General features: G+C 63.7%; 38 protein-coding genes (1 of these 38 running past the window's edge). 11 read left to right on the top strand and 27 right to left on the bottom strand.

The window, feature by feature from the left end:
• Window positions 1-384 precede the first annotated feature (384 nt).
• From F8N66_RS05420 to F8N66_RS05385, 8 genes are all read right to left on the bottom strand, one after another.
• Window positions 385-1,527, bottom strand: coding sequence for an acyl-CoA dehydrogenase family protein (locus F8N66_RS05420; protein WP_150769196.1), 1,143 nt, complete (start codon window positions 1,525-1,527; stop codon window positions 385-387).
• The gene (locus F8N66_RS05415) at window positions 1,524-2,744 is read right to left on the bottom strand and encodes an acyl-CoA dehydrogenase family protein (protein ID WP_150769195.1); all 1,221 of its coding nucleotides are present in this window, start codon (window positions 2,742-2,744) and stop codon (window positions 1,524-1,526) included. The genes F8N66_RS05420 and F8N66_RS05415 overlap by 4 nt, the downstream gene beginning before the upstream one ends.
• A 64-nt stretch (window positions 2,745-2,808) precedes the next feature.
• Window positions 2,809-3,978 carry an acyl-CoA dehydrogenase family protein gene (locus tag F8N66_RS05410; protein ID WP_150769194.1) on the bottom strand — a complete coding sequence of 390 codons (1,170 nt, stop codon included), beginning with the start codon at window positions 3,976-3,978 and terminating at the stop codon, window positions 2,809-2,811.
• 10 nt (window positions 3,979-3,988) lie between these two features.
• Window positions 3,989-5,167, bottom strand: a complete 1,179-nt coding sequence (locus F8N66_RS05405) for a lipid-transfer protein (RefSeq protein ID WP_150769193.1) — start codon at window positions 5,165-5,167, stop codon at window positions 3,989-3,991.
• A 17-nt stretch (window positions 5,168-5,184) separates the two neighbouring features.
• Window positions 5,185-5,604 (bottom strand): MaoC family dehydratase, encoded by a 420-nt coding sequence (locus F8N66_RS05400; RefSeq protein WP_150769192.1) that lies wholly within the window; start codon window positions 5,602-5,604, stop codon window positions 5,185-5,187.
• Window positions 5,576-6,709 carry an acyl-CoA dehydrogenase family protein gene (locus F8N66_RS05395; protein WP_150769191.1) on the bottom strand — a complete coding sequence of 378 codons (1,134 nt, stop codon included), beginning with the start codon at window positions 6,707-6,709 and terminating at the stop codon, window positions 5,576-5,578. The genes F8N66_RS05400 and F8N66_RS05395 overlap by 29 nt, the downstream gene beginning before the upstream one ends.
• An 8-nt stretch (window positions 6,710-6,717) precedes the next feature.
• Window positions 6,718-7,686 carry a bifunctional MaoC family dehydratase N-terminal/OB-fold nucleic acid binding domain-containing protein gene (locus tag F8N66_RS05390; protein ID WP_150769190.1) on the bottom strand — a complete coding sequence of 323 codons (969 nt, stop codon included), beginning with the start codon at window positions 7,684-7,686 and terminating at the stop codon, window positions 6,718-6,720.
• 56 nt (window positions 7,687-7,742) lie between these two features.
• Window positions 7,743-8,528 carry an SDR family oxidoreductase gene (locus F8N66_RS05385; RefSeq protein WP_150769189.1) on the bottom strand — a complete coding sequence of 262 codons (786 nt, stop codon included), beginning with the start codon at window positions 8,526-8,528 and terminating at the stop codon, window positions 7,743-7,745.
• A gap of 141 nt (window positions 8,529-8,669) precedes the next feature.
• On the opposite strand from F8N66_RS05385, the gene F8N66_RS05380 reads away from it, so the two are divergent.
• A complete protein-coding gene (locus F8N66_RS05380) occupies window positions 8,670-9,455 on the top strand; it encodes an enoyl-CoA hydratase (protein WP_150769188.1) in 786 nt (261 codons plus the stop codon).
• Window positions 9,456-9,703: 248 nt separating this feature from the next.
• Here F8N66_RS05380 and F8N66_RS05370 read toward each other — a convergent pair whose 3' ends face one another.
• The 5 genes from F8N66_RS05370 to glnT form a co-directional block, all read right to left on the bottom strand.
• Entirely contained in the window at window positions 9,704-11,029 is a 1,326-nt protein-coding gene (locus tag F8N66_RS05370) for an ammonium transporter (RefSeq protein ID WP_150769186.1), read from the bottom strand.
• A 141-nt stretch (window positions 11,030-11,170) separates the two neighbouring features.
• Window positions 11,171-12,493, bottom strand: coding sequence for an FMN-binding glutamate synthase family protein (locus F8N66_RS05365; RefSeq protein ID WP_150769185.1), 1,323 nt, complete (start codon window positions 12,491-12,493; stop codon window positions 11,171-11,173).
• A 20-nt stretch (window positions 12,494-12,513) separates the two neighbouring features.
• Window positions 12,514-13,197: a protein glxC gene (locus F8N66_RS05360; RefSeq protein WP_150769184.1), complete on the bottom strand. Its 684-nt coding sequence runs from the start codon at window positions 13,195-13,197 to the stop codon at window positions 12,514-12,516.
• A gap of 11 nt (window positions 13,198-13,208) precedes the next feature.
• Entirely contained in the window at window positions 13,209-14,114 is a 906-nt protein-coding gene (locus tag F8N66_RS05355; RefSeq protein ID WP_150769183.1) for a class II glutamine amidotransferase, read from the bottom strand.
• Between the two features lie 76 nt (window positions 14,115-14,190).
• Complete coding sequence (gene glnT / locus F8N66_RS05350; RefSeq protein ID WP_150769182.1) at window positions 14,191-15,525, bottom strand: type III glutamate--ammonia ligase; 1,335 nt, start codon at window positions 15,523-15,525, stop codon at window positions 14,191-14,193.
• A gap of 287 nt (window positions 15,526-15,812) precedes the next feature.
• On the opposite strand from glnT, the gene F8N66_RS05345 reads away from it, so the two are divergent.
• The 7 genes from F8N66_RS05345 to F8N66_RS05315 all read left to right on the top strand — a co-directional run bounded on the left by F8N66_RS05345 (window position 15,813) and on the right by F8N66_RS05315 (window position 23,436).
• The gene (locus F8N66_RS05345; RefSeq protein ID WP_150769181.1) at window positions 15,813-16,412 is read left to right on the top strand and encodes a helix-turn-helix domain-containing protein; all 600 of its coding nucleotides are present in this window, start codon (window positions 15,813-15,815) and stop codon (window positions 16,410-16,412) included.
• A gap of 240 nt (window positions 16,413-16,652) precedes the next feature.
• Window positions 16,653-17,519 (top strand): formyltetrahydrofolate deformylase, encoded by an 867-nt coding sequence (gene purU / locus F8N66_RS05340; protein ID WP_150769180.1) that lies wholly within the window; start codon window positions 16,653-16,655, stop codon window positions 17,517-17,519.
• A complete protein-coding gene (gene folD / locus F8N66_RS05335; RefSeq protein WP_150769179.1) occupies window positions 17,516-18,421 on the top strand; it encodes a bifunctional methylenetetrahydrofolate dehydrogenase/methenyltetrahydrofolate cyclohydrolase FolD in 906 nt (301 codons plus the stop codon). The genes purU and folD overlap by 4 nt, the downstream gene beginning before the upstream one ends.
• Window positions 18,403-19,644 carry an FAD-dependent oxidoreductase gene (locus F8N66_RS05330; RefSeq protein WP_150769178.1) on the top strand — a complete coding sequence of 414 codons (1,242 nt, stop codon included), beginning with the start codon at window positions 18,403-18,405 and terminating at the stop codon, window positions 19,642-19,644. Before folD ends, F8N66_RS05330 begins: the two co-directional genes overlap by 19 nt.
• Window positions 19,645-19,657: 13 nt before the next feature.
• Window positions 19,658-19,957: a sarcosine oxidase subunit delta gene (locus F8N66_RS05325; RefSeq protein WP_150769177.1), complete on the top strand. Its 300-nt coding sequence runs from the start codon at window positions 19,658-19,660 to the stop codon at window positions 19,955-19,957.
• Window positions 19,954-22,851 carry an FAD-dependent oxidoreductase gene (locus tag F8N66_RS05320; RefSeq protein WP_150769176.1) on the top strand — a complete coding sequence of 966 codons (2,898 nt, stop codon included), beginning with the start codon at window positions 19,954-19,956 and terminating at the stop codon, window positions 22,849-22,851. The genes F8N66_RS05325 and F8N66_RS05320 overlap by 4 nt, the downstream gene beginning before the upstream one ends.
• A 3-nt stretch (window positions 22,852-22,854) precedes the next feature.
• Window positions 22,855-23,436 (top strand): sarcosine oxidase subunit gamma, encoded by a 582-nt coding sequence (locus tag F8N66_RS05315; protein ID WP_150769175.1) that lies wholly within the window; start codon window positions 22,855-22,857, stop codon window positions 23,434-23,436.
• A gap of 74 nt (window positions 23,437-23,510) precedes the next feature.
• On the opposite strand, the gene F8N66_RS05310 is transcribed toward F8N66_RS05315, so the two are convergent.
• The 7 genes from F8N66_RS05310 to F8N66_RS05280 form a co-directional block, all read right to left on the bottom strand.
• A complete protein-coding gene (locus F8N66_RS05310) occupies window positions 23,511-25,154 on the bottom strand; it encodes a fatty acid--CoA ligase (RefSeq protein ID WP_150769174.1) in 1,644 nt (547 codons plus the stop codon).
• A 21-nt stretch (window positions 25,155-25,175) separates the two neighbouring features.
• Window positions 25,176-26,954, bottom strand: a complete 1,779-nt coding sequence (locus F8N66_RS05305; RefSeq protein ID WP_150769173.1) for an acyl-CoA dehydrogenase C-terminal domain-containing protein — start codon at window positions 26,952-26,954, stop codon at window positions 25,176-25,178.
• Window positions 26,955-26,961: 7 nt separating this feature from the next.
• Window positions 26,962-29,481, bottom strand: a complete 2,520-nt coding sequence (locus tag F8N66_RS05300; RefSeq protein WP_150769172.1) for an efflux RND transporter permease subunit — start codon at window positions 29,479-29,481, stop codon at window positions 26,962-26,964.
• Window positions 29,482-29,497: 16 nt separating this feature from the next.
• Entirely contained in the window at window positions 29,498-30,601 is a 1,104-nt protein-coding gene (locus F8N66_RS05295) for a WD40/YVTN/BNR-like repeat-containing protein (RefSeq protein WP_150769171.1), read from the bottom strand.
• 151 nt (window positions 30,602-30,752) lie between these two features.
• Window positions 30,753-32,111: a DUF1329 domain-containing protein gene (locus tag F8N66_RS05290; RefSeq protein ID WP_150769170.1), complete on the bottom strand. Its 1,359-nt coding sequence runs from the start codon at window positions 32,109-32,111 to the stop codon at window positions 30,753-30,755.
• Window positions 32,112-32,152: 41 nt separating this feature from the next.
• Window positions 32,153-34,156: a DUF1302 domain-containing protein gene (locus F8N66_RS05285; RefSeq protein WP_150769169.1), complete on the bottom strand. Its 2,004-nt coding sequence runs from the start codon at window positions 34,154-34,156 to the stop codon at window positions 32,153-32,155.
• Window positions 34,157-34,279: 123 nt separating this feature from the next.
• On the bottom strand, window positions 34,280-34,846 hold the full coding sequence (locus F8N66_RS05280) for an RBBP9/YdeN family alpha/beta hydrolase (RefSeq protein WP_150769168.1): 567 nt from the start codon (window positions 34,844-34,846) through the stop codon (window positions 34,280-34,282).
• Between the two features lie 354 nt (window positions 34,847-35,200).
• Between F8N66_RS05280 and F8N66_RS05275 the strand changes: the two genes are divergently transcribed.
• On the top strand, window positions 35,201-36,250 hold the full coding sequence (locus F8N66_RS05275) for an AraC family transcriptional regulator (RefSeq protein WP_150769167.1): 1,050 nt from the start codon (window positions 35,201-35,203) through the stop codon (window positions 36,248-36,250).
• An 857-nt stretch (window positions 36,251-37,107) separates the two neighbouring features.
• Here the strand turns inward: F8N66_RS05275 and F8N66_RS05265 are convergent.
• The 7 genes from F8N66_RS05265 to F8N66_RS05235 all read right to left on the bottom strand — a co-directional run bounded on the left by F8N66_RS05265 (window position 37,108) and on the right by F8N66_RS05235 (window position 43,507).
• Window positions 37,108-38,118: a YeiH family protein gene (locus tag F8N66_RS05265; RefSeq protein ID WP_150769166.1), complete on the bottom strand. Its 1,011-nt coding sequence runs from the start codon at window positions 38,116-38,118 to the stop codon at window positions 37,108-37,110.
• Window positions 38,115-38,441 carry a Rieske (2Fe-2S) protein gene (locus F8N66_RS05260; RefSeq protein WP_150769165.1) on the bottom strand — a complete coding sequence of 109 codons (327 nt, stop codon included), beginning with the start codon at window positions 38,439-38,441 and terminating at the stop codon, window positions 38,115-38,117. Before F8N66_RS05260 ends, F8N66_RS05265 begins: the two co-directional genes overlap by 4 nt.
• The gene (locus F8N66_RS05255; protein ID WP_150769164.1) at window positions 38,438-39,100 is read right to left on the bottom strand and encodes a DsbA family oxidoreductase; all 663 of its coding nucleotides are present in this window, start codon (window positions 39,098-39,100) and stop codon (window positions 38,438-38,440) included. The genes F8N66_RS05260 and F8N66_RS05255 overlap by 4 nt, the downstream gene beginning before the upstream one ends.
• Window positions 39,097-40,425, bottom strand: a complete 1,329-nt coding sequence (locus F8N66_RS05250; RefSeq protein ID WP_150769163.1) for an MFS transporter — start codon at window positions 40,423-40,425, stop codon at window positions 39,097-39,099. The genes F8N66_RS05255 and F8N66_RS05250 overlap by 4 nt, the downstream gene beginning before the upstream one ends.
• A gap of 98 nt (window positions 40,426-40,523) precedes the next feature.
• Window positions 40,524-41,576, bottom strand: a complete 1,053-nt coding sequence (locus tag F8N66_RS05245; protein ID WP_150769162.1) for a 3-keto-5-aminohexanoate cleavage protein — start codon at window positions 41,574-41,576, stop codon at window positions 40,524-40,526.
• Window positions 41,577-41,663: 87 nt separating this feature from the next.
• On the bottom strand, window positions 41,664-42,512 hold the full coding sequence (locus F8N66_RS05240) for a TauD/TfdA dioxygenase family protein (RefSeq protein WP_150769161.1): 849 nt from the start codon (window positions 42,510-42,512) through the stop codon (window positions 41,664-41,666).
• 14 nt (window positions 42,513-42,526) lie between these two features.
• On the bottom strand, window positions 42,527-43,507 hold the full coding sequence (locus F8N66_RS05235) for a quinone oxidoreductase family protein (RefSeq protein WP_150769160.1): 981 nt from the start codon (window positions 43,505-43,507) through the stop codon (window positions 42,527-42,529).
• A gap of 446 nt (window positions 43,508-43,953) precedes the next feature.
• On the opposite strand from F8N66_RS05235, the gene F8N66_RS05230 reads away from it, so the two are divergent.
• Window positions 43,954-45,033, top strand: coding sequence for an efflux RND transporter periplasmic adaptor subunit (locus F8N66_RS05230; protein ID WP_150769228.1), 1,080 nt, complete (start codon window positions 43,954-43,956; stop codon window positions 45,031-45,033).
• A protein-coding gene (locus F8N66_RS05225; RefSeq protein WP_150769159.1) for an efflux RND transporter permease subunit crosses the window boundary here: on the top strand, window positions 45,030-45,059 show its beginning. 3,180 nt of this gene lie beyond the right edge of the window; the window shows 30 of its 3,210 coding nt (coding positions 1-30); its start codon is at window positions 45,030-45,032; its stop codon lies off the right edge, out of view. Before F8N66_RS05230 ends, F8N66_RS05225 begins: the two co-directional genes overlap by 4 nt.

The following is a 45,059-nucleotide window of genomic DNA, read 5'->3' as shown; positions in this document are numbered from 1 at the left end:
GGATACCGGGTACGACCGAGATCCTTGTGGGAGCGGGCTTGCTCGCGAAGGGGCCGGCACTTTCAACATCTTCATCGCCTGACACTCCGCCTTCGCGAGCAAGCCCGCTCCCACAGGGGGTTGGGTGGATGCGGATACCGGGTACGACCGAGATCCTTGTGGGAGCGGGCTTGCTCGCGAAGGGGCCGGCACTTTCAACATCTTCATCGCCTGACACTCCGCCTTCGCGAGCAAGCCCGCTCCCACAGGGGGTTGGGTGAATGCGGATACCGGGTACGACCGAGATCCTTGTGGGAGCGGGCTTGCTCGCGAAGGGGCCGGCACTTTCAATATCTTCATCGCCTGACACTCCGTCTTCGCGAGCAAGCCCGCTCCCACAGGGGTTTACACGTGGGCCGCGTAACGTTCGCAATGGAAATCCCGATCGCCCAGGCAGCTCTGGGCAACCCGCACGTGCTTGAGGTACAGGCCGACGTCGAGCTCGTCGGTGACGCCAATGCCGCCGTGCATCTGCACCGCTTCGTTGGCCACCTTGATCGCCGTGTCGCCGGCCTTCCATTTCGCCAGGCTGACCAGCCGTGCGCGTGCCTTGGCATCGACGCTGGCGTCATCCAGGGTCGCCAGTGCGGCCATCAGTGCGCTGCGGCTCAGGGCGAGGTCGATGTACATCTGCGCCGCACGGTGTTGCAGGACCTGGAAGGTGCCGATCGGCGTGTCGAACTGCACGCGGGTCTTGAGGTAGTCGAGCGTGGTGTCGAACAGTTGTTCGGCCATCCCCAGCAACTCGGCCGCCAGGCAGGTGCGACCACGGTCCAGCGCGACCTCCAGCGCCGCCCAGCCCTCGCCCGGGGCCCCCAGCAACGCTTCGTTGCCCAATTGCACCTGGTCCAGTTGCAGGCGGGCGCTGTTGCGCGCATCGATCAGCGGCAAGGCGCTGACGGTCAGGCCCGGTGTATCGGCCGGAACCAGGAACAGGCTGATGCCCCGGGTGTCGCCCGGTTGACCGGATGTGCGTGCCGCCACCACATAGGCATCGGCGCCGAGGCCGTCGACCACCCAGTACTTGTCGCCGTGCAGGCGATAGCCCTGCCCCTCGGCCCTGGCCTCAAGGGCAATCCGGCTCGGGTCGTGGCGCGAACCTTCATCCACCGCCAGGGCCAGGCGTTGTTCGCCGCCGATCACGGCTTGCAACCAGTGCGTCTGCTGCGCCGAACTGCCCGCCAGGTGCAGCAGTGAACCGCCGAGCACCACGCTGGACAGCAGCGGTGTCGCCGACAGGTTGCGGCCCATGGATTCAAAGATCGGCCCCAGGCCCTTGCAGCCAAAGTCCAGGCCGCCGAACGCCTCGGGAAACGGAATCGCGCTCCAGCCCAACGCTACCGCTTCGTGCCACAGGGTCGGCTCAAAGCCCAGGACCACCGCATCATCGCGCAGTCGGCGCTGGGCGCTGACCGGGCTGCGGGCGGCGAGAAAATCCCGGGCGCTGTCGGCCAGCAAACGCTGTTCATCGCTATAACGCAGGCTCATGACGGTGCTCCTGTTTTCTCGACCGCTTTCTTCACTTCAGGTAAACCCAGCACGCGCTTGGCAATCACATTGAGCTGGATTTCCGAGGCCCCGCCCGAGATGGTCAGCGCGTAGCTGTTAAGCCAGGCGCGGGTGATCGCCAGTTGCTGTTCGCTGAACGCGGTGCTCTCCCAGCCGAACGCGTGCCCGGCCATGGCATCGAGCAACACCTCGAACTTGTCCCGCTCCTGTTCGGTGTGCACCAGTTTCATGATCGACATCAGGCCGCCGATGTCATCGCCGGCCCGCGCCTCTTCCCCCATTCGCTGCACGGTGAGGTTGTAGGCGTGCTCGTTCATCGCGCACGCGGTGGCCCGTGCCTGCAAGGCGTGATCGCCCTGGGACCGGGGCGCCGGCAGGTACTCGCGCATCAGGGCCAGCAGGTCGAAGTGCGAAGGCAGGCTGAACTCGCCGAATTTCGACATTGCCTTGCGTTCGTGCTGCAACAGGTATTTGGCCAGGTTCCAGCCGCCGTTCAACGGCCCGATCAACTGGCTCTTGGGCACCTTGACGCCATCGAAGAACACCTGGCAGAACGCCGATTTGCCGCTGATCAAATCGATCGGCTGCGGCTTGACGCCGGGGCTGCGCATGTCCAGCACGATCAGGCTGATGCCTTCGTGTTTCGGCGCGCTGAAGTCGGTGCGCACAAGGGCGTACATCCAGTCGGATTTGTCGCCGTAGGACGTCCAGATCTTGCTGCCATCGACCACGAAATGATCGCCGGCATCGCGGGCGGCCATTTTCAGGCTGGCCAGGTCCGAACCGGCGTTCGGCTCGGAGAAGCCCTGGCACCAGCGCACTTCGCCACGGGCAATGGGAGGCAGCAAGTCACGTTTCTGCTCATCGCTGCCGAAGGCCAGCAACACCGGGCCGAGCATCCAGATGCCGAGGTTGATCTGCGGCGGCCGGCACTTGAGGCGGCGCATCTCGCTTTCCAGCACGGCCACTTGTTCGTCACTCAAGCCCGCCCCGCCGTATTCCTCGGGCCACTCCGGGCAGAACCAGCGCTTGTCGCGCATGCGCTCGAACCAAAGGCGCGCGTCTTCACAGGGAAATTGCGGGTTCTGGCTGCCCCACACCACGTCGCCTTCAGCCATGCCGGTGCGCATCGACGGCGGGCAGTTGGCCTCCAGCCAGGCACGGGTGTCGTGCCGGAATTGCTCGATAGTGCTCATGAAGTCCCCTTGGACCCGCCCCGATGGTGGGGCGAGTACGGTTTTTGTTGTTGATGGACCCGCGTCAGCGTTGGGTGCGCGGCATGCCCAGGCCAAACTGGGCGATCAGCTCGCGCTGGATTTCATTGGTGCCGCCGCCGAAGGTCAGGGTCGTCGCCGAACGCAATTCGTACTCCAGATCCCCCTCCAGCAGCGTCGCCGCCGAACCGCTGCGCATCGAGCCATTGGCACCGACGATCGCCGCCAGCTTGCGCAGGATCTCGATGGCCGACTCCGAACCGAACACCTTGGTGGTCGAACTCAGCGCGACGCTCATGCGTTCAAGTTCGAGATCGGCGGCAATGCGCATATTGATCAGGCGCATCGCTTCCAGGCGCGCATAACACTCGGCCAGCGAGCTGCGCACCCAGGCTTTATCCATCGCCCGGCGACCCTGTTCATCCCGCGCCCGGGCCCACAGGTAGACCCGGCGAAACAGTGCCACCACCTTGTCCGACCAGGTGCCCAGGCCGAGACGCTCGTGGTTCAACTGCGAGGTGATGAGTTTCCAGCCACCGTGCAACTCACCCACCAGCATCTCGTTGGGCACGCGCACGTTGTCGTAGTAAGTGGCTGCGGTCGGCGTGCCGACGGTGTGGATCAGGGTGTGGGAGAAGCCCGGGGTCTTGGTATCGACGATCAGCAGGGAAATGCCCTTGTGCCGTGCCTGGGCCGGATCGGTACGGGCCGCCAGCCAGACAAAGTCGGCGGATTCGGCGCCCGAGGTCCACAGCTTGTTGCCATTGACCACAAAGCCCTGGTCGTCCTGGCGGGCGCTGGTTTTCAGCACTGCCAGGTCGCTGCCCGCCGCGGGCTCCGAGTAACCGATGGCGAACATGATTTCGCCGGCGGCGATACCGGGCAGGAAGCGTTCTTTCTGCAACGCGCTGCCATGGGCCATCAAGGCCGGGCCCACGGTGCTGATGGTGACGAACGGCAGCGGCGCCCCGGCGATGTTGGCTTCTTCGAAGAAGATCAACTGTTCGGTGGCGGCGTAACCCTGTCCGCCATGGGCCTTGGGCCAGCCGACGGCGAGCCAGCCGTCGCGGCCCATCTGGCGGATGGTCTGGCGATACAGCTCGCCCCCCTCCTTGCCGCGCAACTGGTCGCGCATCTCGGGGGTCATCAGCGCCTGGAAATAATCCCGCACCTTGTGGCGCAGGGCGTGTTGTTCGGGAGTGAGGTCGACGAACATCTGCTGCTCCTTAGGCTGCGCCGAGAATCAGGCCGCTGGTGGGGACGCCGGTACCGGCGGTGACCAGCACGTTCTGTACATCCGCCACCTGGTTGACCGCCGTGCCACGGACCTGGCGCACCGCTTCGGCGATGCCGTTCATGCCGTGGATATAGGCTTCGCCCAGTTGCCCGCCGTGGGTGTTGATCGGTAGCTTGCCGCCACGGGCGTGGTGCCCGGCGCGGATGAATTCCTTGGCTTCGCCACGCTTGGCGAAGCCGAACTCTTCCAGCTGGGGCAATACGAAGGGCGTGAAGTGGTCGTAGATCACCGCGGTCTGGAACGCTTCCGGGCCCAGGCCCGACTGGCGATACAGCTCGCGGGCGACCACGCCCATTTCCGGCAGCCCGGTGATGTCGTCGCGGTAGAACGAGGTCATGCTCTGCTGGCCGTGGCTGATGCCCTGGGAACCGGCCTTGATGGTCACCGGCTTCTGCCGCAGGTCACGGGCACGCTCGGCCGAGGTGATGATCATTGCCACCGCGCCATCGGATTCCTGGCAGCAGTCGAGCAGGTGCAGCGGTTCGCAGATCCAGCGCGAGGCCTGGTGCTCTTCGAGGGTGATCGGCTTGCCGTGGAAAAACGCCTTGGGGTTGCTGGCGGCGAAATCCCGCGCGGCGACCGCGACCCGCCCGAAATCCTCGGAAGTGGCGCCATAGGTGTGCATGTAGCGCTGGGCGAACATGCCGACCCAGGCGGCCGGCGTATGGAAACCGTGGGGCATGTACCAGCCGTAGTTGACGTTGTCGAAGGTCGGCGTCGACGCGAAACCGTAGGCGCCGGTGCCGAAGCGGTACCACGAACGCTCGTTCATGGCCCGATAGACCACCACCACTTTCGCCACCCCGGTCGCCACCGCCATCGCCGCGTGCATCACCGGCCCGCAAGCCGCGCCGCCGCCATGGGGCACCTGGGAGAAGAACTTGACGTCCTTGCACCCCAGCAGGCGGGCGATTTCATACTCGGGGACCTTGTCCACCGAGTAGGAACTGAAGCCCTCGACCTCGCTCGGGTCGATGCCGGCGTCCTTGAGCGCACTCAAGGTGGCTTCCAGGGCCAGGCGCAATTCGGTGCGTCCGGAGTTCTTGGAAAATTCGGTCGCGCCCAGGCCGACGATCGCGGCGCGCCCGGAAATCGATGAATCAGTCATCTGTGTCTCTCCGGCTGTCAGGGCAGGACCAGCGCGACCGTGCCGGTCACGTGGTTGCCCATGGAATTTTTGCCGCTCAGGGTGATTTCCACCGCGCGGGTGTCGGCGTCGAGGCCGCTGACGGTGCCGCTGAAGGTCATGCAGTCGCCGGGGTAATTCGGCGCCCCGAGCTTGATTTTCAGCGCGGTGAATTGCGCCAGCGGGCCGCTCCACTGTTCGATGAAGCGCTGCACCAGCCCGTTGGTGGTGAGGATGTTCATGAACACATGGGGCGAACCCAGGGCACGGGCCGCGTCCGCGTCGTGGTGGCCGGGAAAGTAGTCACGGGTGGCAATCGCGCCGCCGTTGATCAGGGTCACCGTGATCGGCACCGCCAGTTCCGGCAGTGCTTCGCCGGGGCGCACGTCTTCAAAGCGCTTGGTGTTCTTCGAGGTCATATTTCCATCCCAGCTTGTCGTTATCGTTGAGCCAGTCGCCCAGGCGTTCCAGGCTTGCCGCCGAGCCGCCCAGGGCAAGGGACAGGCCACGGCTCCAATAGAGAAAACGGTGGATCGGGTACGTCAGGTCGACCCCGATGCCGCCATGCACGTGCTGCGCGATATGGCCGATGCGGTGCCCCGCTTCACAGGCCAGCCACGCGGTGGCCAGGGCTTCGGACGGTGCCGGCAGGCCGGCATCGACGCGGTAGGCCAGTTGCCACAATGCGGTGCGCAAGGCTTCGACGGCGATGTGGGTGTCGGCCATGCTCATCTGCACCGCCTGGAAACTGCCAATGACCCGCTCGAACTGCCGGCGCTCGCTGACATAGGCCACGGTGCGGCGGATCTGCTCTTCACTGACCCCCAGTTGCAGGGCCGCCAGTGCCGCCACGCTGCGCAGTTCCAGCCAGGCGACGGCCTCGGCCGGCAGCAACGCCCCGGCGCTTACGGTCAAGCCCTGGACGTGCAGGTCGGCCACCGCTTCGCCGTGGGTCAATACCGCCGAGACCCGTTGCACTTGCGGCGCGCACAGGTCCAGCAACAGCAGGCGCGGCTGGCCCTCGGCCTGCACCAGCACCAGTGCCGCCTGGGCCTGATCGCCCAGTGACAGGGCCGTGACCCGGCCGTCGATCGCCCAGCCCCCGGCACAGGGACGTGCGTGCAACTCGATGCCCAGCGCACTGCTCAAGCCATCGACGGACAGGCTCAACAGCACCTCGCCGGACGCCGCCTGGGTGACCCACTGCGCGCTGTTGCCGGCGTCAAAACGGGCCAGGGTCGCGGCCGCCAGTTGATGGCGCCACAGCGGCACCTGGGCCAGGGCCTTGCCCTGCGCTTGCAGCACCAGCATCAGTTCGGTCATGCCCAGGCCGCTGCCGCCGTGTTCTTCGGGAATGGCCAGGGCGTGCAAACCGGTCTCGATACACAGTGCCCACAGCGGCGCCATCATCGGCTCGCCGCTGGTGTCCCACTGGCGCATGTAGTCGTCATGGCAATGGTCGACAAACAGGCCGTCGGCCATCTGCGCGATGGCGCGCTGGTCTTCGCTCAATTCGAAATCCATGGGGGCTCCTATGCCTCTACCGGCCGGAACATCGGCAGGGTCAGCTGGTCATCGAAGGTCTGGAACTCGACCTGCAAACGCTGGCCGATCTGCAATTGCCCGCGCTCGATGCCGACCAGGCCGGCGATCAGGCGCACGCCCTCCGCCAGCTCGATCAGGCCGATGGGGTTGGGGTAATCGAATGGCGGCACTTCGGGGTAATGCATCACCACGAACGAATACAAGGTGGCGCGGCCGCTGGCCTCGACCGTGTCCCACTCGAAACTGTGGCACTGGATACAGACCGGCGCCGGTGGATGACGCAGGGTCTGGCAGGCGGTGCAACGCTGGATCAGCAACTGGCCCTTGTCGCAGCCTTCCCAGAAAAACCGCGTGTCATCGCTGATGCCCGGCAGCGGGCGCTTGGGCTTGAGCGGTGCGGCCTCAACCTTGGCCGGTGCCTGGGCATTGGCCGCGCGGAACTTGAACACGCGGAACAGCAACTCGCCCACCGGTTCGTCGCCGCCCTTCTTTTCAACGAAATGGCTCATCACCAGGGTGACGAAGAAGCCGGTGCCCAGGGCGGTGGTTTTCTCGTCGCCGACTGAATCCAGGCGTGTGGTGTAGTAGAGCTTTTCGCCCAGGCGCACCGGGCGGGTGAAGCTCAGTTCCGAGTTCACCGCCACGGTGGAGGCATAGCCGTAGGCTTCCATTTCCTTGAGCACCTCGTACGGGTTCTCGTCGGTGGAGCCCGGCGGGTAGTTGTTGGCGTGCAGGCCTTCCATGGTCCACACCTGCAACATCGCCGGCGGGGCGATGAGGCCTTCATGTACGTTGGCCAGGGCAAAGGCCGGGTCGGTGTACAACGGGTTGTCCACGCCCATGACCTCGCACCACTGGCGGATCATCGGGGCGTTGACCTCGTCCCAGGCATACACGCGGCCGTACTGGCGTCCCACCAGGGCGCGCACATTGGATAGCAATTGTGGATCAGCCAAAGTCGTCTCCTTCACATTGAAGGCGGCCACCGAACCCGGTCGCCGCAATAGGTCGATCAGGTGGGCAGCACCTGCGCGGCATCGAGAAATGCCGGGCGTTCACCACCGCCATGCAGCAACAGGTTGCAACCGCTGGCGTAACCGGCCAGCGGCGATGCGATATAGAGGCAGGCATTGGCGATGTCTTCGGCGACCGCCATGCGGCCGGCCGGAATCCCCGCAGCGACCGCAGCGATACCGGCTTCGGAGCCATAGTGCAGATGAGCCTGCTCGGTGCGCACCAGCCCCGGGCTGACCGCGACCACCCGCACCTTGGGGCCCCACTCCACCGCCAGCGTTTGCACCAGCGCCAGCACCCCGGCCTTGGCCGCGCCGTAGGCGGCGGTGCCGGGCGAGGATCGCAGTGCGCTGATGCTGCCGATAAAGACAATGCAACCGCCCTGCGCCTGGGCGTGCATCAGCCGGTTGGCGTGCTGGGCGACGTTGAGCGGGGCGATCAGATTCAGGCCGATGATGCTTTCATGGAACCTTGGCGAGGCCGTGGCCGCGTCGGCGGCCGGGCTGCCGCCGGCGTTGTTGATCACCACGTCGAGGCGGCCGAAATCGCGCTCGATGGCGGTAAACAGGCGTTGCAGGGAATCGTGGTCACGCACGTCGGCGGCCATGAAAATGGCGCGCTTGCCATCGAGCGTCGGTACCTGTTCAGGCTCGCGCCGGGCACAGACGATCACCCGTGCGTTCGCGGCCAGGAACCCCAGCGCGATGCCGGCGCCGATGCCCTTGGTGCCACCGGTGACCAGCACCACCTTGCCGCTGTAATCAAGACCCGAATGCAGCTCCATCATGTGCTCCTCTTGTTCTGACAAGGATCACTCTAGGGACGAATCCGGGGCCAAACTACGTCTGAACGGACGATGAAAATTTAACCGCGCGAGCAGGACACTGGCGGCCATTCACACCTTGTCTGGTCTTTAGGGATGCCCATGTCCGACTCATCCGCTGCACCGGTTCTGCTCGAACACCCCTTGCCGGGCGTGGCCCTGCTGCGGCTCAACCGCCCGCAGGCGACCAATGCCCTGAGCCTGGAATTGCAGGCGCTGCTGTCGCGTCATTTCACTGAGCTGGCGGTGGATCCCCAGGTGCGCTGCATCGTGCTCACGGGCGGTGACAAGGTGTTCGCGGCCGGTGGCGACATCAACAGCATGGCCGGGGTCGGCGCCATCGATATCTACAAGCGCCACACCGAGCGGGTCTGGGCGCCGATCCAGCACTGTCCGAAACCGGTGATCGCGGCGGTCTGCGGTTATGCCTACGGCGGTGGTTGCGAACTGGCGATGCACGCCGACCTGATCGTCGCCGGGCGCAGCGCGCGCTTCTGCCAACCGGAAATCCGCATCGGCATCATGCCCGGCATCGGCGGCACGCAACGGCTGGTGCGGGCGGTGGGCAAGGTCAAGGCCATGCGCATGGCGCTCACCGGCCAGCCCATCAGCGCCGAAGAAGCCTGGGTGGCCGGGCTGGTCAGCGACCTGGTGGACGACGACAAGGTACAGGCCCATGCCCTGGAACTGGCGCGCGTCATCGCGGCGATGCCGGCGCTGGCCGCCGAACAGATAAAGGAAGTGATCCTGGCCGGCATGGACGCCCCACTGGAAGCCGGCCTGGCCCTGGAGCGCAAGGCCAACGCCCTGCTCTTCGCCTCCCGCGACCAGAAAGAAGGCATGCAGGCGTTCATCGACAAGCGGGCGGCGCGGTTTGAAGGGAATTGATAGTTGCGGATAACCCTGACCCCCTTGTGGGAGCGGGCTTGCTCGCGAAGGCGGTGTGTCTGCCAATACATGTATCAACTGACACAGCGCCTTCGCGAGCAAGCCCGCTCCCACAAGGGAATTGGGTACATCAACAAGAGCCATCGCGGCGACCCACGGAGCAATGGCTTCGTTATGGCATGCCGAGCAAGGGCGCAACCAATAGCCGCCCGTCACAGCAACAACGGATCTGCCCCCACAACCACCCATCAGTGGTTATAAGCCCGCTCATTATGCTCAGCCAGATCCAGCCCCATCTCCTCCACCGACTCATCGGCACGCAGGCCAACCAGCGCATTCACCACCTTGAGAATGAGCCAGCTGATGACAAAGCAGTACACCGTCGTCAACAGCACGCCCTTGACTTGCGCCAACACCTGGCCACCGATGGTCACCCCTTCCACCAGCCCACCCAGGGACGGTACGCAAAAGACACCGGTCAAGACCGCGCCGATCATCCCGCCGATCCCGTGCAAGCCAAACACATCAAGGCTGTCGTCATAGCCGAAACGGCGTTTGAGCACGGTCACGCTCAGGTAGCAGAACACCCCGCACAGCAAACCGATCGCCAGGGCGCCGCCGACACCGACGTAGGCGCACGCCGGGGTGATGCCCACCAGGCCGGCCAGGGCACCGCTGGCCAGACCCAGTGCACTTGGCTTGCCGACCTTGAACCACTCGGTGAACATCCAGCCCAGGATCCCGGCGCAGGCGCCCAGCTGGGTATTGAGCATGACGACACCGGAGGTGCCGCTGAGGCCGCCGCCGGAACCGATGTTGAAGCCGAACCAGCCAACCCACAGCATGGCCGCGCCGGCCATGGTCAGGCTCAGGTTGTGCGCCGGCATCGGCGTGTTTTCGTAGCCCTTGCGCTTGCCGAGGATCAGGCACGCGGCGAGCGCGGCGACACCGGCGTTGATGTGTACGGCGGTTCCACCGGCAAAATCGAGGACGCCCCAGTTATGCATCAAGGCACCCGCGCCGCCCCAGACCATGTGCGCCACCGGGGCGTACACCAGGGTGAACCACAGCGCCATGAACAGCAGTGCCGCCGAGAATTTCATGCGTTCGGCGAAGGCACCGGCGATCAGCGCCGGGGTGATGATGGCGAAGGTCATCTGGAAGGTCACGAACACGCCCTCCGGAATATCGCCGACCAGACTGTCCGGGGTCATGCCGGCCAGAAACGCCCGGCTCAGCCCGCCGACGAAACTGTTGAAACTCACCTCCCCCTCGACCATGCCCGTGCTGTCGACCACCATGCTGTAGCCGTAAATCACCCACAAGACACCCACCAGACCGGCGATGCCAAAGCACTGGGTGAACAACGACAACATGTTTTTCGCCCGCACCAGGCCGCCGTAGAACAACGCGAGGCCCGGCAGGCACATGAACAACACCAGCACTGTCGCGGTGATCATCCAGGCCGTGCTGCCGGTGTTCAGCACCGGTGCTTCAGCCGCCTGCGCCAGCGGCACCAGGGCGCAGGCGGCCAGCAGCCCGAGAAGTGATTTGCCGAGAAGTCGATTGACCATGTTCAAAGCTCCTGCAAAAGAAATGGGAAGTGTCGGACAGTGGGCAAGTGGCAAAGCGACGGACCTTTTCGGTCTCTTGGAATAGCTGACACGCTTACAGGCGGGCAGGAGCCGGATAACCCGCTCCTGCCGCCTTACACCTCAGTAACCGGAACCCGGAATCCAGTTGGTCCCTGCCAACGGCACCCGGGCCATCGCCGCCGACTCCACCGTCAGCGCCACCAGATCCTCCGGATCCAGGTTGTGCAGATGCGACTTGCCGCAGGCCCGCGCCATGGTCTGGGCTTCCAGCACCAGCACCCGCAGGTAGTTGGCCAGGCGACGACCGCCTTCCACCGGATCCAGGCGCCGGGACAGCTCCGGGTCCTGGGTGGTGATGCCGGCCGGGTCACGGCCGTTCTGCCAGTCGTCATAAAACCCCGCGGCTGAACCAATCTTGTGCAGTTCCTCATCCAGACGCGGGTGGTTATCGCCCAGCGCAATCAGCGCCGCCGTGCCGATGGCCACCGCGTCCGCGCCCAGCGCCATGGCCTTGGCCACGTCGGCACCGTTGCGAATCCCGCCCGAGACAATCAACTGAACCTTGCGGTGCATGCCCATCTCTTGCAAAGCCTGTACCGCTTGCGGGATGGCCGGCAAAATCGGAATGCCGACGTGTTCGATGAACACTTCCTGGGTCGCCGCGGTGCCGCCTTGCATGCCGTCGAGCACGATCACGTCGGCACCGGCCTTCACCGCCAGCTTGACGTCGTAGTACGGGCGGCTGGCGCCGATTTTCACGTAGATCGGTTTTTCCCAGTCGGTGATTTCGCGCAGCTCGGCGATCTTGATCGCCAGGTCGTCCGGGCCGGTCCAGTCCGGGTGACGGCAAGCACTGCGCTGGTCGACACCGATCGGCAAGGTGCGCATGCCGGCCACCCGCTCGGTGACTTTCATGCCCAGCAACATGCCGCCGCCACCGGGCTTGGCGCCCTGCCCCAGCACGATCTCGATGGCATCGGCCTTGCGCAGGTCATCCGGGTTCATGCCATAACGGGACGGCAGGTATTGATAGACCAGGTGCTGCGACTGGCCACGTTCTTCCGGGGTCATGCCGCCGTCACCGGTGGTGGTGCTGGTACCGGCGATGGTCGCGCCTCGGCCCAGGGCTTCCTTGGCATTGGCCGACAGCGCGCCGAAACTCATGCCGGCGATGGTCACCGGGATCTTCAGGTGAATCGGCTTCTTGGCGAAGCGGTTGCCGAGAATCACATCGGTGCCGCACTTCTCCCGATAGCCTTCGAGGGGGTAACGCGAGACGCTGGCACCGAGCAGCAGCAAATCGTCGAAGTGCGGCACCTTGCGCTTGGTGCCACCGCCGCGAATGTCATAGATGCCGGTTTCGGCGGCGCGCTGGATTTCCTGGATGGTCAGGCGGTCGAAGGTCGCGGACTCGCGCAGCACCGGAGGGTTCTTCTCACTCATATCTATTCTCCTCGCGTGGATCAGTACGCGGACGCGTTATCGACTTTGAAGTTGTACAGCTGACGGGCCGAGCCGTAGCGCTTGAAGTCAGCCGCCTTGTGCTCGAAACCGGCGCGGTTGAGCAGCACTTGCAGTTCTTCCAGGTGTTCGGCGCGCATCTCTTTTTCAATGCAATCGGAGCCCAGGGAGGCGACGCTGCCCTTCACGTAAATGTGGGTCTCGTACAACGAATCGCCCAGGGCGTCGCCGGCATCGCCGCACACCACCAGGCGCCCGGCCTGGCCCATGAAGCAGCTCATGTGACCGATGCTGCCGCCGACCACGATGTCGATGCCTTTCATGGATATGCCGCAGCGCGCACCGGCATCGCCTTCGATCACCAGCAACCCGCCATGGGCGGTGGCACCAGCGGCCTGGGACGCACTGCCCTTGATCCGCACCATGCCCGACATCATGTTTTCCGCCACGCCGACCCCGGCGTTGCCATGGACGGTGATGCAGGCTTTCTGGTTCATGCCGGCGCAGTAGTAGCCGGCGTGCCCCTGGATATCGATGGACACCGCCTGGTTCACCCCGACCGCCAGGTTGTGCTTGCCGTTGGAGTGGGTCACCACCCACTCGCGGTCTTCCAGGTGGCTGACCTGGTCATGCAGCGCCTGGTTGAGGTCACGCACGGTGGCGGTGGAAAGATCGATGGTTTTCATGTGTGCGCTCCTTAAGCTGACTCGCGTTCCCAGATGTACAGGGTGGCCGGTGCCGGCTCCCAGATCCTGGCGTGTTCGATACCTGGCAGGCTCGACAGCGCCTGATATTCCGAAGCCATGGCGACGTAGTCGTCGGTCTCGGCGAGGATCGCCGGCTTGCAGGCAATCGGGTCGCGAATCACCGCGAAACCGTTGCGGGTGCCGATGGCGAAGGTGTAGAAGCCGTCGAGGTCTTCCAGCGCATGATCCAGCGCCTCTTTCAGCGAGTCGCCCTGCTGCAGGCGCCAGGTCAGGTAACCGGCCGCCACTTCGGTGTCGTTGTCGGTTTCAAAGTGAATGCCTTCGCGCTTGAGTTCCTGGCGCAGGCGAAAGTGATTGGACAGCGAGCCGTTGTGCACCAGGCACAGGTCGGCACCGGTGGAAAACGGGTGGCTGCCTTCCATGGTCACCGCGCTTTCGGTGGCCATGCGGGTATGGCCGATGATGTGGCTGCCCTTCATGCCGGGCAGGCCGAAGCGCTGGGAAATTTCCTTTGGCAAACCCATGCCCTTGAGGATCTCGATGCTCTGCCCGGCGCTCATGATGCGAACACCCGGTGCCAGTTCGGCGAGGGCCAGGCGCACCGGTGCCTCTGCGGCGTGGATCTTCAGCACCGCCGCGCTGGCGTTCTGGAACCAGTCCAGCGAACAGCCCAGACGGCCTTCGAGTTCGCCCATCAGGGTGTTCCAGTCGAAGCCTTCGGTGGTCGCCTGCAAGGTCAGCTTGACCCAGCCATCGGCCACTTCATCGCCATAAATGGCGAAGCCGGCACTGTCCGGACCCCGATCGGTCATGGCCTGCAGCATTGGTTCGAAGAGCTGGCCGAGCCGGGATTCCAGCTGCGGGTTTTTCAGGTAAAGGCCTACGATTCCGCACATAAAGACAGTCCTCACTGTGTTCGGCAGCCGTCAGTTTCCAGCTGCGAGATGGTTCGTTTGAGTACGCCGCTGGCGCCTAGAAGAATTCGGTGTAGCGCTGCACTTCCCAGTCGGAAACGTGGCGGCTGTATTCCACCCACTCCATGCGCTTGAGCTTGATGAACTCGCCGACGATCTGCGGGCCCATGACCTCGGCGAACAGCGGGTCGGCTTCCAGCGCGTCGCAGGCTTCCTTGAGCGATTGCGGCAGGGTCTTGATGCCGCGCGCGGCGATCTGCTCCAGGCTCAGGCTGTAGAGGTTTTCGTTGCAGACGTGGTCGATTTCCAGCTGGCGGTCGATGCCATCCAGGCCCGCGGCGATGATCGCCGCGCTGACCAGATAAGGGTTGCAACCGGCGTCCGGCAGGCGGAATTCCAGGCGACCGTAGGGCACCCGGACCATGGCCGAACGGTTGTTGGCACCGAAGGCGATGAAGGCTGGCGCCCAGGTCGCGCCGGACAACGAGTTGCCCACCACCAGGCGCTTGTAGGAGTTGACCGTCGGTGCGGCGAAGGCGCACAACGCCGGGCCATGGGCCAGCAGGCCGGCGGCAAAGTGGTAGGCCATTTTCGACAGCCCCATGCCGCTCGGGTCGCTGGCGTCATGGAACAGGTTCTTGTTCTCGGCGCTGCTGATCGACAGGTGAAAGTGCATGCCGTTGCCGGCGCGTTTCGGGTCCGGCTTGGGCATGAACGAGCAGATCATGCCCAGGTCATTGGCAATCTCGCCGGCGGCCATGCGAAAGAAGGTGAAACGATCCGCCGAAGTCATGGCGTCGCTGTAGGTGTAATTGATCTCGAACTGGCCGTTGGCGTCTTCGTGGTCGATTTGATAGACCTCGAAATCCACCGCTTGCAAGGCTTCGGTCAAGCGTTCGAGGAACACCCGGGAGCGCGACAGGCCTTTATAGTCGTAGCAAGGCTTGTCCAGGTTGTCGCTGGCATCGACCAGCTGCAACTTGCCCTGCTCGTCGCGGCGCATCAGGTTGAACTCGGGCTCCAGACCGGTGTTGAGCGTCCAGCCTTTGTCCTCCAGGCGACGGACCTGCTGCTCAAGCACGTAGCGGCTGTCATAAGGATGGGGCTTGCCGTCGACGTGGCCGATGCACACGATCCGGCCATACCCCGGTTGCCACGGTACGGGCATCAAGGTCGACAAATCGCCCCGGGCCATGAAGTCCGGACCGTGGGGCTCCATGCCCATGCCGCTGATGGCGAACCCGGCAAAACCCGCACCTTCCTCGGCCACGGCCTTGAGCCCGCAGATCGGCACCGATTTGGTCTTGGCCGATCCATGGATATCGACAAACTGCGCAAGCACGTATTTGATCCCGTGCTTGTCGATGATGCGCTGGGTTTCTGCTGGCAACATTGCTCGTCACTCCTCGCGAAAAAGGGCAAATCGTTGTGGATAGGCCGTCACTTTCTTTCTGATATTCCTGAAAAGAAAGTTAGTTTCCCAATAGGAATGCAAGGCCCTTGCCAGAATCGCGAGTGAAACGTTGAAGTGCCATAACCAGCGCTTTTGTGCTGTATATATGGGAATATTCTTTTCCCAGTGGGAATACCGCCCAAGGGACTGGACTGAAACGCCGTGATTTGCACTTTCTCAGTGCGAAACTAATATTACTGAACAGAAAGTGTGCAGGATCCGAGACTATGCCGACCGATACCGCCCCGCGCCTCAAGCTTGAGCAATACCTGGGTTTGCAGATCAAACGCCAGCGCCAGGCGCAGGACCTGAAACTGTCCGACGTGGCGAAGATTGCCGACATCAGCCAAGGCATGCTCAGCAAGATTGAAAACGCCCAGGTCTCCACCAGCCTCGATACCCTGAGCCGCCTGTGCGACGTGCTCGGCCTGCCCTTGTCGAAACTGTTCAGCGAATACGATCAGCAAGACGGCAGCGCGCAACTGGTCAAGGCTGGCCAGGGCATGGAAGTGGTTCGTCGCGGAACCGAGAAAGGCCATACCTACCATCTGCTTAACCACACGCGCGGGCCGAAGAAGAGTTTCGAGGCCTACATGGTGAGCATGGACGACGCCAGCGAGGAGTTTCCGACCTTCGCCCACCCGGGCACCGAGTTTCTGCATTTGCTCGAAGGTGAATTGATTTATCGCCACGGCAACCAGCTGTACCGCATGGAAGCCGGTGACAGCCTGACCTTCGAAGGGGAAATCCCCCATGGGCCGGAAGCACTGGTGCAGGTGCCGATTCGCATGCTGTCGATCATGAACTACGGCAACGACAAGGAATAATCCCCGCCCCGCCCGCCCTTCGATCCACGCCCTGAGGCCGACCCCTGTCGGCCTCAGTCGTTTTCCTGCCAGTTAAAAAACTTTCATAAAAATTCTGGACGCGGCGCGGGCATTCCCCTATAAAGCCAACTTCAGGAATATTTTATTCCCCATAAGAAAACGCCCTCATGGACGAGAGGCTGTCTACCGATGTTTTTTTCGCCATGCGACGAGCTGCCACCATCTTCCCGAGGACGTGTCATGCAACACGAAAAAAACCATTTCATCATCAAGATCAGCTGTCCTGCGGTGTCCGGCATTGTCGCCGCCGTCACCACTTACCTGGCGGACAACGGTTGCTACATCGGGGAGATGGCGCAATTCGACGACGACTTCAGCGGCCGCTTTTTCATGCGCGCAGTGTTCCGCTTCAACGACGATCACAGCGGTGATATCCAGCAGATCAAGGACGGGTTCAGCGACATCGCCCAGGCATTCGACATGAACTGGGAACTGCATGACACCCGCGAGCCGATGCGCGTGCTGCTGATGGTCAGCAAGTTCGACCACTGCCTGACCGACCTGCTCTACCGCTACCACAAGGGCGAGATGGACATGACCATCACCGCCATCGTCTCCAATCACCTGGACCTGCGGCCCATGGCCGAGCGCGAGGGCATCCGCTTCATCTATTTGCCCGTGACCAAAGACACCAAGGCCCGGCAGGAAGCCGAGCTGATGAAGATTGTCGACGAGACCGGCACCGAACTGGTGGTGTTGGCCCGCTACATGCAAATCCTCTCCGACGACCTGTGCAAGCAACTCTCGGGCCGGGCGATCAACATTCACCATTCGTTCCTGCCGGGTTTCAAGGGCGCCAAGCCCTATCACCAGGCTTATCAGCGCGGGGTGAAACTGATCGGGGCCACGGCGCACTACGTCACCAGCGACCTGGACGAGGGGCCGATCATCGAGCAGGAAGTGCAGCGCGTCGATCACGTGTACCTGCCGGACGACCTGGTCGCCACCGGCCGTGACACCGAAACCGTGGCCCTGTCCAAGGCGGTCAAGTACCACCTGGAGCACCGGGTTTTCCTCAACCAGGACAGAACGGTGATCTTCCGGTGAACACGCCCAAACTGATTGACGGCAAAGCCGCCGCCGCCCGCGTGCTGGTGCAGGTCCGCCAGGACGTGGACGCGCTTCGCGGGCAAGACATCCAGCCGGCCCTGGCGGTGATTCTGGTGGGCAGCGACCCGGCCAGCCAGGTCTATGTGCGCAACAAAATCCTGCGGGCCGAAGAAGTCGGCATTCGCTCCGTGGAGTATCGGCAGTCCACCGACACCAGCACCGAACAACTGCTGAACCTGATCGGCACGCTCAACGCCGACCCTTCGATCAACGGCATCCTGCTGCAACTGCCCTTGCCGGCGCACATCGACGAACTGCGCGCCCTGGAGGCGATTGCCCCGGACAAGGACGTCGACGGCTTCCACAGTGAAAACGTCGGCGGGCTCAGCCAGGGGCGTACGGTGCTCGCGCCCTGCACGCCCAGCGGCTGCCTGTATTTGCTGGAACACACCTGCGGCGATCTGCGCGGTAAACACGCCGTGGTGATCGGCCGCTCGAACATCGTCGGCAAACCCATGGCGGCCCTGCTGCTCAAGGCTGATTGCTCGGTGACCGTGCTGCACTCGCGCAGCCCGGACCCGCAGGCCTTGTGTCGCCAGGCGGACATCGTGATTGCCGCCGTCGGCCGCCCGTTATTGATCGACGCCAGCTGGCTCAAGCCCGGCGCGGTGGTCATCGATGTCGGCATCAACCGCATCGACGACGCGGGCCGCAGCCGCCTGGTAGGCGACGTCGACTTCGCCAGCGCCCTGCCCCACGTCGCCGCGATCACCCCGGTTCCCGGCGGAGTCGGGCCGATGACCATTGCCTTTTTGATGAAAAACACCGTCACCGCAGCCCGGATGCAACATCAGGCTCGATGCAGCCAATCGGAGGCCGTATGCCATTCAATCTATTGAAGTACGGGCTGAGTTCCGAATACCCGGTGGAGGTGGACCTGCCGCCTCCCAAGGAACTCAAATCGAGTTATGACGTGGTGATCATCGGCGCCGGCGGCCATGGCCTGGCCACCGCTTACTACCTGTCCCGGTATCACGGCATCACCAACATCGCCGTGCTGGAGAAATCCTACCTGGGGGGCGGCAATACCGCGCGCAACACCGCCGTGATCCGCTCCAACTACCTGACCAGCGAAGGCGTGCGTTTTTACGCCGAGTCGGTGCGGATGTTCCAGGGGCTGTCCAACGAATTCGATTTCAACATCATGTACTCCGAGCGCGGCCAACTGACCCTGGCCCACACCGATGCCACGGTGCGTTCGTTCCGCCAGCGCGCCGAGGTCAACAAACACTTCGGCGGCCGCACCGAAATGATCGACCGCCAGCAGATTCGCGAGCTGGTGCCCAGCCTCAATCTCGATCCCGGGCACCTGCCGGTGATCGCCGGCCTGTGGCACATCGACGGCGCCACCGCGCGCCACGACGCCGTGGCCTGGGGCTACGCCAAGCAGGCGGCCAAGCGCGGCGTGGAGATCCACCAGCTCACTGAAGTGCAGGACCTGATCATCGAGAACGGCGCGATCACCGCGGTCAAGACCAATCGCGGCACCATTAAATGCGGCTGCGCCGTGCAGGCGATTGCCGGGCACAGTTCGCTGCTGATGGCCAAGGCCGGCATCCGTTCGCCGATCCAGACCTTCCCGCTGCAAGCGATGGTCACCCAGCCGTTCAAGCCCTTTCTCGATCCGTTGGTGAGTTCCTCGGCCCTGCACTGCTACGTGCAGCAGACCAGCCGTGGCGAAGTGGTGTTCGGCGGCGGTTCCGACCCTTATCCGTTGTTCAACACGCGCTCCACGCTGGATCTGAAGGAAAGCCTGCTGGCCCATGCCATCGAGATGTTCCCGTTCCTGGCCAACGCCAAGCTGATGCGCCAATGGGCCGGCATCACCGACATGACCCCGGACTACAGCCCGATCATGGGCCTGTCGCCGGTGAAGAATTACTACCTCGACGCCGGTTGGGGCACCTGGGGCTTCAAGGCCACGCCCATCTGCGGCAAGACCATGGCCGAGCTGGTCGCCAGCGGCGGCAAGGTGCCGGACCTGATCAAGCCTTTTGGCCTGGAACGTTTTTCGACCTTCCAGCAAGTCAACGAAATGGGCGCCACGGCGGCCAGTCACTGACGGAGAGCGGACCATGAAAATCATCAATTGCCCGCTCAACGGGCCACGCAACATCAGCGAATTCACCTATGGCGGCGAGTTCAAGCCGATGCCCGACCCCGTTCGTTGCAGCGACGCCGAATGGGCCGACTACGTGTTCAACACCGACAACCTTGCCGGTGTGGTGTGCGAGTGGTGGATGCACACGCCGTCGAGCTACTGGTTCCTGGCCGAGCGTCACACCGTCAGCGATGAAATCCTTCGCACATTCGACCCCAAAGAACGCTTCACCGCCCGCGTCGACTTCAGCGCCGCCAAGGAGATCGCAGGATGAACCGCCTACCCGCCCCGATGGGCCTGCTGATCGACCGTGATCAGCCGCTGGACTTCAGCTTCGACGGCGAACGTTACCAGGGCCTGCAAGGCGACAGCATCGCCAGCGCCCTGCTCGCCAACGGTCGCTTCCTGATCTCCCGCTCGTTCAAATACCACCGCCCGCGCGGCCCGTTGACCATGGCCGGCCAGGATGCCAACAGCCTGGTGCAACTGCCCCGGGAACCCAACGTACTGGCCGATGCCCACGCGCTGTCCGAAGGCTTGCAGGTCACGGCGCAGAACGTCAACGGCTCGCTGGACAACGACCGTGACGCCTACCTGGGCAAGCTCTCGAAATTCATGCCGGTGGGGTTTTACTACCGTTCCTTTTATAAGCCCAAGGGCATGTGGAAAGTCTGGGAACCGCTGATTCGCAAGAAAGCCGGCCTCGGCGTGCTCGACCTGAAGTTCCAGCCTGAGTACTACGACAAGGCCTATCTGTTCACCGATGTGGCCGTCATTGGCGCCGGACCTGCCGGCTTGCATGCGGCGCTGACCGCGGCCAATGCCGGGGCCAAGGTGTTGCTGATCGAGCAACAACCGATCCTCGGCGGCTCGCTGACCTATGCCCGCTTCGATATCGCCGGCCTTCGCGCCGAGGCCCTGCGCCGCGAGCTGCTCACGGCGGTCGAGCAACACGCCAACATCCGGATCCTCACCGAGGCGACCTGCAACGCCTGGTTCACCGACAACTACCTGCCGGTGATCCAGGGCAAGCGGATGTACAAGGTGCGCGCCCGCCAATGCCTGGTGTGCAGCGGCGCCTTCGACCAACCGGTGGTGTTTCGCAACAACGACTTGCCCGGCGTCATGCTCACCAGCGCCGCGCAACGGCTGATGAAGCTCTATGCGGTCAAGCCCGGCAAGCGCGCCGTGGTGTTGACGGGCAACGACGACGGTTACCTCGCCGCACTCGACCTGCATGACCAGGGGGTAAAAGTCGCGGCCGTGGTGGACCTGCGTCATGGACCGGGTGATGAGTCCCTGCTGCAAGCCCTGGCGCAGCGCAAGATCCCTTGCCAGCGCGACAGCACGGTGTATGAAGCGCTGCACGAAAAAGGCATGCGCCATGTCAACGGCGTCGACGTGCGCAAGATCACCGCCCAGGGTCAGGTGGCCGACAGCGGCCAACGCCTGGACTGCGACTTGCTGTGCATGTCGGCCGGCTACATGCCGGTCTACCAACTGCTCTGTCAGGCTGGCGGCAAACTGGCCTACGACGATCAGCGCGCCGAGTTCACCCTCAGCGGCCTGCCGCAGAACCTCGCGGTGGCCGGCTCGATCAACGGCCGCCACCGCCTCGACAACGTGATCGCCGACGGCGTCAATGCCGGGGCGGATGCCGCGCAGGCCCTGGGCCTGGCGGTCGGCGAACAGCGCGCGCCGCTGGGCAGCGAAGTCCGGGTCAACTTCAACTGGCCGATCTTCCCCCACCCCAAGGGCAAGGACTTCGTCGACTTCGACGAGGACCTGCAAGTGGCCGACATCGTCAATGCCACCCGCATCGGCTATCGCGACGTGCAACTGGTCAAGCGCTACTCCACCGTGGGCATGGGGCCATCCCAGGGTCGGCATTCGGCCTTGCCCACCGCGCGCCTCGTGGCCTGGGCCACCCAGCGCAACATCAGCGAAACCGGGGTCACCACGGCGCGCCCGCCCTTTGTCGCCGAGAAACTGGCCCATGTCGCTGGCCGCGCATTCGACCCGTACCGGCAAACGCCGATGCACGCCCGGCATGTGCAAGCCGGCGCGAAGATGATGCCCGCCGGCATCTGGCAACGCCCCGCCTACTACGGCAGCGCCACGGACCGCGATGCCTGCATGCAGGCCGAAGCGCTGCACGTGCGCAACAAGGTCGGGATCATCGACGTCTCGACCCTCGGCGGCCTGGACGTGCGCGGCCCGGACGCCGCCGAACTGCTGAACCGGATGTACACCTTCGCCTTCCTCAAGCAACCGGTCGGGCGCTCCCGCTATGCGTTGATGACCAACGAGCAAGGCGTAGTGATCGATGACGGGGTGTGCGCACGCCTGGCCGAGAACCATTTCTACGTCACCGCCACCACCAGCGGCGTCGACCGGATTTACCAGCAGATGCTCAAGTGGAACGCGCAATGGCGCCTGGACGTGGACGTCGCCAACGTCACCGCGGCGATCTGCGCGGTCAACGTCGCCGGGCCCGACTCGCGCAAGGTGCTGGAACAACTCTGCACCGACCTCGATCTCGGCCCCGAGGCGTTCCCCTACCTCGGCGTGCGCCAGGGCACGGTTGCCGGGATCAAGGCCCGGCTGTTGCGGGTGGGGTTTGTCGGCGAACTGGGTTACGAGATCCATGTGCCGGCACGCCATGGCCTCCAGCTGTGGGATGCGCTGATGGACGCCGGCAAAGCCTGGGATATCCGCCCCTTCGGCGTCGAGACGCAACGCCTGCTGCGCCTGGAAAAAGGCCACGTGATCATCAGCCAGGACACCGACGGCATGACCCACCCGGCGGAAATCGACATGGGCTGGGCGGTCAGCCGCAACAAGCCGTTCTTCGTCGGCCGCCGCTCGGTGGACATCCTCGAAGCCCAGCCGCAGAAACGCAAACTGGTGGGTTTCACCCTGCCCAAAGGCAGCCTGCAACCGCTGGAAGGCCATCTGGTGCTCGACGGCCCGGACATCAGCGGCAACGTCACCTCCTGCGAGTACTCCGCCAGCCTGGGCAAGATTGTCGGCCTGGCTTATGCCGGTATCGACCAGAGCACGCCGGGGCAGCGCATCCCGATCCGCGTCGAAGGCGGCCTTGTGGTCCAGGCCGACGTGGTGACCCTGCCTTTCTTCGACCCCGACAATCAACGCCAGGAGCTTTGACCCATGACCAGCCTGAGAGAACAACCTGTCGCCGGCCAGCCCGCCCTGGCCCTGATGTCCAGCTGCACGCTGACCGACCTCACGGACCTGCCACGGGTCGGCTTTCGCGGTGCCCACAGTGCCGAGTACCTGCGCGGCCGCCACTTCCTGTTGCCGGACGCGCCCAACCGCGCGGTCATCCAGGATGACGGCGGCTGGGTGGTGCGCTTGTCCCAGACCGAGTACCTGTTGCTCGGCAGCCTGGAGGATCAGGGCGAACGGATCGCCGATGAAGAGGCGCGCTGGGAGCTGGACCACCAGGCCAACTACCTGCTGCCGCGCCAGGACAGCCATGCCTGGTTACAGCTCAGTGGCGAGCACCTCGCCGAGGTCATGGCCAAACTCTGCGGCGTGGACCTGAACCCGGCGGTGTTTGCCCCGGGTGGGGTCGCGCAGACGTCGGCGGCGCGCATCAACGTGATCGTGATCAACGCCTCCACCCCACGCCAATCGAGTTTGCATATCCTCTGCGATCGAGCCTCGACAACCTACTTTCACGCCGCGTTGCTGGATGCCATGCAGGAGTATTCAGGCCGGGCCGTTTGACGCCGGGGCGTTGCACGCCGCGCATGACCGGTCGGCCTGACCGTTCATGCGCGGCGCAGTGCCGGGCGCGCCCTTCAGCTCGACTCAGCCTGGCGGATGCACTTCTTGTCGATCTTACCGACGCTGGTCCTGGGGATCTCGGCGACAAACTTGAACTGCTTGGGGATCGCCCATTTGTTGATCCGGCCCCGCTCGACAAAGGTGTGCAAATGCGTCTCCAGGATCTTGCGATCCAGAAAGTGGCCCGGCTCGCAGACCACCAGCGCCATGGGCCGCTCACCCCATTGTTCATCGGCGACGCCCACCACCGCGACCGCGCGGACCGCCACGTGCTCGCTGATCAGGCTCTCCAGTTCCAGGGAGCTGATCCACTCCCCGCCGGTCTTGATCACGTCCTTGATCCGGTCCTTGATTTCCACGCCGCCCTGCGGGTCGATCGACGCCATGTCGCCGGTGTGCAGCCAACCGCCCTGCCAGAGCTCGGCGCCTTTTTCCGCTGATTTCCAGTAGCCCTGGGTCAGCCACGGCGCGCGCACCACGACTTCGCCCAGCGATTCACCGTCATGGATCACGTCGTCGCCGTTGGCGTCGATGATTTTCAGATCGACCAGCGGGATGGGCGTGCCGGTCTTGATCCGGGTCGGCAACTGTTCCGACATCGGTTTTTCCCGTTCTTCATCACGCAGATAGGTGAGACACAGCAACGGGCAGGTTTCCGACATGCCATAACCGGCGTGCATCAGCATGCCCCTGCCGCTGGCTTCAGTGGCGAGGCCCAAGGGCAAGGCGCTGCCACCGATGAGAATCTTCCAGCCGTCGAAGCGGGTCTTCGCCCCCTCCTCGCAGTTCAGGATCATTTGCAAAATGGTCGGCACGCAATGGGAGAAGCTGACCTTCTCCTTGCGGTACAACCGCACCAGGCTGTCGGGTTCGTACCGACCCGGATAAACCTGCTTGAGCCCCATCAACGTCGCCACATACGGCACGCCCCAGGCATGCACGTGGAACATCGGGGTGATCGGCATGTAGACGTCGTCGGAGTGCAGCAGCGGCTGGCCCTGATACACCCCCAGGGTGCCGACGGCGTTGAGGGTATGCAGCACCAGCTGGCGGTGGGTGAAGTACACGCCTTTCGGCTCGCCCGTGGTGCCGGTGGTGTAGAACAGTGTCGCCACCGAGTGCTCGTCGAAATCGGGGAAGTCGTACCGGTCCGAGGATTGGGCCAACAGATGCTCGTATTCCCCAACGACCGGCAGGGAGGTCTCGGCGATACCGTTGTCGCTGAGCTGAAGGAAGCCTTTGACGGTGGTGAGTTGATCCTGGATCTGCTCCAGCAGCGGCAGGAAATCATCATGCACCAGGACCAGGTCGTCCTCGGCGTGGTTCATCGTGTAGAGCACCTGATCCGGCGACAGGCGAATGTTCACCGTGTGCAACACCGCGCCGATCATCGGCACGGCGAAGAAGCATTCCAGGTAGCGATGGCTGTCCCAGTCCAGCAGGGCAACGGTATCCCCGGCCTTGACCCCGGCGGCGGTCAGCGCATTGGCCAGGCGGCGGATGCGCTGGTTGAGCGTCTGGTAGCTGTAGCGCAGCTTGTCGGCGTAGACGATTTCCCGGCCCGGCTCATAGCGCACGCCGGAGAGCAGCAATTGCTTGATCAGCAAGGGATAGGCATAGGCGCCCTCGGCGGGCGGGATTATTTTGGTTGCCATCATGGTGTTCGGGTCCTTGTTCTATCAGAACTGATCGGCTTGCAAGGCAAAGAGGCAATCGCTGCCTGCCTTGACCGACGCGCTCAACGAGTGGATACGCGGCAGCAGTCGGGCAAAGTAGAAGCGCGCGGTGGCCAGTTTGCCGGTGTAGAAATCGTCCGGGGAATCCGCGTACAGGGCGGCCCTGGCCATCTGTGCCCACATGTAGGCGTAGGCGGTGTAGCCGAACACGTGCAGGTACTCGACCGAGGCCGCACCGATTTCATTCGGGTTGTGCTGGGCGCGGTCGAGCAGCCAGGCGGTCAGCTCGTCGAGCAGGTCCACGGCAGCGTTCAGCGGTTTGGTGAACTCGCCCAGTTCGGCGCCGGCATTGGCGCTGAAGTTGCGAACCTCAGAAGCGAACAGACGGTAAAGCGCCCCGCCGCTGCCGACGATCTTGCGCCCGGCCAGGTCCAGGGACTGGATGCCATTGGTGCCTTCGTAGATCTGGGTGATGCGGCAATCCCGAACAAGCTGCTCCTGGCCCCACTCGCGAATGTAGCCGTGACCGCCGAAGACCATCTGCCCGTGCAAGGTGGTTTCCAGGCCCATGTCGGTCAGGAAGGCCTTGGCCACCGGGGTCAACAGCGCCACCAGTTCCTGGGCACGATTGCGGGTCGCGGCATCGTCGCTGTACCTGGCGGTGTCCAGTTGCAGCGCAACGTAGCTGGAGAAGGCCCGCCCGCCTTCGTTCAAGGCTTTCATGGTCAGCAGCATGCGCCGCACGTCCGGGTGCACGATGATCGGGTCGGCGGCCTTGTCCTTGTGCTGCGCGCCGCTTGGCGCCCGGCTCTGGATGCGGTCCTGGGCATAGGCAAGGGCGTTCTGGTAAGAGCGTTCGCCCTGGGCCAGGCCCTGGATACCGACGCCCAGGCGTTCGTAGTTCATCATGGTGAACATCGCCGCCAGGCCTTTGTTCGGCGCGTCGACGATCCAGCCAGTGGCGCCGTCGAAGTTCATCACGCAGGTGGCGGAAGCCTTGATGCCCATCTTGTGTTCGATCGAACCGCAGGACAGCGAATTGCGCTCACCCAGCGAGCCGTCGGCATTGACCAGCACCTTGGGCACCAAAAACAGCGAGATGCCTTTTGGCCCCGCCGGTGCATCCGGCAGGCGCGCCAGCACCAGGTGAATGATGTTCCCGGTCAGGTCCTGCTCGCCGCCAGTGATGAAAATCTTGCTGCCAGTAACCTTATAGCTGCCGTCGGCCTGTGGCTCGGCGCGGGTGCGAATCAGGCCCAGGTCGGTGCCGGCATGGGCCTCGGTCAGGCACATGGAGCCGGACCAGGTGCCAGCGTACATGTTCGGCAGGTAAGCGGCCTTCAGTTCCTCGCTGGCGTGGGCATTGATCGACAGGCAGGCGCCGGCCGTCAGCATCGGGTACAGGCCGAACGACAGGCTGGCGGCGTTGACCATTTCCTCGACCTGCGCGGAGATGGCCTTGGGCATGCCCATGCCGCCGAACCGCGGATCGCCGCCGACACCGACCCAGCCACCTTCGGCAAATGCCTGGTAAGCCTGGGCAAAACCCTCCGGCGCCTTGACCGTGTCTTTGCTCCAGGTGCAGCCCTGTTCGTCGCTGGTGCGGTTCAGCGGCGCGATCACTTCGCCTGTGATCTTGCCGGCCTCTTCGAGGATCGCGGCAGCGGTTTCTTCATCGATCACCTCGGCCAGGCCGGGCATGCTCGCCCACAGCCGGGAGACCTGAAAAACCTCGTTGAGTACGAAGCGCATGTCGCGCAGGGGGGCTTTGTAGTCAGACATTGTTGGCTTACTCGGAAGTGGTCAGGGCATGCGGCACGCCCGGACGTTCAGTGGTTTCGATGGGTTCGGGGGTTGTGACGGCGCCGGGCGCAGGCACCCGCTCGCGCAGCAGAAAGTACGACAGGGCCGGAATCAGGATCAGCGCGCCGAGCATGTTCCACAGGAACATGAAGGTCAGCAGGATGCCCATGTCGGCCTGGAACTTGATCGGCGACCAGACCCAGCACACCACGCCGGCGGCCAGGGTGATGCCCACCAGCCCGACCACCCGCCCGGTAAAGGACACGGCGTTGCGATAGGCCTGGGACAGCGGCAGCCCCTGGCGCTGGTAATGCAGCTGCACGCTGAGCAGGTACAAGGCGTAGTCGACGCCGATCCCCACGCCCAGGGCGATCACCGGCAAGGTCGCGACTTTGACCCCGATGCCCATACCGACCATCAGTGCCTCGCAGAGAATCGACGTCAGCACCAGCGGCAACAGCGCCACCAGGGTGGCGCGCCAGCTGCGGAAGGTGATCAGGCAGAACAGGGTCACCGCCGCGTACACGTAGAGCAGCATGGTGTGATTGGCTTCGCGCACCACGATATTGGTCGCGGCCTCGATCCCGGCGCTGCCGGCGGCGAGCAGGAACTGGCGATCAGGGGTGCTGTTTTCCCGGGCGAACCTGTCGGCAATCGCGACCACCGCGTCGAGGGTTTCAGCCTTGTGATCCTTGAGGAAGGTAATCACCGGCATCATCGAGCAATCGGTGTTGAACAGCTCCGGTGAGTTCACCGAGGCCTGCTGCGCGGCGTAGTTCAGCACGTCCTGGTTGCGCTGGATGCTATTGAGCTTGGGGTTGCCTTCGTAAGTGCCGGCGGTGATCTGTCGCACGGCGTTGACCAGCGAGGCCGTGGCCTGCACGCCCGGAGACTGTTGCAGCTCCCAGGCCAGGCGATCGGCGAGAATCAGCGTCTTGTAGTTCAGGCAGCCTTCCGGCGCGGTCTTGATCATCACCGCGAACAGATCACTGGACAGCGCGTAGTGGCTGGTGATGTAGGCGTTGTCGCGGTTGTAGCGCGAGTCGGCGCGCAGCTCGGGCGCCCCGCTGTCCAGATCGCCGATCTTCAGCTGCTGGCTGACCATGAAGCCACCCACCCCCATCAGCGTCGCCACCAGCACCGCCGCGGTCGCCCATTTGGCGCCGGTAAAGCGGTCGAGCAGATCCCAGAGCCTGCCGAAACCGTTGTTCTTTTCTGCACGGGTATCGATTTTCAGCGCCCGCTCGGCGGCCTTGGCACCGACGCCGATATAGGACAACGCCACCGGCATCAGCAACAGCGAGGTGAAGATCAATACCGCGACACCGATGCTCGCGGTGATCGCCAGGTCCTGGATCACCGGGATGTCGATCAGCATCAGCACCGCGAACCCCACGGCGTCGGCCAGCAGCGCGGTGACCCCGGCAATGAACAGGCGGCGGAAGGTATAGCGCGCGGCGATCAGCCTGTGGGTGCCACGGGCGATGTCCTGCATGATCCCGTTCATCTTCTGTGCCGCGTGGGACACGCCAATGGCGAAGATCAGGAACGGCACCAGCACCGAATACGGATCGATGGCATAGCCCAGCCAGGCGACGATGCCGAGCTGCCAGACCACCGCGATCAGCGAACAGCCGACCACCAGCAACGTGCTGCGCACGCAACGGGTGTAGGCGTAGATGATGACCAGCGAGGTGACCACGGCCAGGCCGAAGAACATCATCACCTGGATCAGGCCGTCGATCAGGTCGCCCATCAGCTTGGCGAATCCGATGACCCGCACCTTGTACTGGCCCTTGCCCTCCTCCCCGGCCTTGCGCGCCGAAGCGTCACCGGCGAATTCGATCTTGTCGCGCAACTGCTCTTCGAGCATCTGCGAAAAGGCGTGGTAGTTAATGGGCTGGCCACCGGCGGCGGCTTTGTCCAGCAGCGGCACAATCAGCATGCTCGACTTGAAATCGCTGGCCACCAGGCTGCCCACCAGGCCGGCGCGGGCAATGTTCTGGCGCAGCTGCTCGATCTGCCCGGGCTTGCCCGAATAGGCGTCGGGCATCACCGGGCCGCCCTGGAAACCCTCCTCGGTGACTTCGGTCCAGCGTACGCCCGGGCTCCACAGCGACTTCATCCAGGCGCGGTCAACGCCTTCGGTGAGGAACAGCTGGTCGTTGACCTGCTTGAGGACGTCCAGGTAACCGGGATCGAAAATATCGCCCTGGGTGTTCTCGACCACCACCCGCACCGAGTTGCCCAAACCACGCAGCGAGGCGCGGTTTTCCAGGAAGTTCTGGATGTACGGCTGGCTCTGCGGAATCATTTTTTCGAAGCTGGGACGCAGCTCCAGACGCGTGGCGGCCATGTAGCCCAACAGCACCGTGGTCAGTGCCATCAGCAGCATGAACAACGGGCGGAAGTTGAACACCAGCCGTTCAAGGAGGTTGCCGGAGCGCTGATCGAAATCGCGCAGATCGCGGATCACCGGCATGGCGTCTTGTTTGATATTGCCCATGTCTGGGTTCTCGCTCTTAGGGTTCGATGGCGGCTGATTTGGCGGGCTCGGCGTCCAGTGTCCGGGCGCCACGGCTGCCCGCCAGCACCAGCTTGCCGTCCACGGATTGCGTGGCACCGGCGACCGGGGTCGGGGCCGGTTGCCTTACCAGATGCAGTTGCGCGCCCGTCCCCTGGCTGACCAGCATCTGCCCGCCCTGGGTGAACAGGCGGTAGTTACCACGGGCATCGACCAGGCCGGCGGTGATGCTCACGTGCAGGCCGCTGTCGAGGGCGGTCCAGTTCCGGCCGCCGTCGGTGCTGCGCAGCACGTTGCCGCGCAGGCCATACACCAGCACTTCGCCGGGCTTGCCGAGCACGCCAAAGAAACTGCCCTGATAAGGCGTCGGCACGGCAACGAAGCGTTCAGCGCTGTCGTCCCATTTGAGCAACAGGCCCTGCTCGCCGGCGATGTACAGACCGTCGCCCGTGGAGGCGATGGCGTTGAGATGGAAACCCTGCGGGTTGTCGGTGCGGTCCTGGAACGGGGTCCAGGTCTGGCCGCCGTCGTCGGTGCGCAGGATCAGGTTGAACACGCCGACCACATAGCCGGTTTTTTCATTGGCGAACCAGACGTCAAGCAGCGGTTTATCCGCGCCTTGATCGACCAGCCGCTGGCCCTCGCCGACCAGCAGCGGCCATTGCTCGTTGGCTGGCTCGGCACCGGCCAGGGCCGAATAATGCCTGACCAGCAAGCTGCCGATCTGGCGACCATCGAGTTGCTTGTGCCAGGTCGCGCCGCCATCGCTGCTGTGCAGCACCACGCCGTCATTACCCACCGCCCAGCCTTGGGTCGCGGTCGGGAAATTCACGGCGGTGAGGTCGGCACTGACCGGCACGGAGGCCTGCCGCCAGTGCAAACCCGCATCATCGGAAAACAGAATATGGCCGCGCTGGCCGACGGTAATCACGCGCTCGCCGGCGCGGGTCATGCCGGACAACGGGCTGCTGATGGACAAGGCACTGACCGTGGCGGGCAGGTCCAGCACATCGACGTAATCGGCCGCCAGGCTGATGCCTTGCAAAAGGCTCAACGCAACGCCACAGGCCAGCTGTAGATAATTATTTTTATACGAACCCATACCGCGTCCTCTTCGGAAAATCGCTCGGTTCCACCGTCCTTGTGGGAGCGAGCCTGCTCGCGATGGTCGTGAACGATGACGTGGGCTTTCTGGATGCCCGCGTCGCTCTCGGGTTCATCGCGAGCAGGCTCGCTCCTACAGTGCGGCTGGTTTAGCGAATGCCGGCACCGGCCAGGGATTCCGAGGACCACTGGGCCTTGGAGAGCGGATCGATGTACTTGATGCCGCCGTAAGGGCCGACCACACCGTTGATGTTGTAGGAACCGCCGACCAGGTCGTAGATCATGAAGGGCGTGGAGTCCGGCACCTGCTTGTCGTAGCTCTGGCTCAGGAAGGCGAAGGAGCCACGGTAGAGCTGGCCACGGGCGTCATACTGGTCCGAGGCCAGAGCCGTCCAGCTGTCTTCGTCGAGGTAGAAGCGACGCTTGGCGTAGATGTGACGGGCGCCGGCCTTGAGCGTGCCTTCGACGACCCAGACGCGGTGTTTTTCCCAGCGCACGAAGTCCGGAGACAGGTGGTTGGCGGTGGTCAGCGACTTGGGGTCCTGGGCGTAGGTCAGCTTGTAGGTGTTGTAGGGCACGATCATTTCCTGCTTGCCCTTAAGCTTCCAGTCGTAGCGATCCAGCGCACCGTTGAACACAAACACGTCGTCGTAGGTGCCCGCGCCGGCGGTGCCGGGGTTAGGCGTGTCGTAGGCCAGGTTCGGTGCCAGTTTCACCCGACGCTGGCCGGGCAGGTATTGCCAGGCGCGACGCGGTTGTTGCAGCGGGTTGGCCGCATCCTTGAGCATTACCGCTTCACCGGCGCGGCGCGCAGGGCCGGTGTAGGCCAGCTTCATCTGGTAGTACACGTCGGCGCTGCTGATCGGCTGCGTGAGGTTTTCGTAGATCGGGTAGGAAATGAACGCTTGCCCGGTGATCGCCAGACTCGGCACGCCCGCGGCGTCCACGTTCCACGAGTCGTACTTGGAGCTGATGCTGACGCCCTGATAACGCAGCAGGAAGTTCCACATCGCTTCGTTGCCCGATTGTGGAATCGGGAACGGCACGCCCGGCAATACGTTATCGATGGCCAGGCCCTCTTCGAGGGACTTGGCGCCGCTGGCGTTTTTCACACCGTTATCGAGAATGGCCTGGGGCAGCGAAACGGTACGGTGAGTCGGGTACAGGTCCACACGGAAAGTCGGGAAACGCTTGGCCAGTTCCACGGTGGTGGCGGTGAGCATGCCCTTGTACTGGTCGAGGTTCTTGCCGTCGATCGTCACCAGCGGCTTTTCACTGGCAAAGGGGTCCGGACGCATGCTGTCACCGGACTTGAAGCTGGCCGGTGGCGTGGTCAGGCCACCGCTGTAGGCCGGGATGGAACCATCGGCGTTGCCGGCCTTTTCGGCGCCCACCAGGGTGAGACTGGTGCCCAGTTTTGCGGCGTCCTGGGGTGAAACGGCGGCCTGTGCCTGGGCGGTCAGGACAAGGGCCACGGATGCAGCCAATACGGTTTGTGCAAATTTCATCTTGATATTCTCCTGCTTGCGTCGAGCAAATCAGTGGTGAATCAAAAAGTGGTTTTCATCGTCAGGTACAGCGCGCCGCGATCCTCAGTCGTGGCACCGCCTCCGGAGAAGGACGAGTAGCCACCGGCGTAACAGGCATAGTTTTCGTTGCCGCTGAAGGCGTTCGGGGTGGAGCCGTCACCGCCGGTCGGGCCGGTGCTGACACCGCTGACGTTGCATTTGTCGGCCTTGCCGAAGGAGTCCACGTACTTCAGGTCGACGAAGTACTTGTTGTACGCAACGGCCCCCAGGCCGATGGCGTAGTTGCCGGTGTCCTTGGCACCGCCACCGGAGACCGGGGACACGCCATCGAGGCCGACGTTGACCGACATCGGTGCGTTGAGGTCGACACCGGGGAACACCTGGTACCAGGTGGGTGTGAAGTTGATCGCCAGGCCCCAGTTGTCCCGGGTCGGCGCGTCGATGCCGCGGTAGGAATCCTTGCCCTTGTAGAGCGCCTCATTCTTGCTGTCGAGCTTGAGCAGGTTGCTGTAGTACAGCTCGGCGAGCACGGTCGCCTGATCGAAAACCGGGGTTTTCGGCAGGGTCACCAGGCCGTTGATCGTCCAGTGCAGCGTGTCACCGGTGGCGGCCATGCTGTCGCCCTTGTGCGGGGTGTCGTACACCACGCCGGTCGCCGCCGTCCGCGCCGGCAACAGGCCCAGCCCCTGGCCCAGTCCCAGCGGGCTGTTGGTGCTGACGATCGCCGGAATACTGGCCAGCGGCATGTTGTGGCGAACGTTCAGGTCCGAACCCACGCTCACGCCGCCCACGTCCTTGGACAGGCTCAGGCCGACGATCTTGATGTTGTCGGCATAGGCCATCTGGTAGGTGGCGGTGCTCAGCGAGTTGAGCGTGTTGACCACCGCCGGCACCTGGCCTGCCGGGCGGGTGCCGTTGGCGTTGGCCGAGCTGAGGCCCCGCGCGTCCAGCCACGCTTGCGGCAGGATCTCCGAGGTTTCGCGGTAGTAAACGCCAAGCGTGCCGTCCAGCCAGGCGGGCGACCACTTGGCCATGACGCCCCAGTCGCCGTGCTTGTCCGGCGTCAGGTCATGGCCGCGACGGACGTTGGTCAATGCGTTACACGGCGCCAGGCCGCACCCCAGAGGACTGCCAGGCACGACAGCATTAGTGTTCCCCAGCAGGAACGACTGCGCGCCGAAACCGACCAGGTCGGAGCCGCCATAGTAGGTGCCGGCTTCCGGGAGGCGAGCGGCGTCCCAGTCGAGAAAGTACTGGGCGCCCAGGGTCAACTCCGGGTTGACCGTGAACGACATCGACAACTGATTGCGCGGCACGAACAGCTCCTTGGCCTCAGTGCCGGGCGACGCCGCCAGTTTGGCCAGGTCCAGGCCGGATTGGCCGTAGCTCATCGAATGCACCGGGTTGAGGATGGTCTCGCCCCAGAACACGTTGTGCTGGCCGGCCTTGACGCTGAGCATCGATTCCTCGCCCACTTCGGTGCTGTAGAACACGAAGGCATCGAGGATTTCCCCCGAGGGACCGGTGTAGTAACGCTGCGCGTAGTTGCTCAGGTGCGGGCTGCCGTTGCCGACGTTGTCCCGGGTGACGGGCGCCAGGCGCGGGTCGTTGGCGACCAGACCCGAGGTCGAGCCATTGCCGTTGACGAACGGGTTGGAGTTGGAACCGGTGTTTTCGTAGGCCTTGTCGTACCAGCTGGCGGCGCTGATGCGAAAGCCCATGGCGTTCTGGTAAACCACGTCCATCTCGGTCAACAGGTCGATACGGTTGGTGATGTTGGTACCGGCCTTGCGGAAGTTGTAATCGCCGTCGTTGTTGTTCGGCGTTCCCAACATGCGTTTGTCGGCACTTTCGGTGCGCACGCCGTAGTTGTACTTGATGGTGTTGTCCACACGCATCGTCCAGTCCGGATTCCCCGTATCGATCTCGACCCCATGGGCAGCCGGCACGATGGCGGCCAGGACAGCCGACGCCAGCAAGCTGTAGCGTGGAGCGGTGAAGCCGTGACTCTTGGTGTTGTGCATTGCGTTGTCTCCGCCTTTTTCTATTTGTTTTAAGCGCAGCCGCCCTCTCGCAAGCATCGATGTGCCTGCGTGTTCAGGAGTGAGGGCAATTGCCGGTGGCGTGATGCCGGTCCGGCTCCTGTATTAGCGATCCAGCTGCAGGATGAGTGCCTCGGCTTGCTGCCATGGGCCAAATCCTGCGGCCGGATTGAGATGGCCGACATCGCCCAGATCGAGCAATTCGGCGCCCCAGTTCTGCGCCATGCGGGTCACGGCGCAAAAACTGGCAAGGTGATCATTGGTGCTGCCGGCCACGATGCTGGGGAACGGCAACGGACCTTGGGGAAGAGGATTCCAGCCCTGGTGTTTCAGGGTTTCGGACGAGGGATAGTTGGCCGGCCAGATCGCGTCGAGGTCCGGCGGCGCGGCCAGCAAGGCGCCCTTGACCGGACGGCTGTAGTGCGCCGCCCAATGGGCGACCATCAGCACGCCGGCGCTGTGGGCCACGAGAATCACCGGCCCGTCGATCTGCTCGATTTCGTGCTGGATCGCCCGCACGCGCGCCATGCAGTCGAGTTTGTCGGTTTCCAGCGGTGGCACACTGCGTACTTTGCCCAGTCTTGCCGCCAGCAGCGTTTGCCAATGTTCGGCAACGTGCTCGCGCAGGCCCGGTACGATCAGAACGGTTGCGGCAGTTTGCAGTTTGTCCACGTCAACACCTTCGCTATCACGGTGACCCGGCTGACTCTGTGGTCAGCACTTTCTTGTAGGTGTGACATTAAAGAGCGCCCACCCCGGGCGCTTTTCATTGGACGTCAGGCACTTTTCTTTTGATGACAAATGGGCACTGGCCAGCGCTGTGCTACCGTTGGTCATGAAATCCCACGGATGCCTTGCAGGCCGCTGTAATCAATGGGTACGCGTCAGCCAAGGCGTCAGGGAACGGTGATTTGCGAGCGCCGGGAACGACCGCTGCCAACGAATTGGCAACTGTTCAACCGATGATGTGCTGGCTATAGTCGCCGCGCTTGTTTCCACCGCAACCGGCCCAGGAAAGACCTTCGCATGCCCAAGCTTGTTCGCGCCGCCGTCTTGACCAACTACCTGGAGGTCACCCAATACCTGTCGTTCAACCCGCGCGATCAATTGGCGGCCGTGGGCCTGAGCAAGGCCCAGTTGCAGGCGCCTGAAACGCGCATCCCCATCGACGCCGCCGTGCGGCTGCTGGAAGACTCGGCGGCCGCCAGCGGTTGCCAGAGCTTCGGCCTGAGCATGGCCGAGTCGCGCCAGTTGTCGGACTTCGGCGTAGTCAGCCTGTTGCTCAGCCACCAGCGCACGCTGCGCGACGCCTTGCAGGTGGTGGTGAACTATCGGCATCTGATGAACGATTCGCTGGCCATCTTCATTGAAGAGGCCGGCAAGATGGTGATCATTCGCGAAGAGGTGGTGACCGAGACGCCCATGCCCTGCCGGCAAGCCAATGAACTGGCCATCGGGGTAATGTTCCGCCTGTGCGCGGCCCTGCTCGGCGCGCACTGGCATCCCTACAGCGTCAACTTCACCCACCAGCCACCCGACAACCTGCAACTGCACCGCCGCCTGTTTGGCTGCACCCTGGAATTCGGCAGTGAGTTCAACGGCATCGTCTGTTCCGACGCCAGCCTCGACATGACCAACCCCCATGCCGATCCGGCCATGGCGCGCTATGCCCAGAGCTACCTCGACTCGTTGCTCAATCACGAAGGCCCCTCGATGCTGTTCGAGGTGCGCAAGGCCATTTACCTGCTGTTGCCCATGGGCCGCGCCACCATCGAGCAGATCGCCCAGACCCAGGGCATGAACGTGCGCACCCTGCAGCGCCGGCTCAAGGACGACGGTTGCGCCTTCAACGACCTGATCAATGACGTGCGCCGCGACCTGGTGCTGCGCTACCTGGAAAACCCCAACTACACGCTGGGCCGCATCGCCGACATGCTCGGCTACTCCATGGCCAGCTCCTTCACCCGCTGGTTCATCAGCCAGTTCGGCATGCCACCGGCGGCCTGGCGTGCTTCGCACAAACAGCCCAGGCCAACGACGCCACCGCCCGCCTTGTCTGACAGCAGTGATTCCTGATTCACCATTGTCTTTTACTGAGTACATATCCATTGCTGCGGTAACGGCGGCTCGGGGTTTCGCTCTTACAGCGAATCACTTGTAGGAGCGAGCCCTGCTCGCAAAAAACGCCCAGACACCGCGATCATTCAGACAGCCCGCGTTATCGTTGACGTCCATCGCGAGCAGGGCTCGCTCCTACAGTGGAAACAACCCGCCTGTGCCTACGCAAGGGGGCGAGCACCGCAACAGCCAGAGTGACAGCCGACCTGATTTAACGGATGTACACGTACCCCTGTAGGAGCGAGCCCTGCTCGCGAAAAACGCCCAGACACCGCGATCATTCAGACAGCCCGCGTTATCGTTGACGTCCATCGCGAGCAGGCTCGCTCCTACAGGGGGTCGGGGCACCAACCAAAGCCAGGTCGGCTGTCAGGCCGCCTCGCCTGGCTTTTGATTTTGATCTGGGCGCCCCGTTAAACCACGCTGGCCGAACGCAGGCATTGCGCAGTGGGTAAACCGGCAGGACGCCGGTTTAGCCGCGCTGGGCCAGGGATGGCCCATCGCGGCGACCCACGGAGCAATGCCTTCGTTCGGGCATGCCGAGCCTTAGCGAGGCACCGAGTGGTGGGGCAAGAGCCTTTTGGTTCCTTTTGGGCTTTTCAAAAGGGACTCGCCGTAAGGGCGAAACCATTAGCCGCCGTTACCGCAGCAATGGATATGTACACCGTCAAAAAGCAACCAACCACGCAAAAAAAAACGGCGACTGCTGGTACAGTCGCCGCGAAAAGCCGGTGTTTCTGGCACCGGCCGTCAGCCCCATCACGTCAGGAGTCACCGTGATGCAGCCCTGCCCTTTGGCGTAGCCGAAAGCGGGTTCAAGCGCCCCAGTGCAGCAACAACAACACCAGCACCACCAGGAACACCGTCTCCCCCACCATCAGTAAAATCGGTTTGATGCCCACTGACGCCAGCTCCTTGAGCCGGGTCTTCATGCCCAGTGCACTGATGGACACCACCAGGCACCAGCGCGACAGGTCATTGACCGCCCCCTGCACCGCCGGGACCACCCAGCCGGTGCTGTTGATGCACGCCAGCACCAGGAAACCGACGGCAAACCATGGCAACAACGGCGGGCGCTTGCCGGTCGGGTCGGCACCCTGCATCCGGGTGATCATGGCGGCGGTGACGATCACCGGCAGCAGCATGGCAACCCGCATCAGCTTGACCACCGTGGCGGTGTCGCCGGTCTCGGTCGACATGCTGTAGCCCGCGCCCACCACCTGGGCCACGTCGTGAATGGTCGCGCCGAGAAACACCCCCGCCAGTTGCGGCGAGAGCTGCAGCCAGTTGGCGATCATCGGGTAGACAATCATCGCCATCGTCGACAGCGCCGAGACGCCGATTACGGTGAACAGGGTCGCGCGTTCTTTCTGCGGATGGTTCGGCAGCGCCGCCGCCAGCGCCAACGCCGCCGACGCGCCGCAAATGGCCGTCGCGCCTCCGGTGAGCATGCCGAACAGGCGCTGAAAACCCAGGGCCTTGGCCGCGATCACCGACACGCCGATGGTCACCACCACCAGGATCACCACCAGCGCAATCGGCTTCCAGCCCAACGCAGCCATCTGCTCCAGGGTGATGCGCATGCCCAGCAGCGCCACGCCAATGCGCAGCACCGTACGGGCGGTGAACTCGACACCGGCCTTGCACGGGCCGTCATCGGCAAGAAAATTCAGGGCCATGCCCAGCAACAGGGCGAACAGCATGACCGGCGCACCGTAGTGCTCGGACAAAAACGATGCGGCGGCGGCCACGATCAGGCTGACGATGAACCCCGGCGCCAGTTCGCGCGTGCGACTGTGGATACGGGTGAGAGCAAGGGCGCTCATGGCGCGGACTCCTCTGAAGCGATGACGATAAACGCCTGGTCGTCGATGATCTCGACCGGGTAGTTGTTGACTTTCACCAGGCTGGAATTGAGCAGGTAACCGCTGCGCAGGTCGAAACGCAGGCCATGGGCGCAACACTGGATCACCCTGCCGTCCAGGCGCCCGCCACACAGCGAGGCGCCCTGGTGCGGACAGCTGTCGTCAATCACGTACAGCTCACCGTCGACGTTGAACAACGCCAGGCTCTTGTCTTCGAATTCGAACAGCGCCCGGCCACCGGCCTGCGGATGTTTCGCGGCCGGCACGGGAATGCGCCGGGTCATACCGATTGCCGCTCGCGGTCACGTTCCTTGAGGGCTTCGTTCATCGCCACCAGAAGCGCCTGGGCCGGTTGCGCCCCGACCACCGTCATGCGGCGATCGAACTGAAAACTCGGCACGCCACTGGTGCCACCGGGGAAACCGTCAAAGGGCGTGGCATCGCCCTTCAGGCAATCGGCGACGACCTCTGGATCGATGCCACAAGAGCGGGCGATCGCGAGCAGGGTTACACGACATCCCAGGTCTTCACCCTTCTGGAAATACGCGGCGAACAGGCGTTCGAGCAACGTATCGCACTGAACCGCATTTCCCTGTGCACTGACCCGTTCCAGCAAGCGATGGGCGTCCGCGGTGTTGGGCATCGTCGCGATGTTGCTCAGGTCGATGGTCAGCCCGACCGCCGCGGCCGCCTGCTGGACCTGTGCCTGGCGCATGGTCACGGCGTCGGCATTGCCCAGGCGCTTGCGGTAGAAATCAGCAAAGGATTCACCCTGCACCGGTATCTGCGGCAGCAACTGCACGCCGTGCCACATCGTGGTGATCTGCACATCCGGGTGACGACTGCGCAACTGCACCTGGGCATGCTCCAGCTGGCGCTTGCCGATCAGGCACCAGGGGCAGATAAAATCGAAAAACACATCGATACGTAAACGACGACTCACAGCTTCACCTCTATTGCAGATTCACTCATCGGGTCATTGACCTGCTCACCCCTGAGCCGGGCGATGTCCTTGTGGTAATGACACCGGGCATAAAAGAACACCGCCGCTGCCGCGAGGCTGACCAGTGGCACCAGCTGGAACGCGGCATGCAAACCGATGAGGTCGGACACCTTGCCGGTGATAAACGGTCCGGGTGCAAGCCCGAGCATGTTGTTGACCAGGGTCAGGGTGGCGAAGGCCGTGCCATGCACCGAGTAGTGGGTCAGGTTGGCAACCATTGCCCCGGCGGGGCCGGTGGTGCCAGTGGCTATCAGCATGCCCAGGCAAATCAGCGCCAGTTGCACGGGACCCGCCTGCAAGGCGAAGGCCGCCGACAGCAACAGGCAACTGCCCAGGCAAAAAGCGATGGCCAGCGCGACCTTGCGCTGGGGCGAGTGCCGACACAGACGGTCACTGAGCATGCCGCACAGAATCATGCCGACGCCGCTGCACAGCACGATGACCGCCGCCATGCCCCCGGCCTTGTCCGTGCCCATCTCGTAATAACGATTCAGGTAGCTGGGCATCCATACAATCACGGTGCCGCCCACGAACAGCTGCAAACCGCTGCCGATGTAGGTCGCGATCACCGAGCGCGTGGCAAACAGCGTTCGCAACGGCTGCCTGACCTTCGCCGTCGCCTTGTTCAACACCGCAGATGCGCGCTGCGGAGCGATGCGGGCTTCCTTGACGATCAGCGGATACAGCGCCGCCAGCACCAGGCCAAACAGTGACATGCCGGCAAACGACCAGCGCCAGCCCAGCTTGGCGGCAATGGCCCCGCCCAGTGCCATGCCCAACACCGAGCCAAACATGCCGCCCGCCATGAAGGCACTGGCCAGGGTGGCCCGCATGTGTTTGGGAAACACCGAAATCACCACGGCGATGCCGACGCTGCCGTACGCGGCTTCGCCGACCCCGACCATGAACCGGGCCATGAACATCTGCTGGTAGTCCTGCGCCAGCGCGCAGCCCAGCGTGGCCAGGCTCCACAGCAGGGCCATCAGCGCCAGGCTCTTGACCCGGCCGAAACGGTCCGCCAGCAAGGACAGCGGAAAGGTCAGCAGGCCGACCATCAGGGCGACGATGCCGCTGAGCAGGCCCAGCTGTCCGTCGCTCAGGGCCCATTCACCCTTGAGCATCGGAAACACTGCGTTCAGCACCTGGCGCGACATGTAATCGGAAATCAACAGGCCGAACGTCAGTGCAAAGACGATCCAGGCATACGGACGCGCGACAGCGACGGCGCCGTCATCATCGTCTGCGGCGATTGGGTGAAAGGCCATTGGGCCTCCTCGATTCTCTGTTTTATTGTTGTTATCGAGCGTTTTTGGGTGGCAACGAGCGGTCACGGCCTCTCGTTGCGTCCCGTGGGCAGCCGCGATCAGCCGCGCTGCGGCACACCCTTGTGCCCGGCCTTGCGGTTGGGGGCCATGCCGTTGGCCAACAGGGTCTCTTCGATGCTGTTGTACTTCACACCGATGCGATAGATCTCACGGGCTTCCTTGCCGGTGGCGATGTCGCGACCCAGTTCGTGGGCGATGCGCACGGTTTGCCTGATCTGATCGACCGAGCCGAAACGATCGCCCTTGTGATCAATAATAGTGTCTTCGTTGCCCACGCGCGGGTGCAGCCCCATGGCCATCGACATGGTGTTGAACGGCATGACGTTCTTGAGCAGCGACTCGGAGGTCAGGGTGCAGCCGTCCGGCGCGCGGTGGATGAAGTTGAAGAAGTTGAACGGGTTCGGGCCGTCGAAACCGCCACCGATGCCGATCCAGGTCAGGTTCAGCGGGCCCTGGTAGACGCCACGGCGCACCAGGCGTTCGAGGGTTTCCAGGGCGTGCATGCCGGTCAGCTGGAAGTGCGGCTGGATGTTGTTGTCCATCAGGCGTTTGAGGTGCTCGGCCACCCAGGCCGGGCCCGCCGGCACGGTCATTTCGCTGTAGGCGGCATGGACCAGCGGGTTATCCAGGGAAGTGCCCTTGAGGTACTCCGGATACAACAGCTCCATGATGTTCATCTGGGTGGTATTGATCGCCACCGTGACCTGATCCGGTTTCGGCGTCAGCTCGGCGAGCATGTGCCGGGTATCGTCCGAGAGCCATTTGGCCGCTTCACCCTCGCCTTCAGGGGCAAAGGAAATCGAACCGCCGACCTGGATGATCATGTCCGGCACGGCTTCGCGCACGCCGGCGATCAGTTCGTTGAACTTGGACAGGCGCTTGGAGCCCTTGCCGTCCAGCTCACGCACATGCAGGTGCAGGACAGTGGCGCCCGCTTCGTAGCAATCGACCGCCTTCTGCACCTGTTCGTCCATGGTCAGCGGGATGTCTTCGGGAAAATCTTCCGGCATCCACTCCGGGCCGTACGGGGCCACGGTGATGACCACCTTTTCCATGTTTTCCGGGTGCAGGGAATCGTCGAAGAATTGCATGGGTTACTCCTGTTTTTATGGTTTTTGCAGCCAGCCGGGAGCCTGCCCGGCGGGCGCTTTTACGAGTTCGAATGCAGAGGGGGTCGATCAGTACGTCTTGTCACCGATGATCCCGGCACGTTCCATCTTGCGATGGCACGGCGGGTAATCCATGACGGCATAGTGCTGGGTACTGCGGTTGTCCCAGATGGCCACGCTGTTGGGCTTCCAGCGCCAGCGCACTTGATACTCCGGGATATAGGCCTGGCTGATCAGGTAGCGCAGCAATTCACTGGCACCCGGATTGGCGTCCTGGCCGAAGCGCACCCGGTCGGGGGTGTGGTAGTTGCTGAAATGGGTGGTGAAGGCGTTGACGAACAGCACCTTCTCGCCGGTTTCCGGGTGGGTGCGCACCACCGGGTGCTCGGCATCCGGGTACATCGCCTTGAGTGCCAGGCGTTTTTCCATCGGCATGGCGGCGCCGAAACTGGCTTCGATGCTGTGGCGCGCGCGCAGGTCGGCAATCTTCAGCTTGATGTCTTCGGGCAGGCGCGCGTACGCCTCGACCATGTTGGCCCACATGGTGTCGCCGCCCACGGGCGGGCACTCCACGCAGCGCAGCACACAGCCCATCGGCGGCGCCTCGCGCCAGGTGGCATCGGTGTGCCAGGCGTTCTCATAGCGGTCCATCGGCTGGTCCGGGTTCTTGTAGATACGCACCAGGCCTGGGTGGTCCGGATCGCTGCCGGCCACCGGATGATCCTCCAGTTCGCCAAAGCGCCGGGCGAAGGCCACGTGCTCGGCGCGAGTGAGGTCCTGGTCGCGCAGGAACACCACCCGATGCCGGAGCAACTGGGCACGAATCTCGGCGAAAAGACCGTCATCGTGGATCGCATCGGCAAGCTTCACGCCGATCAGTTGCGCGCCGATGCTGCAGGTCAATTGTTCGACTTTCATGGCAGACGACTCCCTTAAATGACGAAAATCGACGAGCCCGTGGTCTTGCGTGACTCCAGGTCGCGATGGGCCTGCACGGCATCCTGCAAGGCATAATGCTGGTTGATCTCGATCTTGATCCGGCCACTGCCGACGTGGTCGAACAGCTCGCCGGCCAGGGCGGACTTTTCCGCCGGGTCGGCGATGTAGTCGGCCAGCGCCGGACGGGTCAGGAACAGCGAGCCCTTCATCGCCAGCATCACCGGATCGAAGGCCGGGATCGGCCCGGATGCCGTCCCCACGCAGACCATCAGGCCGCGTCGCTTGAGCGAGTCCAGCGAGCCCATGAAGGTGTTCTTGCCGACACTGTCGAACACCACGTTGACCCCCACGCCATCCGTCAACTCGCGTACGCGCCCGGCGACGTCTTCGTGGCTGTAGTTGATGACATGGTCGCAGCCGTGGGCCCTGGCAATCTCACCCTTGACCTCGGTGGACACCGTGCCGATGACGGTCAGGCCGAGCAATTTGGCCCATTGCGAAACGATCAGCCCCACTCCGCCGGCGGCGGCATGCAACAGGATGCTGTCGCCCGCCTTGAAGTCGTAAATGCGGCGCATCAGGTACGAGGACGTCAGGCCGCGCATGGTCATGGCGGCGGCCGTCTCGAAGCTGATGGTTTCCGGCAGCTTGATCAACGGCGCGGCCGCGATCAGGCGCTCGGTGCTGTAGGCGCCCAGGGTATTGAGGAAACCGGTGTAGGTGACGCGATCCCCCACTTGCACGTTGCTCACGCCCTCGCCGATGGCCTGGACCACGCCGGACGCTTCGACACCCATGCCGTTGGGCATCGGGATCGGATAGGTGCCGTTGCGAAAGTAGGTGTCGGCATAGTTCAGGCCAACGGCCACGTGCCGCAGCCGGACCTGGCCCGGACCGGGTTCACCGACTTCGACCTCTTCATAGCGAAGGACCTCGGGACCACCGGTTTCGTAAAAGCGTACGGCGTTGGCCATTATTTTGTTCCCCAGTCAGCATTATTATTGGGTGCGTCGAATTGCGCTGATTGGACTGTAGGACGCCACCTGGCCCGCCGCTTCTCATCAGACGACAACGGCTTTTCATTTCATGACAGTGGACGCTGGCACCCCCGCTCCTGTAGGAGCTGACGAGTGCAACGAGGCTGCGATCGTTTGACTTCAGAAAGCAAGATCAAAAGATCGCAGCCTTCGGCAGCTCCTACAGGGGAATGCGGCTTCGTTCGCGGTTCGCGCTGCATAAGGTTTGTGACTACGCTTCTGATCGGAGACCGTCAGGAAGCGTGGGCATGGGCGTGAAAACATTCGTTGTCAGGCAGCGTGTGGGCGTACCGATGGCGGTCCTGATCGGGCTGTCGGGCTTGTTGGCCGGCTGTGGAAAGGAGCCCGTCGCCCCGGCTCGCCAGGCACCCGATGTGACCGTCATGACGGTTACCGCGCGCGATACCCCGGTCACTTTCGAGTTCGTCGCCCAGACCCAGAGTTCCCGGGAAGTGGAGATCCGGGCACGGGTCGCCGGGTTCCTGGACAAGCGGCTGTACACCGAAGGCGACCTGGTGAAGACCGGGCAAGTCCTGTTCCAGATGGACCGTAAACCCTTCGAGGCCGCGCTGGCATCGGCCCAGGGGCAAATGGCCCAGCAACAGGCGCGCTGGGAAGTGGCCAAGGCCACCCTCGCCCGCGTCCGCCCGCTGGCGGCGCAGAACGCCGTGAGCAAGATGGACCTGGACAACGCCGTCGGCGCGGAACGCGAGACCAAGGCCGCCGTCCTGGCCGCCGAAGGCGCGGTACGCACCGCACAACTGAACCTGAGCTACACCACCATCAACTCGCCGCTCAACGGCCTGTCCAGCGATGCGAAAAAACAGGAAGGCAGTTACGTCACGCCCGGTGAATCGGGGCTGCTGACGTCCGTGTCGCAAATGGACCCGATGTACGTCAACTTCAGCCTCTCGGAAAACGAAAACCTGAAATACCGCGACGAAATCGCCGCCGGACGCCTCAAGTTTCCGCCACGCAGCGACTTTGTCGTGGAAGTGGTCCTGGCGGACGGCACGCTGGTGCCCGAGCGCGGCAAGGTGAATTTCCTGGCGCCGTCCTACAGCCAGGACACCGGCACCTTCCTGGTCCGCGCCGTGCTCGCCAACCCCGATGGCCTGCTGCGTCCCGGCCAGTTCGTGCGCGCCCTGGCCAAGGGCGCCACGCGGCCGAACGCGATCCTGGTGCCGCAGAAGGCCGTGCTCGAAGGCGCCAAAAGCCACTTCGTCTGGGTCATCAACGCCGAAGGCAAGCCCGAGCAACGGGTGGTGGAAGTGGGCGAGTGGCAAGGCGATGACTGGTTTATCAGCAAGGGCCTGCGCACCGGCGAGCGCATCGTGGTCGATGGTGCACTGCGCGTAACACCGGGCGGGCCGCTGAACATTGTCGAGGCGCCTGGCGCCGCCCCCGCCGCGCCACCGGCCAAAACCGTTCCGTCGGGTGCAACGGGCGGAAAAAATCCATGAGCATTTCCCACTATTGCATCGACCGG

Source organism: Pseudomonas fluorescens (assembly GCF_902498195.1).
GTDB classification, from domain to species: domain Bacteria; phylum Pseudomonadota; class Gammaproteobacteria; order Pseudomonadales; family Pseudomonadaceae; genus Aquipseudomonas; species Aquipseudomonas fluorescens_BU.
Note: the sequence above shows the minus strand (reverse complement) of the source record. Positions and strands in the feature narration are given on the sequence as shown.

What these genes read in the sequence shown, in the direction of transcription:
- F8N66_RS05420 (WP_150769196.1), bottom strand. Translation starts at nt 1,527, where the DNA reads ATGAGCCTGCGTTATAGCGATGAACAGCGTTTGCTGGCCGACAGCGCC.
- F8N66_RS05415 (WP_150769195.1), bottom strand. Translation starts at nt 2,744, where the DNA reads ATGAGCACTATCGAGCAATTCCGGCACGACACCCGTGCCTGGCTGGAG.
- F8N66_RS05410 (WP_150769194.1), bottom strand. Translation starts at nt 3,978, where the DNA reads ATGTTCGTCGACCTCACTCCCGAACAACACGCCCTGCGCCACAAGGTG.
- F8N66_RS05405 (WP_150769193.1), bottom strand. Translation starts at nt 5,167, where the DNA reads ATGACTGATTCATCGATTTCCGGGCGCGCCGCGATCGTCGGCCTGGGC.
- F8N66_RS05400 (WP_150769192.1), bottom strand. Translation starts at nt 5,604, where the DNA reads ATGACCTCGAAGAACACCAAGCGCTTTGAAGACGTGCGCCCCGGCGAA.
- F8N66_RS05395 (WP_150769191.1), bottom strand. Translation starts at nt 6,709, where the DNA reads ATGGATTTCGAATTGAGCGAAGACCAGCGCGCCATCGCGCAGATGGCC.
- F8N66_RS05385 (WP_150769189.1), bottom strand. Translation starts at nt 8,528, where the DNA reads ATGGAGCTGCATTCGGGTCTTGATTACAGCGGCAAGGTGGTGCTGGTC.
- F8N66_RS05380 (WP_150769188.1), top strand. Translation starts at nt 8,670, where the DNA reads ATGTCCGACTCATCCGCTGCACCGGTTCTGCTCGAACACCCCTTGCCG.
- F8N66_RS05370 (WP_150769186.1), bottom strand. Translation starts at nt 11,029, where the DNA reads ATGGTCAATCGACTTCTCGGCAAATCACTTCTCGGGCTGCTGGCCGCC.
- F8N66_RS05365 (WP_150769185.1), bottom strand. Translation starts at nt 12,493, where the DNA reads ATGAGTGAGAAGAACCCTCCGGTGCTGCGCGAGTCCGCGACCTTCGAC.
- F8N66_RS05360 (WP_150769184.1), bottom strand. Translation starts at nt 13,197, where the DNA reads ATGAAAACCATCGATCTTTCCACCGCCACCGTGCGTGACCTCAACCAG.
- F8N66_RS05355 (WP_150769183.1), bottom strand. Translation starts at nt 14,114, where the DNA reads ATGTGCGGAATCGTAGGCCTTTACCTGAAAAACCCGCAGCTGGAATCC.
- glnT (WP_150769182.1), bottom strand. Translation starts at nt 15,525, where the DNA reads ATGTTGCCAGCAGAAACCCAGCGCATCATCGACAAGCACGGGATCAAA.
- F8N66_RS05345 (WP_150769181.1), top strand. Translation starts at nt 15,813, where the DNA reads ATGCCGACCGATACCGCCCCGCGCCTCAAGCTTGAGCAATACCTGGGT.
- purU (WP_150769180.1), top strand. Translation starts at nt 16,653, where the DNA reads ATGCAACACGAAAAAAACCATTTCATCATCAAGATCAGCTGTCCTGCG.
- F8N66_RS05330 (WP_150769178.1), top strand. Translation starts at nt 18,403, where the DNA reads ATGCCATTCAATCTATTGAAGTACGGGCTGAGTTCCGAATACCCGGTG.
- F8N66_RS05325 (WP_150769177.1), top strand. Translation starts at nt 19,658, where the DNA reads ATGAAAATCATCAATTGCCCGCTCAACGGGCCACGCAACATCAGCGAA.
- F8N66_RS05320 (WP_150769176.1), top strand. Translation starts at nt 19,954, where the DNA reads ATGAACCGCCTACCCGCCCCGATGGGCCTGCTGATCGACCGTGATCAG.
- F8N66_RS05315 (WP_150769175.1), top strand. Translation starts at nt 22,855, where the DNA reads ATGACCAGCCTGAGAGAACAACCTGTCGCCGGCCAGCCCGCCCTGGCC.
- F8N66_RS05310 (WP_150769174.1), bottom strand. Translation starts at nt 25,154, where the DNA reads ATGATGGCAACCAAAATAATCCCGCCCGCCGAGGGCGCCTATGCCTAT.
- F8N66_RS05305 (WP_150769173.1), bottom strand. Translation starts at nt 26,954, where the DNA reads ATGTCTGACTACAAAGCCCCCCTGCGCGACATGCGCTTCGTACTCAAC.
- F8N66_RS05300 (WP_150769172.1), bottom strand. Translation starts at nt 29,481, where the DNA reads ATGGGCAATATCAAACAAGACGCCATGCCGGTGATCCGCGATCTGCGC.
- F8N66_RS05295 (WP_150769171.1), bottom strand. Translation starts at nt 30,601, where the DNA reads ATGGGTTCGTATAAAAATAATTATCTACAGCTGGCCTGTGGCGTTGCG.
- F8N66_RS05290 (WP_150769170.1), bottom strand. Translation starts at nt 32,111, where the DNA reads ATGAAATTTGCACAAACCGTATTGGCTGCATCCGTGGCCCTTGTCCTG.
- F8N66_RS05285 (WP_150769169.1), bottom strand. Translation starts at nt 34,156, where the DNA reads ATGCACAACACCAAGAGTCACGGCTTCACCGCTCCACGCTACAGCTTG.
- F8N66_RS05275 (WP_150769167.1), top strand. Translation starts at nt 35,201, where the DNA reads ATGCCCAAGCTTGTTCGCGCCGCCGTCTTGACCAACTACCTGGAGGTC.
- F8N66_RS05265 (WP_150769166.1), bottom strand. Translation starts at nt 38,118, where the DNA reads ATGAGCGCCCTTGCTCTCACCCGTATCCACAGTCGCACGCGCGAACTG.
- F8N66_RS05260 (WP_150769165.1), bottom strand. Translation starts at nt 38,441, where the DNA reads ATGACCCGGCGCATTCCCGTGCCGGCCGCGAAACATCCGCAGGCCGGT.
- F8N66_RS05250 (WP_150769163.1), bottom strand. Translation starts at nt 40,425, where the DNA reads ATGGCCTTTCACCCAATCGCCGCAGACGATGATGACGGCGCCGTCGCT.
- F8N66_RS05245 (WP_150769162.1), bottom strand. Translation starts at nt 41,576, where the DNA reads ATGCAATTCTTCGACGATTCCCTGCACCCGGAAAACATGGAAAAGGTG.
- F8N66_RS05240 (WP_150769161.1), bottom strand. Translation starts at nt 42,512, where the DNA reads ATGAAAGTCGAACAATTGACCTGCAGCATCGGCGCGCAACTGATCGGC.
- F8N66_RS05235 (WP_150769160.1), bottom strand. Translation starts at nt 43,507, where the DNA reads ATGGCCAACGCCGTACGCTTTTACGAAACCGGTGGTCCCGAGGTCCTT.
- F8N66_RS05230 (WP_150769228.1), top strand. Translation starts at nt 43,954, where the DNA reads ATGACGGTTACCGCGCGCGATACCCCGGTCACTTTCGAGTTCGTCGCC.